Genomic DNA, 51,252 nt, shown 5'->3' on the forward strand with positions numbered 1-51,252 from the left:
ATACCACGCAGGCCACCACGCATTCGATGATGGCATGGCTATAGAATTCCGCCTCACCATGCGGCAGACTCATGATGATCTGCCCACCGTACCAGCCGGCCAACGCCGCGCCCGCAAGTCCGAGCGCTTTGCAGGCCACCAGCGTGCCGAACGCCTTCTGCGGGTCCAATGGCTTGAGCTGCGCGCGTTTGACGGGATCTTTGGTCGTGTATTTATGAATCTGCAGAGCCATGTACAACACCACACCGCCCAACACGGCCAGCACCACCGGCACGATCCAGGGTGCGCCAACCAACGGCAGGCCTGAAATCTCGCCGTATTTCGACAATCCCATGCCGGCCAGCACGCCAAGCGCGGCCGCAAGGACGAATGACCACCAAGGGGTTCTGCGTGCTCTCATAGCGTGTCTCCGATAATCCAATTGTCGGTCAGCATGCCCACTTGCGCGGCGTCCGGAGCCATCGCCAGCAGGAACGCGACCGGATCCCTGCCGAGTTTCGCGTCCGGATCCATGTCGAACCATGGGGCGAGCACGGCCGCATGCTCACGTGCGGACGGCCACGGCACCATGCAATCAGGTTCGTTGCGGACCACGCCTTCCATGTCCACAAGGTCGAGGTCGAGGTCATCCGAAATGGAGGATGACACCGATTCCAACGCACCGATAAGTTCACGCGCGTCCATGCGCGTGGAAATCTGCATGACGGCGGCCATTTTGTCCGGATAGTCGTCGACCTGGCTGACATGGTACAGCGGCGAAATACCTTCCACCTGGTTGCCGGGAAGCGCGTCGATGGCCACGATCGCCTGACGGAACTGGTGTTCCGCATCGGTTGAAACGCTATCCAGGGAAATGACCGCTCGACGGGATGCCGGTCCCGGTTTCGCCGCGGCCGCAGCGGCTGCTTTGGAGGCCGCCGTACCTTCCGGAAGTTCAATGGAATCAATGGATTCAACAGAATCGGCATCGTCAATCGCATCAACGTCATCTGCAGACGTCCCAATGTCGGAATCGCGAACTATGGGATCCTGAGCTCCGGCAACCATCCAATCGTCCGCGATCTCATCGATATGGTCGCGGTCGGACGTTTCGTGCAGCAGTTGCGCCACGGAACCGGCGTGCGCTCCCCCGAGTTCTGCGTCCGGTTCAAGCGCAAGCCACGGCCCCAATACGAAAGCCCGCTGCCATGCGCGCGGATGCGGCAACGTCAGGTCGGGGTCGGCGCTTTCCTGCCCGTCAAAGTCGATGATGTCCAAATCGAGCGTGCGCGACGTCCAATGGTCGGTGCGCACGCGACCATGCGAGGCTTCGATGCGCTGCAAACCGGCCAGCAGTTCGGCGGCCGAAAGCCTGGTATCCACGGACACGACCGCATTGCGGAATTCCGCAGTACCTTCCGGCATGCCCCATGCGTCGGTCCGATAGAGCGGCGACACCCCCGTCACCTGCGTGGAGGGAAGCCCATCAATGCACCGAACGGCGTCACGCAAGGTGGCGGTCACATCGCCCTGATTGCCTCCCATGGCGATGATGGCATGATGCACCTGCCCATGTTCCGACGACCGCTCACGCGATGGACTGCCAACTGTTTCACGGGAACGTTCCACGGTCACGCTGACATCGTCGAACGGCACGGTGATCGGCGCATTCGGCTTATGCACGGTGACCTGCGTGCGGCACACGGCCGGAAAGCCGAGAATCATGCCGACGATACGATTGGCCAGCTTTTCAATCAAATCGACGTGTTCGCCTTCGATGATGGCCACGATGCCTTTGGCGATCGCACCATAGTCGACGGTGTCGTTCAGATCGTCGGAACGGCCGGCGGCAGCGAGGTCGAGGAACAGCGTGGCGTCCACCACGAAGGTCTGGGCCCGCTCATGCTCGAAGTCGAGCACGCCATGTTTGCCCGTCGCGCGGATTCCCGTCAGTCGAATCTGATCCATACCAGCCTTCCTTTGCCGTTCCTACGTTCCGTATTCCTATTATTTCCGCGATTGCGATGTTGTGACTATCTGCGATTCGCACGGTCACGCGTTCGCATACTCGCGCCATGCGTTGCCGACGGCGACCGCGTCGCGGCTTTTCGCCACGTCATGCACGCGCACGGCCCACACGCCATGTTCCGCGCACAGGGCGCTGATGGCCGCAGTGGCGTTGTCTTTTGAGGCCATGTCCGGCTCGGTCACACCGCCGCCGGCAAGCAGCGAGCCGACGAAACGTTTGCGGGACGCGCCGATCAGCACCGGATAGCCAGCCGCGTTGAACCGGTCAAGCGCCGCCAGAATCGGCAGGTTATGCTCCACGCCCGGCTTGGAGAAGCCCAGGCCCGGGTCGATGATGACCTGTTCGGCCTGCACCCCGGCTTCAAGCACCGCATCCACCTGACGCATCAGCTCGTCATACACGTCATTCACCACGCCATGCTCGTAGCGGGAGGTGTCGGCGTCCGGCACATTGCCCGCGGCGCCGGCAAGCCAGCCACGCCAATGCTGCACGATGTACAGGCAGTCGGAATGGTCGGCCACCACATGCGGCAGTTCGCGGTCCAACTGGCCGCCGGACACGTCGTTGATGATCTGCGCGCCATGTTCGAGCGCGGCCAACGCCACCGAAGCGCGCGTGGTGTCGATGGACAGCACCGCCCCTTCGGGAATCAGCGCGTCCACAGCGCCCAGCACACGGGCCTTCTCGTCGGCTTCGCTGACGCGTTTGGCTCCCGGACGGGTGGATTCCGCTCCGATGTCGATGATGTCGGCACCGGCTTTCATCATCGCCTCGCCATGGGCTTTGGCCGCCTCCGGAGCAAGCCAGAGGCCGCCGTCGGAGAAGGAATCCTCCGTGATGTTGAGCACGCCCATCACCAACGTGCTCTGGCTATCATGAATCGCCTTCATATCAATCGCCATCGGTTTTCTTCCTTCATTCATTCCGTTCTTCCGTTCGGTTCTGTCCGATTCCGCCCGGTAAAGCGCACTTACGAATGGTTCGACAGAATCAGGCTCATCGCCTCGGCCCGCGTAGTGGCGTCGCGCATGCATCCGCGGACCGCCGAGGTGACGGTGCGGGATTGTGCCTTCTTCACGCCGCGCATGGCCATGCACATGTGGTCGCATTCGGTGACCACGATCACGCCACGTGCATCGATGCCTTCCATCAACGCGTCGGCCACCTGCTGGGTGAGGCGTTCCTGCACCTGGGGCCGACGGGCGTACAGTTCCACGAGTCGGGCCAGTTTGCTCAGACCAGCCACCTGGCCATTGGATGGGATGTACCCGACGTGGGCCACGCCATGGAACGGCAGCAAATGGTGCTCACATACGGAGAACAGTTCGATGTCACGCACCAGCACCATTTCGTCGGTATCCACCTTGAAACGTGTTTTGAGCACTTCCTCCGGCCCGTGTCCAAGGCCGGCGAACAGTTCCTTGCATGCCCGTCCGATGCGGTCGGGAGTTTCCAGCAGTCCCTCACGATCGGGGTCCTCGCCGATGGACTTCAAGAACAGGCGCACGGCCTGGCGCACGCCTTCCTCGTCATAGCCGACAGGCCCGGCCGCATGGGCGGCACGGGCCTTGTCGTCGAGGAGGGTATCGAAATCGGTATCGCTCATCAGTTGGTCAATCCTGCGCTTTTCTTCAGGTTCTCGGGAATCGGGACCGGTGGAATGTCGGAGTCCGGACGCTTGTCGTCGCTCAGCCAGACCTCGCGCTTCGGCGCCTTCTTGATGTTGGCGAAGATCGCTGCGAGCTCCTTCTCGTTGAGCGTCTCCTTGACGAGCAACTGACGTACCAGCTCGTCAAGGATGTCACGGTTCTCGTTGATGACGTTCCAAGCCTCGGTATGCGCCGTCTCCACAAGCTTGAGCACTTCCTCGTCGATGATTTCGGCGGTGCGCGCGGAATACTTGTGGGTCAGGGCGCCAAGATCGCTCTGCTCGTCGTCGGACCACTTGATGGCGCCGAGCTTCTCGGAGAAGCCATAATCGAGCACCATCTGGCGGGCGATCTTCGTGGCCTTTTCGATGTCGTTGGACGCGCCGGTGGTCGGATCGTGGAACACGACCTCTTCGGCGGTACGTCCGCCCATGGCGTAGGCCATCTGGTCGAGCAGCTGGTTGCGGGACATGGAATAGCGGTCCTCGGTCGGCATCACGGCGGTGTAGCCGAGCGCGCGGCCACGCGGCAGAATCGTCACCTTGGTCACCGGATCGGTGTCGTTCATGGCGGCGGCCACCAGCGCATGACCACCCTCGTGGTACGCGGTGTTGCGCAACTCGTCGAGCGCCATGCCCTTGGAGCGACGCTTCGGGCCGGCCTGGACGCGGTCGATGGCCTCGTCGATGGCACGGTTGTCGATGAGCTGGGCGCCGGCACGGGCGCACAGCAGCGCGGCCTCGTTGAGCACGTTGGCAAGGTCGGCGCCGGTGAAACCAGGCGTACGTACGGCGATCATGTGCAGATCGACGTCCGGCACGAACGGCTTGCCTTTGGCATGCACCTTCAAAATCGCCTCACGGCCTTCAAGATCAGGCGCTTCGACGGCCACCTGGCGATCGAAACGGCCGGGGCGCAGCAATGCCGGATCAAGCACGTCCGGACGATTGGTGGCCGCGATGATGATGAGGTTCGTGTCGTTGTCGAAGCCGTCCATTTCGACCAGCAGCTGGTTCAGCGTCTGCTCACGCTCGTCATGGCCGCCGCTCATACCGGAACCGCCGCGCTTGCGGCCGACGGCATCGATCTCATCAATGAAGATGATGGCCGGAGCGTTCTTCTTGGCCTCGTCGAACAGGTCACGCACTCGGGACGCGCCAAGGCCCACGAACATCTCCACGAAGTCGGAGCCGGCCATGGAATAGAACGGCACGCCGGCCTCACCTGCGATGGCTCGTGCCAGCAACGTCTTACCGGTTCCAGGAGGGCCGTACAGCAGCACACCTCGCGGAATGCGGGCTCCCAATGCCTTGTAGCGGGACGGATCTTTGAGGAAGTCCTTGATCTCCTCGACCTCCTGCACGGCCGCGTCCTCGCCGGCCACGTCGGAGAACTTAGTGGTCGGGGTCTGGCCGTCAAGCAGCTTGCCGCTGTTCTTCTTGCCTCCCATACCGAGCATGCCGCCAGCGCCGCCCATGCGGCTCATCAGGAACCAGAACAGGCCGAAGATGATGAGGAACGGCAGCAGCGAGGTCAGCAGATACGTCCAGATGCTGGTCTGCTGCATGCTGGCAGTCCAGCCCTTGGCCGGATCGGCCTTCTGCACGGCCTTGACCACCGCCGCCGACTGCGCGTACGTGTAGTAGAACTGCACGTTCTTGCCATAGTTCTTCGTACGGCCGGTATCCGGGTCGGTTGCGGAGTAATCGCTCGAAAGCTTGAGCTTGACCTGCTGGGTGTTGTCCACGATCGTCGCGTACTCGACGGTGTTGCCGTTGAGGATCTGCATGCCATCCTTGGTGTCGATGGTCTGCGATCCGGAGCCCGCGAAAATCTGGAACATGGTCACGGCGAGCAGGGCCACGACCACCACCCACAACCATGGCGACTGCCAGAACGGACGGGGGCCATTGGACTTGTTGCCATCCGCTCCGTTCTTGCCGTTCCTGCCACCGTTGCCGCCGTTGTTGCGGTTGAACGGATTGGTGAACGGGTTGTTGCCACCATTGGGGTTATTGCCTCCGCCACTGCTTGGCGGCTGATTCGGACCAGGGAAACTCAATCCTGACCTCCTTCATAGACTGACGGCTTCAGCACCGCAATCGAATCGAGGTTGCGGTAACGCTCGTCGTAATCCAAGCCGAAACCGACCACGAATTCATCGGGAATCTCACGTCCCTTGTATTTCACATCCACGTCGACCGTACGACGTGCCGGCTTCTCCAGAAGCGCAAAAACCTCCACGGAAGCCGCACCACGACGCTTGAGCTCGTCGACCAGCCAAGCCAGTGTGAAGCCGGAATCGATAATGTCCTCGACAATCAGCACATGGCGGCCACGCACGTCGGTGGACAGGTCCTGCCGGACGGTGATCTTTCCGCTCGACTCGGTGCCGGAGCCGTAGCTGGACAGGCTCATGAAATCCATCTCAGCGGGAATGCTCATGGCCTGGGAGAACGCCGCGAGCGTGTTCACAGCCCCCTTAAGCACGCAGACCAACAACGGGTCCTTGCCACGGTAGTCTTCACTGGCCTGGGCCGCGGCGCGGTTGATGATGTCGGCAATCTCTTCTTTGCTGATCAGCTCGTGATCAATGTCTTCTTGTACGTCAGCGATTCGCATGCCCACCATCTTGACACATGCGAATGACGTGTTTCTGGCTATATGCTGAATATCCGCTGAGAAGATTCACACACGTCGCGTCATAACCGCGGCAGGCCGGCCACAAACTTGTCGATGGCCGATTTCGCCGCGGAAAGATCGGTGGGATTGTTGACGATCACCGCGAAGGACAATGCTCCGCCGTTGATCCGCGACACATTGCCCGTCATGGAGGTCACATCGCCCAGGCTGCCGGTCTTCGCGCGGATCAGGCCGGCCTCGCTGGCGTCAAGCAGACGGTTCGCCGCAGTGCCGACGAATCCGGCGATGGACAGGCCTTCCGCGGCCGCAGCACCCGAACCGGCGGTCAGATTGCGCCGCTGTACCTCGAGCAGCGTGCGGGCCGTGAGTTTGGAATCCTCGGTAAGGCCGGAGCAATTGCGCATATCAAGCCCCTGCGTGGAGATTCCCTCGCGTTCAAGTACCGACTTGACGGCCCGCACCGCGCCCTCCGGAGAATTGTCGGCGCCGGTCTTCAAGGCCAGCAATCTGCCGAACTCCTCGGCGAGCGAATTATCGGAATGCCGTAGGGTGAACGCCATGACCTCGCTCAGCGAGGCGGAACGCACACTGGCGAGCGGACTGGTGGACTGCGGCGCGGTCCCCTGTTCCACGGAACCCTGCACCGTGATGCCCTGCTCGGCGAGCCGCTGGACGAACACCGAAGCGGCATCGGCCGCCGGATGCATGCTCAGCGCCGGATACGAAGTGAACTGATCCGGATCGGAAGGCTTCGCGCCGTTCCAGTTCCTGCCGCCGTCCACCGCCATGGAAGAGGACGGCGCATAGTACACGTGATCGGTATCGAGTTCCGCGATACCCTGTGGCCAGCGGTTCTCCCCGAACAGGGAATCGTCATACATCAAAGTCACGGCAGTGATGCCGCGCTGCCTCAACGCCTGGGCGGTATCCGCGGCGAGTGTGCCAAGTCCGGCGCGCCCGTTGACATGGTTCGAATCGGACAGGCCCGCGCCGAGCAGCATGTCGCCGTTGCCTTTGAGCACCAGACGCGCGGTACCGTCCTGCACCTGTTCCAGATAGGTCTGCGTATCCAAGGTGGATCCCATGTCAAGCTCGCTGGCGGCAGCGTACGCGGTCAGCGTCTTCATGGTGGACGCGGGCGTGCGTGGCGTGTCGATGTTCCGTTCGGCGACCACCTTGCCGGAAGCGTCCGCGATGGCGATCGAATAATCGCCGCCGAAACCGTCCGCAGCTGACGAGAAGGCACCGATCAGCGCGTTTGCCGCGGAGGCGTCGATATTGGAGGAACCAAGATCCGAGACCACGTCCGCAGCTTCGATCGATTGCTTCGCGGCCGCTACCGTCGGACGATCGACCTGACGCATCGTGAGGACGCCCGGAACCACATCGCAGATATCGGCCACGACATAGCCGACACACAACACGGCAGTGACCACGACGGAAACCGCCACGGTCACCGTCCTACGGCGCCGGACTGCACGATAACCGTCGATATCGTCCATAGCCAGAACACACCTTCCTGTCGTAATCCCCTTTTCCGCGGCTGCGCCCACGTCATGCCAAACCATCGCATGGCATGACGGACCGGCACGTCAGCCTTTATGGGCGATGGGCTTCCATTCGGATTTGGCGAAAATCGCCTGGAACGAAATCGGCACGTAGCTCAGCATGTAGATGGGGAAGGCCAGCACGTAGGCGAACAGCTCCTTGTTGGTGGCGCCCACGTGGTCGCGTTCCGCCACGATGGTCAACGCGGCAAGGCCCATCATGCCGACCACCGATGCCACGATGCCAGAGGTCCAGCCGGTCAGCGAATCCAGCTGGCTCTGCCACGTCACGAATCCGCAGGCCGCGAACAGCATGCCCAGCAATATGCGCGCGATGCCGAGCACGGTGAACGGACACAGCAGCAATGTGAAGTCGACGGCGGAGAAATCACGTTCCCTGACCGCGCGTTTGATCAGCGCCGGGCCGTAATAGCGGAACACCTGCAGGAAGCCCTTGCTCCAGCGCAGACGCTGCCGCCAGCTCTGCGCGAAGGTGACGGGCTGCTCGTCGTACAGGATGGCGGTGCCGCAATAGCCGATGCGGTCGCCGTGCAGCACGCTGTCCATGGTGAATTCCAGGTCTTCGGTGAGCAGATGGAACTTCCAGCCGTTGTTGCGGCGCATGATCTCCTGCGAGAACATGAAGCCGGTGCCGCCCACATGGCAGCTGTTGCCGAGCCACATGCGCGAAGCCGACACGAAGCGCGACTCGCGGATGAACCACAGCGCGGAGCCGGACGACACCCAGTTGTCGGACAGGTTCACGGAATTGCGGTAGCTGGTGAGGATCTTGAACCCGGCCTGGAAGCCCTTGTTCATCTCCTCGAGGTAATGCTTGTCGAGTTTGTTGTCCGCGTCGAAGACGAAGAAGGCGTCGTACGGGTCGGACGCGCCGGATTCGTTCATCCGGTCGAGCAGGTAGGTCAGCGCGTAGCCTTTGCCGACCTGTTCCTTGTTGAAGCGTTCGATGACGTGGCATCCCAGATTCCGCGCCACTTCGGCCGTGTTGTCGGTGCAGTTGTCCGCCACCAGCCAGATGTCGACGAGTTCGCTCGGATAGGTCTGCTCGTGCAGGCAATTGATGAGGTTGCCGATGACGTTGGCCTCGTTTCGGGCGGAGATCAGCACCGCGTAGCGTTTGTCCATCGGCGCGTCGGGAAACTTGATCGGCTTGGCGAACAGCGAGATGACGATGCAGACCGCCTGGTACAGCATGCCGGCGCCACCCAGAACGACCAGCACGACATCAAGCACGCTCAGCAATACCATTAACGCCACCTACTTCTCGGATTGTCATCCGGATTGCCATCCGGCTTCCGCGATTGAGCCCCGTCCTCATCCTCGGATCGCGACTCGTCCGCGTCCTCGGTCCCCTGCAACGGTTTGCGTCCGTTTCCGTCCAGCAGATGCTTCGGAATGGCGACGGTCTGCGATTCCTCCGCGTTGCCGTCTCCGTCGGACAGGTTGATATTGTACGCCTGCTCCTGCAGGATTCGCACGTCGTCGGGAATCGGCACATGCGCGCTCGATCCCTGCACGGCGCGCGGTATGGTGTGCAGATGCTCGCTGATGGCTTCGGCGCCCTCCACCAGCTTCGACTTCTTCTCCGGAACCGGATCGTCCATCAACGGGGAATCCACCAGATCGTACCTCTTGGTGTAGGTGCGCAGAATCGTCTGGATCGAAGCGACGATCGGCAGGGCCAGGAACGCGCCGATCGCGCCGAACAGCGAGCTGAACGCCAGCACTGCGAGGAACGCCACCGCGTCGTTGACGTCCATGGTGCGCTGGGAGATCTTCGGCGCGAAGATCAGGTTCTCGATCTGCTGGTAGATGCAGATGAACACCACCACGGCGATCGCCTGCCACAGGCCGCAGCTGCCCCAGGCGAACAGCACCGGCAACGCGCCGCCGATATACGTGCCGAGCATGGGGATGAACTGCGAGACGATGCCGCAGAACAACGCCAACGGCATCCAATACGGCACATGCAGCGCCATCAGGCAGATCGAGGTGAAGAACGCGTTCAGCACGGCGAGAATGGCACGGGAGAACAGGAACGAGGAAATCTGGGTCTGGCTGACGGTCCAGACGAACAGGAAACGGCGCTGCGCGGCCGGCGCCATCCACTGGCAGGCCGAACGGCGCAGTTTCGGACCGGCCGCCGAGATGTAGAACGTGGTCATGATCACCGTCATGAGGTTCAGCAGGAAGGAGAACAGTCCGGATACCGTGCTGACGGCGGTGCCCGCGAAGTCCGTGACCCAGGAGGTCTGGATGTTCTTCAGAATCTCACTGCCGAGGCTGTTGATTTCGGGAAGCTTGAAATCCGTGTATTGCTCCACGAATTCGACGATCTGCCTGTACAGGCCGGGCAGGCCGTTGCACAATGCGATGACCTGCTGCACGAACAGGTTGCCGAACAGGGCGAACATGGCGCACAGGATGATGGCCAGCATGAGCAGCGCGAAGATCGACGCGAACGTGCGCTTCCAGCCATGCTTGACCAGCGGCACCACCACGGGTTCCACGGCAAGCGCCAGGAACAGGGAGACGATGATGTCGATGACAAGATATTCGATTTTCCCCCAGCTGCGCCAGCAGAAGGAGAACAGCACGATGGCGATGGCAATGTACAGCAGCGCCCGCCCCAGCCATTCCGGGGGGCGTCGGGGATCACCCTTCGCGGGGAACAGGGTGCCCAGGTCCCAACGCATCCCGTCGGTGCCGTCGTGTTGCCCGGACGATTCATCCGTGCCTGTCTTCATATGCCGTTCGCTGTCGCTCATGGCTCCTTATTGTAGGCAGACGCCGTGTACGGGCTGGAACCTATCCTTGAAATCATGCTGAACGTTTCAATTGTCATCCCCGCTTGGAATGAACAGGAGCGTATCAACGATTGTCTGCTCAACGCCACCCGGCAGACCGTGATGCCCCATGAGGTGATTGTCGTCGATAACCGTTCCACCGATTCGACCGTCGAAGTGGTCGAGCAGTTCATGAAGGATCATCCGGAGGCTCCGGTGAGGCTACTGCACCAGGATGAGGAACAGGGCCTGATCCCCACGCGCGACTATGGGCTGAATCACGCTACAGGCGATATTCTCGGCCGGTTCGACGCGGATTGCATGATCCGTCCGGATTGGGTGGAGGTCGTTTCCGGCATTTTCACCGAGGATCCGGAAGCGATGGGCGCCACCGGTCCGGTGATGTACTACGATATGCCCAGCCGCCATTTTGGGCTTCGCGGGGACAATTCCACACGCAAGAGGATCTACAAGGCCGATGGCGGCAGCCCGCTGCTGTTCGGCTCCAACATGGCGTTGCGCGCCACCGCTTGGCGGCAGATCGCCGACGAGGTCTGCCGCGACAAGGCCGACGTGATGCATGAGGACATCGACATCTCCCTGCATCTGCTGGGCAAGGATCTGAAAACCGTGTACAGTCCGCGCATGGTCGCGGGCATCAGCGCGCGGCGCATGGACACGTCGCCGTCATCGTTCCTCAACTACATGCGCCGGTTCAAGAACACCTTCAACGCGCATCCGCAGCATTACCGCAAACATCGTCCGGAAATCCTCCTCACCGCGCTGTATCCGGTGATGCATCTGCTGTATCCGGTGTGGCAGAAGGTGCTGGACACCGCGGACATCAATCCGGCCGAAGCCGCTTGGATCAACGAGCAGATGGAGCTGGCGGAGCAGGAGGGCCGCGAATTGTACGACGACACCCCCACTGATGAGGAGTGGAGCGAGAAGCACGAGGAATAGCGCGTTCCGCCAACCATGCGTCCACTGCCGATGACAAAAACGGACGGTGCCGGAAATCTTCGGCACCGTCCGTTTTTCTTGTCCTTTCCGCGATTTCCCTACCGCGGAGGAGCCTACATCAGGCTGGTGTAGATCTTGAGGATGTCCTCCTGCGTGGCCTGGCGCGGATTGCCCGGCGTGCACACGTCATGGAAGGCGTCATGGGCCAACGGCTCGAGATCGGCCTCTGTGGCGCCGACCTCGGAGATCTTGGTCGGGTTCTTCAGGTCGACGGTGAGCTTGTGTACGGCCTGCACGGCCTCCTCGCGCACCTTCTCGATGTCTCCGGTGTACGCGTCCTCCACGCCGAAGGCGTCGGCGATGTCACGGTACTTCTCGCCGGTGTAGTCCTTGTTGTATTCCATGACCGGCGCCAGCAGAATGCCGTTGGCCACGCCGTGGGCCACACCCAGACGACCGCCCAGCGGGTGGGCCATGCCGTGCACCAGACCAAGGCCGACGTTGGAATAGGCCATGCCGGTGATGTAGGAGGCGTAGGCCATCTGCTCGCCGGCGGCCACATCGCCGTCCGCGCTCTTGGCCAAGTTCTTGGCGATCATGCGGATGGTCTGCATGGACAGGCAGTCGGACAGGCTCCATGCGCCCGGGGTGATATAGCCCTCGATGGCGTGGGTCAGCGCGTCGAGGCCGGTGGCGACCTTGAGGCCACGCGGCATGGAATCGGTCAGATCCGGGTCCACGAAGGCGACGATCGGAATGTCGTGCGGATCGACGGCCACGAACTTGCGCTTGTTGGCGGTATCGGTGATCACGTAGTTGATGGTGGTCTCGGATGCGGTGCCGGCGGTGGTCGGCACGCCGAAGATCGGCACGGACGGGTTCTTGGTGTCCGCCACGCCCTCAAGGCTCAGCACGTCGGAGAACTCGGGGTTGGCGGTGACGATGCCGATGCCCTTGCAGGTGTCCTGCGGCGAGCCGCCGCCCAGACCGATCAGGAAATCCGCGCCGGAAGCGGCGAACTTGGCGACGCCATCCTGGATGCATTCGACGGGCGGGTTCGGCTTGACGTTGTCGAACACCTCATACGGCATGCCCGCTTCGTCCAGCACATCGGTGACCTTCTTGACGGTGCCGGTCTTCAGCAGCACCGGATCGGTGACGATGAACGCCTTGGTGAACCCGTGCGACTTGGCGACATTCGGAATCTCCTTGATCGCTCCGCGACCGAAATACGCCGTCTGGTTGAAAATCATGCGATAGACCATAATGCTCTCCTTTAAGCAACGGTTCCCTGCCACGACGCTCATCGTCGAGGCCAACGGTTTCATGATAACCCCGCCGCCACCGGCTTTCCCGACCACGACACGCTGATTGTGAACGTTCTCGAAAAAAGGGTGGATATACATGATCCCCGACCTGCGCCGTCCCGCCATCGGACGTTAGTCGTCGAACAATTCCTCTTCGACCTGCGGCAGATCCGCCTTGGAGAACACCCAAATCGTCTCATGCGCGGAATTCCGGCTCGGAAAGATGGTGATGAGTATCCGCTCGCCATTGGTTTTGGTGTATCCGTATTGCAGAGCCCCCGTGGCCCTGACCCTCGCCTGGACGAACTCGTAGTCGAACAGGAGCTGGAAGCTGCTGCGGCACTGGGGTGCGACCATCTCATCGCAATATGCCTGCATGGCCTCCTTGAACGAGCCGCCATGCTCACGAAGCATGCGGAGGAACAGCTGGCCCGACACGATCGGACGATGCGTGTCGGCACGCAGATCGACCACATAGGCGATCGTATAGCGCACATGCAGATACCACAGCAGCTGCTCCATATCCTGGCTGTGCACCAGGATGCCCTCCAGCTTCTCGTTGAGCATGCGGGCCTGCCGCCTGTTGCCGTTCTGCGCGTAATACGCCTTCTTCGCGGCGCGCATCTCGGTTTCGGCCTGCTCTATCGCCTTCGGCAGTTCATCCCCGCCATGCGCGGCCGCCATGCCGACGGATATCTCACACCCCCGGTCCCTCAGCTGCGTGGCCATGTAGGAAGCCTGCTTGCGCGTCTGTTCCAAAGTATGGCTGGAACTGAGCACCACGAACTCGTCACCGCCGATCCTGTAGATCCGGTCGTCGCCGAAGAACGCGCGTGCGGCATCGGCAACGTCGCACAGCGTCTTGTCTCCCTTGGCATGGCCGAGATGGTTGTTCACCTCGTGCAGCCCGATGAGGTCGACGTACATACACACCACGGATTTTCCGGCGAATATGTCCTTCCGCCGCACATCGGCGTCGTAGGCGTTGCGGTTGAGCAGCCCGGTCAGTGAATCCTGCCGGTATCCGATCTGCAAGTCCCTGGCGAGCAGATCGAATGGAAGATTGGTTTCGACGAGCACCACGGCCCATGGATCATCCGCGCCGACCTCGTCGGATACCAGGATGCTGAATGCGACGATGCCCGATTCGGCTTCGATCTCGCTGGCGAAGTATGTGAAGACCGAACGCCGATCGTTGAACAGCCTGTGGCGCAGATCCGGCAGGTTCATGAACGTCAGGAATTTCATGGCGTCCCTCGGATGGATGATGCGCTCGTCGACCAGAGTCTCGCAATAGTCCGAGAAATCGTCGGACGGCACTTCGGGAAGCACGGAATCGCGCCTGATCACACGGTATTCGCCCGTCATGAGGTTCAGCCTCGAGATTTCGGACACGCCTTTCTCGAGCAATTCGAACGCATGCGCGGCCACCGACGACGATTCGAGCAGCGCGCGTCCGCTGTGCGATTTGCGATAGTCCTTCTGGCGGAGGTCCCGGCTGATGTTCCAGAACTGGTGGCAGTCGGAACGCTTTTCGAGCAGATCCTCGGCCTGTTCCACGGTGAGCGGCTTGAAGAAGAAATACCCCTGGATGTAAATGCAGCCCAATTCACGCAGCTGATTGACCTGCTGGGCGGTCTGGGCCCCTTCGGCGATGACCCCGATCCTCAACTGGTAGGCCATATCGATGACGGCCTCGACAATCTTCAATCCCTTGGCCTCGTTGTCGGAATTGAGATCGAGGAACTTCATGTCCAGCTTGATCGCCTCGACGTTGATGTCCTTGAGCATGTTCAACGATGAATACGCCGAGCCGAAATCGTCCATCAACACCGCTATCCCGCATTCGTGCAGGTCATGTATGGTCGATGTCACTACTTCGAAGTTCTGCGCTATGACGCTTTCCGTGATCTCCACCTGCAGCAGCCCCGGATCGACGCCGTAACGGTCGAGCATGTCGCCCAGCGTCCTTGCCACGTCGACCGCGTCGATGTCCGTCATCGACACGTTGACGGAGACCGGCACAGTGTTGCGTCCCTCACGCTGCCAGCGTGCCAGCATCTCGCACACCGACCGCCAGATATAGAAGTCGAACCGGGTGACCATCTTCGCCTGTTCGAGCAGCGGAATGAATCTGTCTGGAGTGATCACCCCATATTTCGGATGGTCCCAACGGATCAGCGCCTCCATACCGACGATCGCGCCCGTCACCGCATTGCATTTCGGCTGCAGGTAGAAGCAGAACTCGCCGTCATCGAACGCGTGGCTGATGTCGTCGAGGGTGAACGTCGGTGTCTCTTCGTCGGAATGCCTATCCATGGTATTCACCGTTGTACTGAATCAGCGTGACATCGTCGACGCCTTGGATCGCACGGATGCGCTCGGCGAAGGTCATGTCCTTGTCGTCGCAGAACACCTCCACCGCCATTTCCACCTTTTCGCCGCGCATGGTTTTGGATTTGACGAAGAAGCGGGTGCGTCCGAACGCGCGGACGATCTCGTCGCCGACGTTGTCGCCCAGATAGTGGATGACCGCGATGTAGACGCGTCCCTTGGCCTGGTGGGAATAGAACACGGCCAGCATGGCGATCATCACCACGCCCGCCACGATGGCAAGCAGATACATGCCGGCTCCGGTGGTGATACCGGTGGTGATGGCCCAGAACAGATACAGCAGGTCCATCGGATCCTTGACGGCGGTACGGTATCGGACGATGGACAACGCACCGACCATACCCAGGGAGATCACGATGTTGGTGCTGATGGCGAGCGTCACCATGCAGGTGAGCACCGACATGCCCACCAAGGTCACCGCGAAGCTGCGCGAATAGACCACGCCCGTGTAGAACCGCCGGTACACGGCGTAGATCACCACGCCCAGCAGCAGTGCGGCGAGCAGCGCCACCGCCATTTTCGGCACATTGTATTGGGCGAACGAATTCACCACCGATTTCTTGATCACATCATTGACGCTCATCCGTCTCTTCCTTCCTCCGTGTGTTGCGTATGTCAGGCGTACCGGTTCTGCCGAGGAGACCGGCCGCGCATGGTTCCGGGTTCAGCATGTCGCCGTCGCCCAGCTTTCCTTCCAATATTCGGCGCTTCTCAGATACGAGGTCTTGTCGTAGGCCAGCACGTATTTCGAAACGGCCGTCAGCTCGTGGGCCTTGCCGGGCAGCAGGTCGCGGACGAACTGCGGCAGGAATTCCGTGAACTTGACCTCCATCACCAGCTTGCCCGGTTCGAGCACCGGTATCGTCGGCAAGGTCCTGTCGAAGATGTCGTATCCGCCGACTGCGGCGCGCACGCCCATGTCGAAGGTGACGCGCACGGTGCCGGCCTGCAGTATCCACGGCTCACGGTCGTAGTCCACGATCACCCGGGGACGCATCATGTTGCTGACGCATTCGACGTAGAACTCACGGCAGAGCTGGTGCGGACTGTCTTTGAGGAATCCGTAGTCGCCGTTCAGGATGCGGTCGAACTCATCATGCGTCAGCGGCGCGTCCTCCTTGTATATCCAACTGTCGCTCTTGCGTTTGCGTTCCAGTTTGATGACGGCGTCGCTGTAGTCGTAGATGCGGATGCGGTATTTCTTGCGCAGCAACACACCATCGACCTTCTCCTGGTACGCCGTGTTCCAGTAATCGTCGAAATACAGGCTGCGAATCAGATAACTGCCGTTCCGCGCATGGCTGTCCCGATCGAGCAACGGCGCCATGCGCACGTTCAGATCGGCCTTCTGCCCGTAGGAAATCAGGTATTTCAGCTCATGCCGGTACCGTTCCCCCGTCGTGCGCGCGGGCGGCGCGAGGAACCAATCGATGCCGTCACGCAGACGGGCGATCATGTCGTCACCGCGCATTGGCGTCCTCCACGATGCTGCCATCGTCGCGCACATAGAAGCATTTGATGCCGTAGTGCTTGCCTTCGTCCGTGACGTAGTAGTCGAACGCGTCCTGGGAGCGTCCGGAGGAGTTCGTGGCGCTCACCTTGACGAAATACTGGCCGGCCTGGGGCATGTCCGTCACCGCTTCAGGAAGCGCCAGGTCGCTGGCATGGAAGACCACGTCCTTGAAGTCGTAGTCCTTGGCCACCTGCACGTCGTAGCGCAGGTCTTCGTTGTTGAAATCGTAGGACGGATCCCAAGTCAGCTTGAGTTTGCCGTTCGCGTTGGATGGGGTTCCGATGAAGAACGGCATCGGCTTCTTCCAGCTCGTCCAGTAGTTCCGGTAGTTGTCGACGATCTCGTCGTGCAACTGGTTGGCGACCGTATTGTAATCCGACTTCACCAGCGGCTCGTGCATGGAGTCGGGCATGTTCCACACGTACTGTTCGACGATGGAACGGTAATGCCTCACCATGGTGTTGATGCGATTGGCGCTCATGTAGGCGTATTCGCTTCTGATGGCCTTGTCGAGCGCTTTGCGGAACGTCTTGGTCTGCAGGCAGCGTTTGAACAGCACGTTGCCCCAATAGTTGCTGACGCCACGTTCCCAGCTCAAGCCGTCGCTCGAATTCATGATCTCGCGTTCCTTGCGCATAAGCATGCCGTCGTTATCCCAGTCCAACACGTACCACGTGTCGGAATTCTGCGGACTGTACAGATACATGTTGCGGTTCTGCGTGTCCGTGTTGCCCGTCAGTATCTGGAACGCCATCCAATAGGAGAGGTTCTCCACATCGAAGTGCTTGTCGAGGATCGTGTCCATGGGAATCGAGTAGTCGTTGAGATCGTTGAGCATGGCGATGAGCTTGCTGTTGTCGTCATCGCCCTTGATCTCGAGCTTCTCCTCGAATTTCTTCCGGTCGAAGGTCGGATCGTCGGTGAGTTTGATCACGTCCTTGTCCCGGTAGAACTCGAAATAGTTGACCTTGTACAGCTGTCCGTTCTTGTCGAGTCCATGGGCCTGCAAGGCGGTTTTGTTCAGCTGCTCCACCTGCGTGTACAGGCCATAGTCGTCGAAGGTCTTCGAGCCCGAGGTCTCGTCCTTGACGTACAGGTGCACGAACTGGGTGCGCAATCCCATCATCTGGTCGATGCCGCGGATCAGGTCGTAGGCCATCTTATTGCGGAAACGCAGCCCCTCGCCCATATGCTTGTTGAGCGCGATGGTGCGTTGGCCGCGCCATTCGCCCTTGCCTTTTTTCAATTCGATCTTGTAGTTCTTCTGCACGTTGGAGCTTGACGACTGTCCGCGCACCTGCACGGTCGCGTTCGGCGCGGATTCGCCGTAGCCCAGCTGTCCCTGCACGGGACCTTTGTCGTCGCCGACCTGCAGCAGGCCGTTGACCTTGTACCGGTCCACGCCCATCGCGTCGTAGTCGTCCACGGAATACTGGTTGATCTCGCTCCAGCTGTGGTCCGTACCTTCGGAACTGTTGCCCCGGGACACCGTCAGGTACATGGTCTCCACGCCGCTGTCATCGTACACTTTGTACAACGATTCGTTGTCGCGCAGGTGGGTGCCGTCGATGCCGTGCGTCTTCGATTTGACGACCTGACGCTGCGTCGATTTCGAAGCGGAGCCGCCATTCGATTCCTGCCGGCTTCCGCATCCCGCGCAGCACACGGCCAAAGCCGCCACCAGCAGCGTCGAAACCGCCCTGCGGAACGTCGTCATACGCATACCCGTCCTCCTCAATGTCTCGAAACCACGCGCGAACCATCGTGCATTATGCATGAAGCCCCTCATTTCCGTCGTCCTCCGCGCATCGCCCTGGTAAGTCTTCCATCCCATAGCCCGAGCCGCCGGCCGAGTCTGGCGAACCGTCCCTCACGGTGCCGGGCCACCATGGGCTGCTCCCCCAACACATGGTAGGGGAGATTGCCGGTATACATATCCAATCTGACCACGGCAAGCAGCAGAAACACGGAGGAGCCCAGCAGGAAACCGAAACCGTACAGTGTGGCGGGCAGCAGCTGCCCGACCGCGGACAGCACCGTCGTCAGGACCGCGAACGTCGCCGCGCTGACCAGCGCTCCCCGATAATCGGTGAAATACAGCAGGATCATCATCACCGTATTGCCGACCGCATACAGCGCGTAGCCGACGCACAGCGTACGGAAATAGCCGTGCATCATATCGTTGAATCCCAACGGCAGCAGTCCGAGCACGGACTTCTCCAAGGAGATGACCACGGCGGTGACGAACAGCTGCTTCAACGCGGTGTAGTGCAGCTCCCTGACCAATACCGACAGCATCTCCTTCTCCGCGGTGACGATGTCCTTGACGGTGCCGCCATCGTTGAGCAGACTGTAGTATTCGCGGTATTTCGGATAGAAGTTCACCTCCACCGACACCACGAAATTGATGGTGGTGACCAGGATGGTCAGGAAAGCCAGTAACGCGGGCACATCATAGTAGGGCGCGCCGTAGAACAGTCCTTTGACATGCACGCCAAGCGGCCCCATCCATGTGATGATCAGATGGGAGAACAGTCCGATTGTGGTGGCCAATCCAGTAAGCGCCAACGGCATGAACCGGTCGACCCAACGCAGGAAGGCCCAGGGATCCTCATCGCTTTGCGGGAAATACCGGTTCAGCAGGATCACATCCCACAGCAGCATGACGCCGTAGCCGAACGCCACGGCCAGCAGCAGTCCCTCCACAGGCGGCACGCCGAGCGCGAGCGCCGCGCAGGCCGTCAGGAACGCGGCCACGACGGCGGCCATGAACGAATACAGGATGCTTTTGTAATCCTTGATGGCCGTCAGATAGCTCATGGCATTCCAGTTGACGACCATTTCCGTGAACAACCATAGGCAGAGCAACCCCTGCAGAAGCGTCGCCCCCGAGAAAACGAGGAATATGCCGTACAGCACGGTTCCCAGCATCAGCATGAGGGCGTTCGACCCCCAGAACGATGGCAGGATGGTCTGTTCGCGATGCTCGAAGATCATATCCGCCAGGAAACGCGTGACCGGCATGGAGAAGAAGCTGGTCAGCACCAGCGAGGCGAGCAACGTGTACGTGACCATGCATACCAGCAGGTCCTGCTGGCTCCTCGCCACATGCCACCATCCGCTCACCGCGAGCACGCCGAATTGCAGGAGGATGCCCAGCAGCATCGGTCCGGAGCAGATGATGCCCGCGTATCCGTAGGCGCGCGCCATGGCGACCAGACCGTGTCGGTGGAACAGCTTTTTGAGTTCGAATCCGATTCCCGCCATGCTATTGCTCCAATGAGTGCGCCTGGGCGGTGTCGACGTACAGCTGCCGGTATTGTTCCAGCATGCGTCCGTGCCGGTAGTAGCGGTTCACCCGTTCACGGCCTACGAGCCCCATCTCCTCGCGGCGTCTACGGCTCGCGCACATACGTTCCATCGCCTTGCTCAACCCTTCACGATACATGGGAGGCACGCAGTATCCGGCGATACCGAGATCGTCTCCCGGAGCGCCTTCCAGCAGTTCCCTGCAGCATCCGACCTCCGTGGTGACGCAGGGGCGTGCGGCGGCGAACGATTCGAGCACGGACAGCGGCTGGCCTTCCGAAATGCTGGTCAGCACCGTGAAATCGAGTTTTCGCATGTATTGCGTCACGTCGACACGTCCGGTGAATTCAAGGTTCTTCACTTCCAGCTGGTCGACCAGGTCGTAGCATTCCCTCGCATACTCCTCGTCGTCCACGCCGCCGAGGATGTGCAACCGCACGTGGTCCACATGCGATGTCAGCTCGTAGAAGGCGTAGATCAGTGTCTTCACATCCTTAATCGGAGCGAGGCGGATCACTGCCCCGATGTCGACCCAGCCATCGTCGGGTTTGAACGGGATGTCGCAGAAACGCTCGTATTGGATGCCGTTGGGAATGACCATGCATTTGGATGCGGGGGCGCCCATGTCGATCTGCGTCAGCCGGGCGTTGCCGAACAGGCTGGTCACCTTCCATGCGCGACGATAGATCTCCTCGGACAGCATGGCGAAGAAGCGGATCCAGCGCGGGCGGAACGACGGCTCCACCCATTCGGCGGAGATGATCTCCTCCTCACGTTCACGCGTGTAGATGCCATGTTCGGTCAGCAGCACCGGCTTGTGGTTGATGCTTCCGCCCAGGCAGGCCAGCAGTCCGCCATAGCCGGTGGAAATCGCATGGTAGATCTGCGCCTGCGGGACCTCGCCGCTCATGAGATACAGCACCGGCAGCAGCATCGAACGGACGGTGTGGAACGCGTCTGCGTAGGCGACATACGGATACTCCCGCAGACAGATCCTGGTGAACAGGTCGATGAACTCCCTGCTTTGCAGGAAGGACAGCGGGTGCACCTTCCTGACCTGGAACAGGTTGAACAGCACATCCCAGTCGGGGTGACCAAGGTTCACCAACTCCTCCAGCGCATTGAGCTCGCGTTCGTTGAAACTCACTTCACTCGCTCCGCCGCGCAGCCGCAACGCGTCATCGAGGAACACCTCGTGCACCTCGACCACATTGGACGGCAGATCGTACACGAATTTGCCGCGGTCCTCGGCCTTGGCCCCGATGACCCACAGCACGAACTCATGCTCGGGCATTGCGGTGATGTAGCTGTGCATCCATGTCGAGACACCGCCATGCACGTAGGGATAGCATCCTTCCAGCACCAGGCAGATCCTCATGACCGCTCCTTCCTCACATGTCCGGCGACGGCGGTTCCGTTGTTCCGCGCCATGGCCTGGGCCGTTGCCGCATGTCCCTGCTTGCGTTCGATGCGGACGGTGTCGGATGTGGCCTTGAGCAGATACAGGTCACCAGTGAGATGAGTGATGGAACCGCCTTTCACCACGCCGGGCACGCCATCGTTGGCGCGGAACATCAGCCAGGCCTCATCGGTGAAATTGCCCAAGGCGAGTGTCCAATCCCGCTGGTGCGTCTTCAGATCGACCGTCAATCCGGAATAGCGCTGGATTGCAGCCGCCGTTTCGGAACCGGTCTGCATGCGAATCGACGGTGCCGACTTCTCCAGCCATCGCAGATACCGTTCGAAGCCATTCCTGTAGACGGCCCATCCTTCGGCCGCGCCTCGGTCGGGATCGAGCAGGTCGTCAGGATGCATGAAATGCGTGCTGACGAAATGCATGTTCAATTCGGACACCGCGGCCATGCGCATGTAGCTGTCGCCCACCATGCTTCCCGACACGATGCGCGGCTCCTCAACCACGCCATCGGAGGCGACACCGAATTCCTGCACATACGGCAGGTGGCTGCCATCCGGCAGATAAGTGCTGGCCACGGTGCGGATCTGCGGCACGCTGCGTCCGATGACGGCGCGCCCCTCGCTCGACATGACGTTGGACGGCGGCACGTACACGGAGCCGATCGCAGCGGGCAGCACCTCCTTCTGGAACGCGATGAGCTCCTTGAGCGAATCCGCCATGGCCTTGCGGCTCGGCCATTGCACGTAATCGTATTCGTTCCCGTAATCGGTATTCGGCAACACCAGCGGCTGATGGTTGTAGCCGTGATAGCCGATTTCGCCGTTCTGTTTGAGCAACAAACCACCGAAATAGACGAATTGGCTGTCGTCCGATTGCCGTACGGGCGCGTCATGCGTATCGTCGCCGTAGTTTTCGATCATCACGCCGGTGAAGCGTATGCCGTAGCGTTCCGCGAGCTTGGTCAGGTCCGGCCACCAGACGCGCGAATAGAATTCCGCGATGCTCATGTTGTAGTCGCGCTTGATGTACTTGCCGTTGCCGGAAGGCACCGGTGACGGAAAATCGTCAAGATAGAAGGCGGCGCCGTTGATGACCGGGTAGGCGGCGGCATCGCCGAGCAGGCTGTACGCCGACGCGTAGAAGCCGCGCATCACCTTGCCGTAGATGCCGATGTTGCATACCACGGACGTGCCTTTGCCTGTGGCGGCGCGCCAAATCAGCGGGACATGGCCCGACCCGCTGACCGCCTCCACCGTCGCCTTGTCGGACAGGCTTACGGCCATGGACGATTCGAAGGGGTCGGTGATCTTGTACGTCTCGCCGCCGCCAAGCATGAAATCCGGGTCGGGAATGATGCTTTTCGTCATTTTGTAGTCGCCCGATGTGGCGTCCACGCCGATGCTCTGGCTGATCGCATCGAAGTATCCGGTTTTGGATGGCGTCATGGCGAACATCACGTTGCCGCCGCGCTTCACCCATGCCATCAGCCGGCTCAGCCCATCTCCCAAAGGATCCAGCACGGGCATCGCCACGACGACCGTGTCGTATTTGGAGAACGACGGCAGCGCCGAGGCCGGCGTTTGGGCGACATCCACGACGGTGGTGCCCACCTTCATGTCCAGGAATATCCGGTCGAACATGTCGACGGCGTCGGACACGCCATCCTGCGAGCTGTCGATCAGCATCAGGTTGCGTGGTTTGACGTCGGCCATCGCGTTGCGTTCGGGAATCGCCTTATTCCTGTCAAGGTAATGCAGCTTGATGGTGGTGGCCCCGTAATGCAGCCCCATGCTTTCGGCGAACAGCACCATGGCCATCGCCATGAACACGGCCCATACCCTGACCAGCGAGCGCCAGCGGAAATGCTTCCAGAATGTCCTCATCCTCATGCGGCCTCACCCGCCCCGTCATCGGTCCAGAAACGCAGCGTCTGACGTCCTTCGGCGCCCAGATACACATGTCTGCGCCGTATCTCGTCCACCGCCTCGGCGACCGCCTTGCCGTCCTGTCGGGAGGCTTCCAGCGAAAGCCGCAGCAGCCACGCGTCACCGGATTCCGGATCGCGCGCCAGCAGCTCGTCGATGACGGATCGCGCGCCGGTCTCATCGCCCAGGTCGATGCGCACGCGTGCCAACGCACGTGCCACGCCGTCATCAAATCGTCGTTCCAACCGCAAGGCGAGCAGCTCGGCGTACTTCTGCCGCTGCATCTGCCGTGCGTGTCCTTGCACCAGACCCGAGGCGAGATATTCGCCGACGTAGTCGCAGTATTCGGCGAGTGCCTTGTCCGACGTGGGGTCCGCCTCGTACGCGCGTTCCAGCTGACGCAGGCGCATGTCCTCCTTCTTGGAGATCTGGGCCATGGCGGTCGCCGCGTAATGCACGACTTCGGCGTCCTCGTTCAATCGGGCCTGCTGCAGCAGACCGATGTATCTGCTGGGATTCTCATTGAGGATGGACAGCATGAGGCTTCGTTTCTGCTTCGGCGTGTCGACGATGAGCGCCTCCTCGAGCGGGACCGTGTCGGCGATCGCGCTGCGGTCCTCCACCAGCACGCTGCGCCGCTCCTGGTCCTCAACGCGCATGCGTTCCAGTGTGGGGGCGGCCAGCCGCTTGCCGAGCACGGTGTTGCGGGTGTGCAGCAGTACCGTGCATAGCGGCCCCCAGACCGGCACGAGCAGCATGAACGGCAGGAAGGTTCCCTTCACTTCCAGCACGTCGAAACGAATCAGCAGCCACAGTATCAGGCAGACCAGCAGATGGAGCAGCACGGCGATGATGGCCACGATGGTCATGACGGTCATGACGCTTCCCCGTCCGCATCCGGTTCGGCGAGCAGGTCGGCTTCGCTCTGGGCGTCCACGTTCCGCACATTGAGGCCATTGCGGGCGAGTCGCGCGCTGACGATGGGCAGTTCACGCTCACCGGCCTGGTTCATGAGCAGGCACACGCTGCCATCGGCGAGCACGCCGGCGTCGTCCGTCTCGCGGATCGACCTGATGATTCGTTCGTTGAAATCGCCCGCTTCGGGGTATTGGTCCGTCACGATCAGCAGCAGATGCGATCCCATGCGGTCATTGCCCAGTTCGACCGCGGCGCGCAGCTTCTCGCGGAACGACGGCCAGTTCAGCAATGATGTTCCGGGAACCAGCATGGACTGGCGTGCCGCGTGCTCGTATTCGAACGCGCGGGTCATGGCGGATTCGACCAAGCCGCAGATGATCAGGAACAGGTTGCGGTAGTACAGGTTCATCTGGTCGGCGGCGGCTTTTCGTATGACGATAACCACGCCGATGCGCCCGTGTTCGCGCACTCCCGCCGCGTACATGGGCAGGTTCCCGTCCAGTTCGCGGTTGACCCACAGGCCTTTGGCTTCGATGTCCCGCATCACCTTGTCGTATGCCGCCACGTCGGCCGATTTCGGCAGTATGGCCTCCTCCTGCGGGCTCGCGGCGACCAGACGCGCGAAACGTTGCGATTCGTCCAACCGGTAGATGCCCAGGCAATCGGTCTCCAACGTGTCCTGCATGATCTGGATGGCCGTGCGGTATATCTTCTGCGGCTGCACCTCGTCGAGCCTGCGCGTCATCTCGTACATCTTGCCGAAGCTGTCTCGCCTGCCGAGGATCTGTCTGCGCAGCATGGTGCGGTCGTCGAGCACGCCCTGGTACAGTCCCCGCAGGAACGTCAGCCGCTCACGCAGCAGGTCGTTCTCGTCACGTACGAACCTGACGTGCTCCTGGTTGCGCATGCGCACGTATCCGCACACCGCGCCCACGATCAGATACGCGACGAACGTGAGCCAGTTGGTCGGGTCGTACAGCAGAGGCAGGAACGAGGCGCCGTTGCGCGAATATTCGAACAGCACTCCCATGCAGGCCAGGGCGGCCGCGAACACGCCCGCGTTCAGTCCGTAGATGGTGCCGGCGATGACGACATACAGCATACGGAAGTCGATCTGGCTGATCTGCGATTGTCCGGAAGTGGCGACCACCAGCCATTCGACCAGTATCGCCGCGACGACGATCTCGACCGCGCCCAGAATCCGGGAATGCCGCTGCAGCCTCTGCCAGAAGCGGTGTTCGGCGCGTCTATCGTGTTTCTCCTTGGCTTGGCGCCAAGTGTCGATGGCCATGGGCAGATCGTCGACCACGCTGTAGCGTGGACTCCAGCCGTACCGTCGGCGCAGCACGCCGTCGTCATCCGGATAGCCATATGGCGCATCGGCGCCGTATCTGATTTTGGCTTCCGGGAATCCGTTCGCGATGGCCTGCGCGAAATCGCGGAATGTCGGGTGGAACGCATTGGGAACGTGGAGCACCTCGTATGCCGTGGTCCAATCGTCGTATATGCGTCTGACGAGCTCCGCCAGATCGTCCGCACACAGGAAATACGCTTCCTGTTCCGGACGTTCGCAGAACTCGATCTTCCCTTCGGAAGCATGTTCGAACAGTCCGTCGAGATATGAGGATGCGTCGACGTGATGTGGTTCGTACAGGTATGGGCAACGCACGATTTTGACGCTCATGGCATAGGTTTGCGCGTAATAGCGGCCCAGTTCCTCACCCGCTCGCGACATCAGGCTTTTGCTGGTCTCGCGGGCTTCGTCGTTCCCCGCATGGGTGAATTCCGATTCCGGTCCCGTGACAAGCAGCACTTGGGCTGCAATGTCACGCGTGGCATGCAGGACGCCCCGCAACCGGCCGAGATTGCCGTCGCTGTCGCTGTGCAGGGTCAGGCTTTCGAAAAAATAGACGATGCGATCGAAACGATAGGACGAAAGAACGGTTTCGGAATCCGCGTCGTTCTCCAGATCGATGGTGGTGATCCTGCCGCCTGAGAGGCTGCCGGCATCCTTGCGGGCGACGACGACGCGGTCCTCGGCGAAGGCATGCTCTATCCACTGTTCCGTCACGAAACCCGTGTTTCCGGCCAACAGTACTTCCAACTTGCCCCCAGGAAAGTGCTTACCCCCACGCGAGGGGGTCCTCAAACAAGGTACATCCCCGCGATTTCAACCATATGTCATTTCAGTGTATTCCTTGACGGGACAACGCTTTCCGACGTCATCCCCCACCGTCCGAATGCCCCCACGCGGATATGACCATTCCTTGGCAATGCCATACATCACACGCGATGCCGAAGAACGGTAAAAACAGGAGAATCGTCATGAGAAAAAGAAAAAGCCCGCTTTCGCGGGCTTCAAATGGTGGCTCCGAGCGGCATCGATCCGCTGACCTAACGATTTTCAGTCGTTCGCTCTACCAACTGAGCTACAGAGCCATGAACAACTTGCGTTGTTCGAGCGACCACGGCCGGACTTGAACCGGTGACCTCCGCCGTGACAGGGCGGCGCTCTAACCAACTGAGCTACGCGGCCATTGCCACCTTGTTACCAAGGCAAGTACCCCCTGAGAGAGTCGAACTCTCGTTGTCAGATTGAAAGTCTGGTGTCCTAACCGTTAGACGAAGGGGGCGCTTTCAGCGTTTCCGCTTGACAACTTGACCTACTATACGCGATTCAGCCCGACATGCAAATCACGGCGTGTCGCGACGCGGCGCAACAAGGCGAAAAACGCTGGAAACCATTGGAATCACACGCCTTGCAGGGTCACACGCGACGATAGGTGAAATCGTGGATCACACGATTGGCGGCAAGCCCCTTCTTCTCGAAATTGGTGAGAACACGACCGTCGAATCGCTCCGATTCGACGAAATCGGCGTGTCGCAACGCGGCGGCCTCGTCCGCATTGCCCTTGCCGACATGCTCGACGGGCAGGCTCACAGTGAGCGTGCCGTCGTTGCGGAAGCCTTCCAAGCCATCCATGACCTCATGGACGTGCAATGCGTAATCCTCGATATCGGTGGCGATGCGCCACACCCCGCCCTCGGCCAGCGTGCGGTGGATGTCCGCGGCGAGCTCCGACTGCACGATGCGACGCTTGTGGTGACGCATCTTCGGCCACGGATCGGGGAAGAACGTCCACACTTCGGCGATCGATCCATCCGCGGCGGCTTTGAACAGCTCAGGGGCGTTGACCTGGGCGATGCGTAGGTTCTCAAGGCCCTGCTTGCCGGCCAGCAGCATCGTGTGGGCCACGCCCGGGTCGTAGACCTCCAGCGCGAGGAAATTGGTTTCCGGATGCGAGGCCGCCGCGGCCACGACGTTCTCGCCTTGGCCCGAACCGATTTCCACGATCAACGGATTGCCGTTGCCCCAGGTCTCGCGGATATAGGCTTGGTCGAATACGAATCCGTCGCGCACATCGAGCGACCCCTCGCCCGCGTTGATCTTCAGCAGGTAGGTGTCGGCATAGGCGTCCCATGCGCGCTGCAGGCGCGCGTCGAGCCGGGCGGAACGACGCACGAAGGACAGCACTTTGCGGCCGTACAGCACTGGCCTGCCGTCGGCGGCCGCCTGCGCATTCCGTACGTTTTCGTCTGTTTCATGGCCATCAATCGGCGTGTTTTCGTCTTGTTGCATACCCTAATTTATAGAGGAAACACAGGAGCGAATCGATTATGTGCGTTCGTGTTCGCGTGTTATACTCAAATTGTTCAAAAGGTAACAAACTCGAGCAAAAGTGAACAATGGTTGACGTTTTCACCAACTATTGCATCCCGGAGCTCATTTGGAGGAAAGGCCAGAACATGACAGTTCTCGTCACTGGTGGGTGCGGTTACATCGGCGCCCATGTCGTCCACGCGCTTCATCAGGCCGGTGAAAAGGTCGTTGTCGTCGACGATCTGAGCTACGGCAAGCCCACCCGTATCGAAGGATCCCGCCTGTACGGCATGGATATCGCCGCTCCGGGCGCCGGTGAGCGCCTTGCGGAGATCATGAAGGCCGAAGGCGTCGACTCCGTAATCCACTTCGCCGCCCGCAAGCAGGTCGGCGAATCCGTCGAGAAGCCGCTGTGGTACTACCAGCAGAACATCAACGGCATGCTCAACGTGCTCATCGGCATGCGCGATTCCGGCGCCAAGAAGCTCGTCTTCTCCTCCTCCGCCGCCACCTACGGCGTGCCGCCGGTCGATGTGGTCCCAGAGGACGTCGTGCCGATGCTGCCGATCAACCCGTACGGACAGACCAAGCTGTTCGGCGAGTGGATGGCCCGCGCATGCGAAGAGCCATACGGCATCCGTTTCTGCGGTCTGCGCTACTTCAACGTGGCCGGCTGCGGCCCGGTGGAGCTTGAGGATCCGGCCATCCTGAACCTCATCCCGATGCTGTTCAACCGCCTCAAGCAGGGCAAGGCCCCCGCTATCTTCGGCGACGACTATCCGACCCCGGACGGCACCTGCGTGCGCGACTACATCCACGTGTCCGATCTGGCCGACGCGCACATCGCCGCCCTGAAGTATCTGGACCGCGACGAGCGCAAGTACGATGCGTTCAATGTCGGCACCGGCGAGGGCACCTCCGTACGCCAGATTGTCGACGAGGTCAAGAAGGTCACCGGCCTGCCGTTCAAGGAGACCGTCATGGCCCGCCGTGCAGGCGATCCGCCGCACCTGATCGGCTCCCCGAAGCGCATCAACGAGGAGATGGGCTGGCACGCCAAGTACAACGTCGAGGACATCGTGAAGTCCGCTTGGGCCGCATGGCAGGCCAATCCGGAGCACCACATCGACGTCGACACCTGGAAGCAGGAAGACTAGTTTTCCGCGATTGATTGTCAGCGCCGACGTCAATACACGGCAGTGCGCTGAAAATACGATGAGAAGCCGTCTTGCATGGGAGTTTTCCCTTATGCAAGACGGCTTTTCATGTCCTCGGCACTTTTTCGATTGCCTGCAATGAACGATTCCGACGGCCGTGACACGCCGTAATTTGCATGATGACGATTTTGCCGTAATATTTTTATCTGTTGTCAGTCGCAAGATTGAAACAACGGCCGCGTAGCTCAGTTGGTTAGAGCGCCGCCCTGTCACGGCGGAGGTCACCGGTTCAAGTCCGGCCGTGGTCGCCACCAAACCCCAGCCCAACCCGCTGGGGTTTTTCTTTTCCTCCCCCCTCCTTCCCCGCGCCATTACACGCCGCTGCAACGCATCCCAAAAACGAAACAATCACCGCGGAAAAGCAGAAATACCCCGCAAAGCGAGGTGGAGGCCGGCACATGCGTTATAAGACCGTAAAGACTCAGCCTAAGCGGCCCGGAGCACGTGTTAATGCATGTGCCGACACGAACCACGCACAAATCTATAGAAATCCCCAAAACGAGGTGGGCGGCCGGATATACGTTGTAAGGCCGTAAGCTTGGCCGTGATGCATTGCATGCATCCTTCGCAGCATAGCTGCTCACTTCGCCTATCGGCAACCCACTGGGTTGCCGATTTAACGGCTCAGCCTGTGAGTGTGCCGTCAACGTATATCCGGCCGCCCACCGGACACCGCAGAAAAAGTTGAAATACCCCGCAAAGCGAGGTGGAGGCCGGCATATGCGTTATAAGACCGTAAAGACTCGGCCCGAGCGGCCCGGAGCGTGTCGTTAATGCATATGCCGGCCTCCACCGGACACCACGAAAAGCAAATATCTCACATTCCACCAAACGCAACAAACAAAAACGGCATGCCTGCAATACAGACATGCCGCAATCGCAATAAAGAAATTCAGTTCTGCAACTGCTTTTCGACCCAATCGACGATATATGGCGCAACCTCTTCGATTTGGTCGATCGCCACTTCGAATTCGCGCGGTCCGCCATACCACGGGTCCACCAGATCGATCTCGTCCTCACGTCCCGCGGACGGCTTGGGCAGATTCGGGTCGAAGCTGCGGTACATATGCACCTGCGCACGCTTGCCCTGCGGAAGCTGGCGAAGCAATGCGCGCATATGCGAAGCGGTCATCGGCAGGAACAGGTCGGTGCGTTCGATCTCGTCGCGGGTGATGCGATGCGCGAAATGATGCGCAGGAAGCTCATAGCCGCGTTCCTTCAGCACCTTGACCGCGCGACGGTCGATCGGGTTGCCGTATTCCTCGTCGCTGACGCCGCTGGATTCGACGTCGACCCTGTCGTCCAGTCCGCGGCGCTCGAATTCGGCGCGCAGAATGATCTCGGCCATGGGAGAACGGCAGATGTTGCCCGTGCACACGGTCATCACGGTATACATGGAAAATTTACTCCTTGCGATTCTTCTCGTACGTCACGAAACGGAAGCCTTCGATGTCGTCGCTCCCCTTCCGCGTCTTCATCCACGTGCCTTCCTCGGCCACACGCCATACGCCGGATTCGACCAGCGCGTGGATGTCCGGCGCGTAGGTGTCGGCGTCCACGTGCATGCTGATCTGCGTCACATACGCCTTGTCCGCGAATGGCATGGCTTCCCGGAATATCTGCGATCCGCCGATGATCCAGATTTCGCTACGGTCGAGGCCGTCGTCCGGAATGGCCTCCTGACGGGCCAGGTCCAGCGCGTCCTCCAGAGAATCCACCACGGTGGCGCCCGGCGCGCAATAGGACGGGTCATGTGAGACCACGATGTTGTCGCGATTCGGCAGCGGACGGAATTTCGGACTCAGCGACTCCCACGTCCTGCGACCCATGATGACCGGATGGGAGACGGTCAGTTCCGTGAAACGCCTCATGTCCTCAGGCAGATGCCATGGCATGCCGCCTTCGAATCCGATGGCACCGTCGTGACCTTCCTTGTCACAGGCCTGTGCCCAAATCAGATTCACCGAAAAGGTCTTGGGAAAATCGTCACCCCAATCCTCTTCTTCTTCACGCCCGGCAAGTCCGGGCTCGGGTTCGTGATAGCCACTACGGCTACTGTCGTGCTCCATTTCACTCACTCCTTGAAGTCGAACTAGAGTCAGTAGTCTAACGTTTGGCGAAGACTCGCCAAACGGGGAGATCGTTTCAGACCGCCACCGGCGCCTTGATGGTCGGATGATGCCGGTAATCCACGATTTCGAAATCGTCGTAATCGTAGTCGAACAGCGAATCGGCCTTGTTGATGCGAATCTTCGGATACGGGTACGGCGTGCGTCCCAGCTGCTCCAGCACCTGGTCGATGTGGTTGTCGTAGACGTGGCAGTCGCCGCCGGTCCAGACGAATTCGCCCGGTTCGAGGTTCGTCTGCTGCGCCATCATGAGGGTCAGCAGCGAATAGGAGGCGATGTTGAACGGCACTCCGAGGAACATGTCGCAGGAACGCTGGTACAGCTGGCAGCTCAGGCGCCCGTCGGCCACGTAGAACTGGAACAGCGCATGGCATGGCGGCAACGCCATCTTCTCCACTTCCGCGGGGTTCCATGCGGAGACCACCATACGGCGGGAATCGGGATGGTTTCTGATCAGGTCGAGCACATTCGAGATCTGGTCGATGGTGCGGTTCGGATCGTCCGGCGTCGGAGCGGGCCAGCTACGCCATTGCGCGCCGTACACCGGTCCCAGATCGCCGTTCTCGTCGGCCCATTCGTCCCAGATGTGCACGTTGTGCTCCTGCAGCCAGCGCACGTTCGTGGAGCCCTTGAGGAACCACAGCAGCTCATATGCCAGACCTTTGAAGAACACGGTCTTTGTGGTGAGCAGCGGGAAGCTGTCCTTGAGGTCGAAGCGCATCTGCTGGCCGAACAGGGAGATGGTGCCGGTGCCGGTGCGGTCGGATTTCAGCGTGCCTTCCATGAGGATCTTGCGCACCAGGTCCTCGTAGGGCATCGGAATGTCGGTTTCCGGGCGTGCGGGGATGCGGGTGCGGATGTCTGCGAGTTGTTCGGAAGTCAAAGCCATAACCGTTCAGTCTATACACAGCCATGGAGCCGTTTTGCCGATGGTTTCGTCGAATCGGCCGGAGTCTTACGGACGGAGCCTTGCAAATGGGCCCTTACGCAATGCGGAACGCGTTCCTCCGATTCCATGGCGATACGCTAGATTGGAACATGGTCGGCGCGAATGGCGCGCCATAGGACATGAGGAGTTTCCATGGGCAAGAGACTGTGGGTAGAGCGCAACAAAGACGGTTCCTGGGACGCGTTCAGCGATGACGGCGCGCATATCAAGTTCGGCAAGGGCCGCGGGCAGTTCACGCCGGGCGATCTGATGAAGGTCGCGCTGGCTGGTTGCGCCGCGCTGTCCAGCCAGTTCGCCGTCGAGCACACGCTGGGCGAGGGCAAGGGCGCCAAAATCGTGGTGGACGGCACCTATGACGCCGATAGCGACGCCTATATCGGATTCGACGAGCAGGTGGTCGTCGACGCCACCGACGCCGGTCTGAGCGATGAGGACGCCGAGAAGCTCGCCGATCGCGTCAGCCGCCATATCGAGAAGGGCTGCACGGTCAAGCACACGTACGTCGAGCCGACGCCGGTCCGCATGAACGTCACCGTCAAGCACTGACGCACGTTTCCGCGACGTTCGCACGAACGAACGCGCATACGCATACGAAGGGGCGGTTGCGATTCCCAGCTGGGATTCGCAACCGCCCCTTCGTTTTTCTATGATTTTCAGGCGTTTACCATGATGTCACTGGCGTTCCGGATCAATCTTCGTCTCGATGGCTTCGGCGACCTCCGGCTCGGCCTTCTTGACCGGCACTTCCTCGACGCCCTTGATCTCGTCGATCGCCTTCGGCTTGATGTCGGCAGGCGAGCTCGGCGCAGTGTCGAGACGGCTTTCCGCGGCCTCCACATACTTGCGCGGCACCACATACACCGGACCGGCCGCGTGCTGCAGCAGGCCCTGGCTGGTGGAGCCGAGCAGCAGACCGGTGAAGCCGCCACGGCCACGGGAGCCGACCACAACGACGTCATGATCGAAGCTGGCCTTGGTCAACGCTCCAATCGCCGGGCCCGGCACAATCTGCTTGTTGATCTTAAGATTCGGATGAGCCTCTTCGAACGGCTTGATGCGCACATCGAGGTCCTCCTTGTAGGAGGCCATGACGCCTTCGTCCTCGGAACCCTTCATGTTGGGAACCGCGGAGATGACATCCAGCTCGGCACCCCAGGAATCGGCGAACGAGGCTGCAATCTCCAAAGCCTTCAGACCCCACTTGGATTCGTCGGAACCGACGGCGACCTTGGTGATGGTGTTGTTCAGGTGCATCAGATTGCCTTCGTCGTCGGTGTACGGCACCACGACGATGGGGCAATACGCGTATGCCGGCAGGCTGGAGCTGGTAGTGCCCAGCAGACGTTCGGCCAGACCGCCCTTGCCACGGTTGCCGATGACGATGAGGTTGTAGTTGCGCGACAGTTCGACGAACACGGATGCCGGGTCTCCCGTAACGATCAACGTCGACGCCTCGACGCCCTGTTCGTCGGCGATGGCCTTGGCCTTCGACAGAATCTCCTGAGCGTCGTTATGGGCCGCGTTGTCATCCCCCATGGCCGTGTATGTGGCATCGAACGAGACCGCGGCATAGCTTGGCAACGAGTACGCGCAGACGATCTGCAGCGTCAGTCCGGCATGCTTCGCGTAATTCGCTGCCCACCACGTAGCTTTATAGCTGGCGTGGGATCCATCAACACCAACGAGGATTGCCTTGTCATTAATCATGAGCGACCTCCTTGAATCACATCGCGGCAACGCGACTGTGCGTTGCACCTACGTTCCACAATACCGCGCGACATGCGATTTGCGCGTAACGACGCGGGAAAAACAAACAAAAAGGGCGTATCCCATGTGGGATACGCCCTCAGCGCAAAAGCCGGTTCACAGCACGCGGCGAATCACATAGCTGCTGGTGAACACCGCCAACGAAGTGACCTGGGTTCCCTGCGCGGGGTTCAACGCGTTGATGACCATGCCGTTGCCGATGTAGATGGCGGCATGCTGCGAATTGACGATAATGTCTCCGGGAGCGGCGTCCGCGATGCTGCCCACCGGGGAGCCGACGCTCATCTGCGCGCCGGAGTAATGGGGAAGGCTCACACCAAACTGGGAGAACACCCACTGCACGAAACCGGAGCAGTCCCAACCGGATGGCTGGTTGCCTCCAGCGACATACGGATAGCCTTGGAATTGAAGCGCATACTGGGCGAGGGCCTGGCCAGTGGCGGTGGCCGGCGCAGCGGGGATGCCGGTGGCCGATGACGTAGTAGCGGATCCCGTGCTCAAAGCGGAACGGCTTTCGGAACGGTTCGCGGCCTGGGACTGAGCCTGAGCTTGGGCCTGGGCTCGAGCCTGCTCCTCTTCCTGGGCCTTCTGATCAGCCGCTTCCTGATCCTTCTCGGCCTGCGACTTCGTCTGCGGGACGTTCAGGCTTTCCACTCCGCCCCAATCCGAACCGGATTCGACTTGGGTGGAAGTGGATTCCGCGAGGATGTTCTTCCTCACGGCGTTGGTCTTCGGGAAGGAACGGGTCGCGACGACGGCTTCCTGCCGCGTCGCGTCACTTGCGGCCATAGCGGTAGGAGCCACGCCGACGAAAGCAAGAGAAGCCGCGGCGAGCACAGTAATCAAAGGAAATAATTTAATGCTCTTCATCACTGCCGATGATACCGCGTCCCCCATACAGGGACGATGGGCCACTGATATGGCTGACGATTCAGTAATGGATGTAGGTCAGTTTCGACGCGGCGTCCGCGCTGAAGGTCCTGTTGGAGATTACTCCAAGACCTTTCACGTTCGATTCCGAGATTTCAATGGAACCGTCGGCATTGATCTTCTCGACGATCGCCACATGTCCGTAATCGGCGTCCGCGCCCTGCTGTCCCGGGGCGAACACGATGACGTCGCCGACATGACGAGGGGTTCCGTCCACCCAATAGCCCAAGGCCTTCGCGGATGTGCCCCAATCACGGGCATTGCCGAAATGGCTTCCGACCGGCAGTCCTAGCTGGTGCCTACGGGTGTAGGCCCACCAGGTGCACTGGCCGTACGGATAGCCGCTGCCGTCCTCGCCAGTGGCGTGGTTCGGATTGAAACCCGCGGGCAGGATGGAGCTGTCCTGATCCATCAGCACCGCGACGTTCGGATTGTCGGCGAGGGACTTGGACAGCAGGCTGGCATCCATGGAGGAGCTGGTCTCACCCAGCTGCCAACCACCGTTGTTACTGGTTGAGGATTCCTTGAGCGCGGCACGGTCCTCGGAACGGGAGGCGGCACCATCCGACACGCGTTTGATCTGCGTGGTCTCAACGCCATCGTCAGCAAGCACCAGACGGGAGGCGTTCTGCTGGCTGAATGCCAAAGCGGTCGCCGCGGTACCGACAAGAGCGGCCAGGGACGCGGACGTCACCAACGTGGATTTGCGGGAAGCCGCTTTGGCAGCCTCACGCATGGCACGGCGGCTCATCGGAGCCACCTCGTTGAGCTTTTCCACCACTTCCGGAGCAAGACCTACCACTGCGCCGCCATCCGCCAGCTGCGCCATGCGCACCGCCTTGGCGGTATGGGAACCACGGCTTGACGTGAACAGCGCCTTGGAAACGCTGAAACGCGCGCTCGAAGCCTTGGCAGCCTTATGCGCCGCATGTCTCATATATCAATCACTCCTTGCGGATTAAGAAATCGCATCAACTTATGGCTGTGCAATTACAGAACCGTCACACAATACCACAGGCTACACCGACATAGGGATTAACGTAAGGCATATTCCCCACATTGCAGGAGCGCATTCCTGTCGTTTTCCCCGCATTTCATGGCGAAAAGTTCGGAAAATGAACGCGCCACCATGCAATCCGACCATCTGACTACCCTATGGAACCATGACGAACACTATGAACATTCCTTCCGATTTGCTTCCCGAGGACGGACGCTTCGGCTCGGGACCGAGCAAGATCCGCCCGGAGCAGGTTCAGGCGCTCGACGCGGGCGCGCGCAATCTTCTGGGAACCTCCCACCGTCAGACCCCGGTCAAGCAGGTGGTCGGCTCCATCCGAGAGGGACTGTCGAACTTCTTCCAGATCCCCGACGGCTATGAGGTGGTTCTCGGCAACGGCGGCGCCAGCGCGTTCTGGGACATCGCCTGCGCCTCGCTCATCACCCGCAAGGCCGCGTTCGGCGCATACGGCTCCTTCAGCGCGAAGTTCGCCAAATCCGCGCAGTCCGCGCCCTTCCTCGAGGATCCGGAGATCTTCGAGGGCGAGCCGGGCACATATCGTCTGCCGGAGCTCACCGAATACGTGGACGCCTACTGCTGGGCGCACAACGAGACCTCCACCGGCGTGGCGGCTCCGGTCAAGCGCATCGAAGGCTCCCAAGAGCAGGGCGCGCTGACCCTTATCGACGCCACCAGCGGCGCCGGCGCGCTTGACGTGGACATCAGCCAGACCGACGCCTACTACTTCTCCCCACAGAAGGCATTCGGCTCCGACGGCGGCCTGTGGATCGCCGTGCTGTCCCCAGCCGCGATCGACCGCGCCTACGGCATCGCGAAAAGCGTCAAGCTTCCGGGCGCACGCCGTTGGATTCCTCCGTTCCTCTCCCTGACCTCCGCCATCGAGAACTCCCGGAAGGACCAGACGCTGAACACTCCGGCCGTGGCCACGCTGGTCATGCTGGAGAACCAGGTGCGCTGGCTCAACGACAACGGCGGACTCGCCTGGGCCACGGCACGCTGCGCCCGTTCCGCGTCCCTGCTGTATCAGTGGGCGGAGAAATCCGACTATGCGCAGCCCTTCGTCTCCGACAAGAACGCGCGTTCCAACGCCGTGGTCACCATCGACCTCGACGAGAACGTCAACGCGTCCCAGGTGGTCGCGGCGCTGCGCGAGAACGGCATCGTGGACACTAACGGCTACCGCAAGCTCGGCCGCAACCAGCTGCGTATCGGCGTATTCCCTTCAGTGGAGCCAAGCGACGTCGAGGCGCTCACGAAGTGCGTCGATTACGTGGTCGAGCATCTGTGACCCGGAACGCGAGGTGAGACTCCCCATGAAACTGAAACTCGCTCCGATTATCGATCCAAGCGTGCGTAGGCCATCACCGAAGCCGGTCCGCGTCGATCTGCGGAAGGTGTTCACGTTCGGCACCGCCTTGTGGGCCATCGCCTTGGTGGTCTGCATGATTCTGCTGGCCATCGGAATCAACGTGGAACGTGCGCAGACCATGTGCGCCGCCGGCACGGTGGTCGGCGTGCTCATGCTGGTCTGGGAGCATTTCGACCGGTGGGATTACCGCCGACTCGGAGAATGATTCCTCCGTTCAACTGACCGGTAGTTCAGCCGAACGCGAAAAGAACCGATTGGGCCGCTTGCCACAGTGCTCGGCAAGCGGCCCAATCGTATTTCCATAGCCTTCCATCACCCTCAACCACGGGCGGCAGGCAACGTCAACGTGAACGTGCTGCCCTGTCCGGGAGCGCTCCACACGGAAGCCGACCCATGGTGGGTCAACGCCACATGCTTGACGATGGCGAGCCCCAGTCCGACGCCGTCGCCGGAACGCTCGTTCTGATTACCACCACGGTAGAACCGCTCGAAAATACGGTCCTGCTCCTTTCTCTCGATGCCGCAACCGCGGTCGATCACGCTGATCAGCACCTGCGAACCATCCTCGTCCGGCTTCACGGACACGGTCACGCCCTTGCCATCCGGGGAATAGGCGATGGCATTCTCGAGCAGTTTCGCGATCGCGGTTTGGATCTGCTCGCCGTCACCGTTGACCTCCAGCGATCCGTCGCCATTGACCTCGATGTCGATTCCCCGCTGCCGTGCGGCCTGTCGATGCGCGTCGGCGACGGCTTCAACCTGTTCCATGACGTTGATGCGATTGTCGGACGTCGGCAGAATCGGTTCCTGCGCTTTGATGAGCAGCAGCAGATCGGACACCATATGCTTCATGTGGGCGCAGGATCGGCGCAATTTGGCCGCGCTTCTCTCGACGACGTCCTTGTCGGCTCCATCGTTCTCCAAAGAGCCCGCAAGCTCCTCCAACGATTGCGTCGGCTTGAGCAACTGCTCGGAAACGTTGACGATGAAGGAATCACGCACCTGGGAGAATCGGACCGTATCGCTCACGTCGGAGACGAGTACCACCACGAACCGCTCGTTGAGCCTGCCGACGATCACCTTCAGCCAGTTCGGGCGGGACACCGACGTGGAAGGCTTGTCCTGCGATTGCCCCATCAACGACTGTCTGGCCACCTCACGAACGGATGGCCGGCCGGCCTTGGGCGCCTTTTTCGGCGAATGCAATGTGGTGGTGGTCAGATCGAACTGCCTCTTGCCACCGTAGGAACGCACTTCGTGCACCGCGCTTGCCACGGTGTCGTCCGCGATGACGTCATCGCGCACCACGCCGAGGGCATAGGCGTCGGGATGCGCACGCACCACCTCGTCATGCTCGTCTACCACGATGGAGACCAGCGGAAGAATGGACAGCAACGCGTTCGTCGTATCGTCCAGCGTATCGCCATCGGCATCGCGGCCATCATCACGGCGATGCGTCAGACCGCCCCACCACATCTTCAGGGATTCAAACATGCCTTCATTCTCGCATAACCCGGACATGCACATGGACGACGCCGCACGTTCGTGAACGCACGGTGAACGCACGGGTGAACTTTGACGGAACAACACGTTCGACGCATGCGGATCCGCAGTTTACCTAATACACTTGGAAAAGGCTATATCCGAACCCGATACCAACACACGTGAAGCATTTGAAAGGCAAGCATATGCGCGTTATTTTCAACGAAGAGCTCAAGGCTGTCGCCGATGACCTCGACCGCATGGTGCAGGACGTCCGCAAGGCGATCAACGGCGCCGGAGACGCGTTGATCAACCAGAACCTCGAGGCGGCCCAGGCGGTCATCGACGGAGACATCGAAATCGATGCCCTCGAATCCAGCGTCATCGACCAGTGCGTGAAACTGCTGGCCAAGCAGAGCCCGGTGGCCACCGACCTGCGCGTGGTCGTCTCCACACTGCGACTGGCCGCCACCTTCGAACGCATGGGCGATCTGGCCCGCCATATCGCCGAAGCGGCCCGCCGCACCTATCCGGTCTCTCCCCTGCCGGCCGAAGCCCAGCCGCTGTTCGCGGAAATGCAGGCGTTCCTGGACAACGTGGCCGACCAAGTGGTCTCCATGCTCTCCGACCGCGACACCAAGACAGCCGAGGAGATCATTCTCAACGACGACAAGCTCGATGCCCTGCACAAGAAGACCTTCGAGCTGGCGCAGTCCGAAACCTGGTCGGGCACGAACCAGCAGCTCATCGACGTGGTGCTGATCGGCCGTTTCATGGAGCGTCTTGGCGACCATGCCGTCTCCGCGGCCCGCCGCGTCGTGTTCATCGTCTCCGGCTTCGACCCGTCCAAGGAGCCGTCCCGCGACGAAGGCACCGACATCGACTGACATTTCTTTTTTTGCAGCTTCTTTGCGCGAAAGACGGTTTCCGCATCCCGCGGGCACCGTCTTTCATTGCATTTCCCCGTGTTTTCCCATCTTTCACCATCCTTCTTCCGTCGCCATCGAAATACATTCAAAATTAGACATCATGTCTAACTTATGCCCGTATACTTTCCGATCGCAATGCGGCACAATGGGCTCAGCGACATCCAAAGGAGGAAGTCATGTACTATTCCAACGGCAATTACGAAGCGTTCGCCCGGCCGAAGAAGCCCGAGGGAATCGACGCCAAGAACGCATACATCATCGGCACCGGACTTGCCGCCCTGAGCGCGGCCTGCTATCTGGTACGCGACGCGCAGATGCCCGGCAGCCATATCCACGTGTTCGAGAAGGACGCGGTCCCCGGCGGCGCCTGCGATGGCGCGAACATTCCGGGACTGGGCTATGTGATGCGCGGCGGACGCGAGATGGACAACCATTTCGAAGTGATGTGGGATCTGTTCCGCTCCATCCCCTCCATCGAGACCGAGGGCGTTTCCGTATTGGATGAGTACTACTGGCTCAACAAGGAGGATCCGAACTTCTCGCTGTGCCGCTCCACCAAGGCCCGCGGCGCCGACGGCGGCACGAACGGCAAGTTCGCGCTTTCCGACAAGGCCGCGATGGAGATCATGAAGCTGTTCTTCACGCCGGACGAGGAGCTGTACGGCAAGAAGATTTCCGACTTCTTCGACGACGAGGTGTTCAATTCGAACTTCTGGATGTACTGGCGCACCATGTTCGCCTTCGAGAACTGGCATAGCGCATTGGAAATGAAGCTGTACATCCGCCGTTACATCCACCACATCGGCGGCCTGCCCGATTTCAGCGCGCTGCGTTTCACCCGCTACAACCAGTACGAGTCGATGATCCTGCCGATGATCAAGTATCTGGAAAGCTTCGGCGTGCAGTTCCACTACAACGTGAAGGTGGAGAACATCGCATTCGCCATCGGCGGCGGCATGGGCCCCGTGCGTCCGCGTACCGGCACCGGGCAGGACACGATCCTCAAAAAGCAGACCGAATCCGGCACATATCCGCGCAACCCGTTCAGCTCGCCGACGCGTAAGGCGGCCACGCGCATCGACCTGACCGAAGCCGACGGCACGTCCCGCAGCATCGACCTGACCGATAATGACCTGGTGTTCATCACCAATGGCGGATGCGTGGAGAACTCCTCCATGGGCTCGCAGACCACCGCGGCCACTTGGGATCCCGAACTCAAGCCCGGCGGCGGCTGGGACATGTGGCGGCGCATCGCGGCGCAGGATCCGAGCTTCGGGCACCCGGACGTGTTCTGCTCCGACCCCGAGCATTCGAAGTGGATGAGCGCCACCGTCACCACGCTCGATATGGAGATTCCGCCGTACATCCAGAAGATCTGCAAGCGCGACCCGTTCACCGGGCATGTGGTGACGGGTGGCATCGTCACCGTGGAGGACTCCAATTGGCTGATGAGCTGGACGCTCAACCGCCAGCAGCAGTTCCGCGACCAGCCGAAGGACCAGCTGTGCGTATGGGTGTACGGCCTGTTCCCGGACAAGCCCGGCAACTACGTGAAGAAGCCGATGCGGGAATGCACCGGCGAGGAGATCTGCGCCGAATGGCTCTACCATATGGGCGTGCCGACCGACAAGATTGAGGATCTGGCCAAGAACCACGCCAACACCATACCGGTGATGATGCCGTACATCGATGCATTCTTCATGCCAAGGTCCGCCGGCGATCGTCCCGACGTGGTGCCGGACGGCGCGGTGAACTTCGCGTTCCTCGGCCAGTTTGCCGAGACCCCGCGCGACACGATCTTCACCACCGAATATTCGATGCGCACCGGCATGGAGGCCGTGTACACGCTGTGCGACGTGGATCGCGGTGTACCGGAGGTGTGGGGTTCGGTCTACGACATACGCGACCTGCTCAACGCCACGGTGATGCTGCGCGACGGCAAGCCGATCACCGATATGAACCTCAACATCGTCGAGAAGACGCTGCTGAAGCAGGTCCTGAAGAAGCTGGATGCCACGGATGTGCCGAAGCTACTCAAGGAATACGGCGTGATCTGAGCCGATTGCACCCACGTCCGTCCACCGCCGCTATTCCGCGTCGGGCAACACATACGGTGGGCGGACGTGATATTTCCGACAAAGGCGCCGGACGCAAAAAGGTGGGAACCCACGTACTGTGGATTCCCACCTTTTCATATGCGTTTCATGCGATCGAACGCGATAGCCCGCGTATCAATCGCAGCGAACTCACTTCTGGCCCTGAGCGGCGACGGCGGCGGCACCGGCAGCGGCGGCTTCCGGATCCAGGTACTCGCCACGCGGCTTGATCGGCTTGAAGTTCTCGTCCAGCTCGTACAGCAGCGGCATTGCGGTCGGGATGTTGACCTTGGCGATCTCCTCTTCGGAGAGGTTGTCAAGCATCTTCACGATGGCGCGCAGGCTGTTGCCGTGAGCGGCGATCAGAACGGTCTTGCCGGCCTTCAGCTCCGGCTCGATGTCGGACTTGAAGTACGGCTCGACACGCTTGACCACATCGGCCAGGCACTCGGCTTCCGGAACCGGATCGCCGGTGTAGCGCGGATCATGGTTCTGCGCGTACTCGTCGTTCGGATCGATCTCGGGCGGCGGGGTGGCGTAGGAACGACGCCACAGCATGAACTTCTCGTCGCCGTACTCTTCGCGGATGGTGGTCTTGTTCTTGCCCTGCAGAGCGCCGTAGTGACGCTCGTTGAGACGCCAGCTGCGCTTGACGGGGATCCACAGGCGATCGGCCTCATCCAGCGCGTAGTTGGCGGTGTTGATGGCGCGGCGCAGCATCGAAGTGAAGACGATATCCGGAAGGACGTTCTTCTCCTTGAGCAGGCGGCCGCCGTTCTTGGCTTCCTCGACGCCCTGTTCGGTCAGCGGGACATCGACCCAGCCGGTGAACTGATTGGTTTTATTCCATGCGCTCTGTCCATGACGGAGCAGTACTAGTTTGTAAGTCATAGTTGCCAGTCTACCGCCTTGTGCGGCCAACACAACCGGTGATGACGATTATTCGGTTACGGTCATGCAACAATTTTCATTCCGATGCACGGACGTTTGCAGTCGAGCTCAAGCGAACGCCACCGTTGCGACGAATGCGGCGGCGAGCGCCAGCGAGGCGAAGGTGCAAAGCGGCAGTGCTTTGCCGTAGTGTTTTCTTGCGATTGCGACGGCTGTGGCAGCGCATATCGCGCAGGTAATCGCCAGCATGACGATTGTCGAGATCGTGCACGCCGATTGCAGCTTGGCATACGCGACAGCCAGCAGCACGGCAGCGGCCAGCAGCACGATCGTGAATACGGTACCGTTGCGACGGCCCAAAGCGGTCATCCACGTATGCTTGCCATGCTCACGATCGGATTCGATATCACGCAGGTTGTTGACGCACAGGACCGCGACGGCGATGAGGCCGACGTTCATGCCGCCGAACACGCCCGCCAAGGAGACCGTGCCGGTCAAAGCAAACATCGTGCCGCAGGTGGCAACCAGGCCGAAGAAGACGAATACGAATATCTCACCCAAATAGTGGTAGCCGTAGGAGTGTTTGCCGCCGACATAGCACCATCCGGCCACGAGGCAGGCGATGCCGATCAGAATGAGCCACCAGTAGCCGGTCAATGCGATGACGGCCAGACCGCACAGGCAGGCAATCAGCGCGTTGATTCCGGCCGCGGCCAGCACTTTTCTGGGATTCACGCCGGATGCGACGAGACGGGCGGGACCACGCTGGGACTGCGATGCCTGAGACGAAACCGGTCTTGAATTCCGTTCCGTAGGCTGATTCTCCGAATCGATGGCACGCCCCTCATCGGTGCCACGCACACCGTCGGAATAGTCGTTTGCATAATTCGCGGCGATCTGCAGGAACAATGCCACGCAGCCGCACAGCACCGCCACCACAGCAAACCAGCCCACCGAACGCTGGCAAACACCGACCAGCGAGCCAAGCTTCCACTCCCCCAGGTCATGCTGCCCGCCGAAGAGCGGACACGGCTCGTGCAGCAGATCACCGCCCTGCGAATACACGAATGCGCCCTGCCACGACAGCGCAGTGCCAATAACCACCGGAGCGATCGCCAATGGCAACGTCTTCAGGCGAGCGCCGCGAACCCAAGTCAATACCTGCATGAACGCCATTCTACGTGCGGTTCAGGTTTCCGGGTGGCCCCACTTTTCGGTGAGCCATATGGCGATCGCCTGGCTGCGCGTCCTGGCATTGAGCTTCGCCATGGCACGTTTGGTGTGGGTTTTGACCGTGAGCCACACACACGTCTACATATACTGACTGGTGATATGAATTCCTGATTGACCAACGCACAGGAAGACCCATTGACGGAGGGAGACGCCATGTTGGCCCCATGGTGGCGCAGAGCCGTAGCATACGTCATTCGCATCATATTGCCGGCATCGTTGCTGTCACAGCTGATAGGAAGCATCCTGTTCGACAGATCCTCACCGGATGGAACAACCGGATTCTGGCTATTCGCCGTATCCGCCGTCGCCGCCGGCATGTTCTCCACATGGTCCACGCACAACGGTCAATCCTGGGCGCATCGTCTGCTCAGGATCCAGGTATGCAATCAGGATTCCGGAACTCCCATAACCGGCTTGGCCATGGGACTACGCGAGATAGCGCACATCGTTGGGCACCGCTATGTATCGGTTTCCTTTGGCCATTATGGGACAAGAACAATCAGACCTTCGCCGACAAACTCGTCAACACGATAGTGGTGAATGTGGCCTAGTTCATGCAGCGTGTCTAGCTTCAATGTTTCGCAGACATTCCCCGCTATTCTTCACAGCAGCACGAAACACCAGATGAAACACATTCTCAAATGCGAAAAGGGCGCTTCCCTATCGGAAAACGCCCTTAGATTTTCTTGCCTCAGTTCAGCGGCTTCATTTTAAAAGGATGGCTCCGGCGGAAACGGATACCTTCGTCGGCGAACAGTCCACAGGACTGTTCTTCTCCTCGGGCGGCATCCTGCCAAGCGGGATGCCGCGCCTCGCGTCAAACCGATATGAACTGAGCTTCGCTCAGTTCAGCGGTTTGACCAGCGGGAAGGTGATGGTCTCGCGGATGGTGGCGCCGGTCAGCGCGATGAGCAGTCGGTCGATACCCATGCCCATGCCGCCTGCCGGAGGCATGCCCACGCCGAGGGCCTCCAAAAAGTCCTCATCGATGTCGCAGGCCTCTTCATCGCCGGCGAGCGCGTCCTTGGCCTGGGCCACGAAGCGTTCGCGCTGCACGACCGGGTCGTTGAGCTCGGAGTAGCCGGTGGCCAGCTCGAAGCCGCGCACGTAGAGATCCCACTTCTCGACCACGCCGGCCTTGGAGCGGTGGCCCTTGACCAGCGGGGAGGTTTCGACCGGGAAGTCGCGCACGAAGGTCGGCTCGTACAGCTTGTCCTCGTAGAAGTGCTCCCACAGGTGTTCGACGAGCTTGCCGTGGTTCTCCACGTCATCGCGCTCCACGCCGAGCTTGTCGGCGATCTCGCCCAGGTGCTCCACGGAGGTGCCGGGGTTGTCCGGGCCGCCGTTTGGCACGATCTCCTCGCCCAGAGCTTCGGAGAGGGAGTCATACATGCTGATGGTCTTCCATTCGCCGCCGAAGTCGTATTCGGTGCCGTCCAGCAGGGTCACCTTGTGGCTGCCGAACACGTCCATGGCGGTGTCCTGCACAAGCTGCTTGACGAGCGCGCCGATGGTGTCGTAGTTGCCGTAGGCCTGGTAGGCCTCGACCATGGTGAATTCCGGGGCGTGGGTGGCGTCGACGCCTTCGTTGCGGAAGTCGCGGTTGATTTCGAACACGCGGTCGATGCCGCCGACGAGGCAGCGCTTCAAGAACAGTTCCGGCGCGATGCGCAGGTAGAGGTCCAGGTCGAAGGCGTTCATGTGCGTGGTGAACGGACGTGCCGCGGCACCGCCGTGCACGGTCTGCAGCATCGGGGTTTCGACCTCGAGGAAGTCGTGGTCGGCGAAGGTCTTGCGCAGGGAGGCGACGGCCTTGGAACGGTTGCGCACCATGTTGCGGATCTTCTCGTCCGCGATCATGCCGATGTACGGCTTGCGGGTGCGGGTGTCTTCATTCAGTTCCTTGTGCAGGGCCGGCAGCGGCTGCAGCGCCTTGGCGGCGATGGCCCATTCGGTGGCGAACACGGACAGTTCGCCGGTCTTAGAGGCGATCACGCGGCCCTTGATGAACAGGTGGTCGCCCAGGTCGACCAGCTGCTTGAACTGCTTGAGGGAATCGGCGCCGATCTCCTTCTTGGAGATCATGCCCTGGATCTTGGTGCCGTCGCCGGCGGCGAGCTGCACGAAGCACAGGCCGCCCGCGTTGCGCAGGAACAGCACGCGGCCGGCGATGCCGACCACGTCCTCGGTCTCGTCGCCCGCTTCGAGCTTGCCGTCGTACTTGGCGCGGACCTCTTCGATGGTGGCGGTGACGTCGAGGGTCACCGGGTACGGCTGGATGCCTTCCTTGAGCATCATGGCGCGCTTGGCCACGCGCATCTGCACCTGCTCCGGGTGGGCAAGGGGGCCGAATTCCTTGTTGGACGGGTCCACGGCCTCGTCCAACGTGGCGCCGTCGTTGATCTTGGCGCGGATCGCAGCATCCTGCTGCAGCAGCATTTCGGCGCGCTCCACCGTGGTCATAGTGGGGACCGCAGCCTCGTCCTCATTCTGGTTTTCTTGGGATTCATTGGTCTCAGTCATAAGCCAACAGTGTACCGAGAAGCCACTACACAACACGCGACACGCCGTATTTGCAAGCGCCGCGCAATCGTGTAACATAACCAACTGTTGCCAAACGGGCTGTAGCGCAGCTTGGTAGCGCGCTTCGTTCGGGACGAAGAGGCCGCGGGTTCAAATCCCGCCAGCCCGACAACTAAGGCGGAACTTCGGTTCCGCCTTTTTCTTTGCCTTTCCATCAAACCGACGCTAGGCATCGCCTCACCGTCGATTTCGCGGAAATCGCAATATCGAACCGACGCCCGGCACCATCCAAGTGCCACACCAAGCATCGGTTCTGTGGAAAATCCAAAATAAGGAATCCCCATGAAGAGAAGCATTCTGGCGCTGGCATCCGGCGCCTTCATCCTCGGCGCCGCCGAATTCGTGATGATGGGCATCCTGCCCCAGACGGCCGCCGCCATGCATGTCAGCATCCCCGCGGCCGGCCATTACATCTCCGCATACGCCATCGGCGTGTGCGTCGGCACGCTGATCCTGGTGTTCGGCCGCAAGGTGCCGCCGAAGCATCTCATCATCCTGTTCATGGCCATCGCGCTGGTCGGCAACACGCTCAGCGCCGTCTCCTTCTGCTCGCCGATGCTGCTGGTGGCGCGTTTCATCTCCGGACTGCCGCACGGCGCGTTCTTCGGCACGGCCACGCTGATCGCCAAGACGCTTGCGGACGAGGGCAAGGAGGCGCAGTCCGTGTCCATGATGGTGATGGGACAGACGGTGGCCAACATGCTGGGCGTCCCCGCGGGAACATTGCTCGCCGAGGCGATGTCCTGGCGGCTGGCGTTCGCAATCCTGGCCGCTTGGGCGCTCATGACGATCGTCGTGGTGATCTCGTGGGTTCCATCCATCGAGCCAATCAAGGACGCCGGCATCAAGGGGCAGTTCCGATTCCTCACCCATCCCGGCCCGTGGCTGATCCTGCTGGCCGTGTTCTTCGGCAACTCCGGCATCTTCTGCTGGTGGAGCTACGTGTCGCCATGGCTGCAGAAAACCGGCGGATGGCCGGCTGCGATGGTGCCGATGCTGATGGTGCTCGCCGGTCTCGGTATGGTGGTCGGCGGCATTGCGGGCGGCAGGCTGACCGACCTGTGGAAGGCGGGCGCGACCGCGGCGCTGTCGCACGGCATCGCCCTGTGCGGACTGTTGCTGGTATTCCTGCTGCCCGGCAACCATGCGACCACCGCGCTGCTGACGTTCATCATCGGCTTCGCGCTGTTCTTCAATTCGTCCCCGCAGCAGCTGCTGATGGTGCAGGCCGGTGAGGGCGGCGGCGAGCTGATCGCCGGCGCCGCCGTGCAGATCGCCTTCAATTTCGGCAATGCGGTCGGTTCCATCGTCGGCGGCGCGGCCTTGACCGCGACTGCGATGAACTACCATTTCACCGGCCTGGCAGGCGCGCCGATCAGTCTGCTTGCCGTAATCCTGCTGGTGCTCTACACCCGCCGCTACGAAACCCGCGCCTAGCCACACCCACCCCATCCCCAATCCACTCAATCCCAATCCCACCATCGGTTCCATCGCCCCCATGCCGCCAAACCGACGCCTAGAGGAGCCTAAGCGTCGGTTTGGCGGAAATCGCGATATCAAACCGATGCTTGGAGCGCTCACCGTCGGTTTGGCGGCACGGCTTCCGCGGAACCGACGCTCAGCAGCCTCCCACCGTCGGTTTGGCGGAAAGGAGGCGATGGAACCGACGGATTTCCACATATCCACAGGCGGATTGTGGAAGGGGTTATTGCGTTTTTCCCCTGGTTTCGCGCTGCTTTACGGCAAGAGAGCGTTGACTTGCGGCGCAGGGATTGCGATTGCGCCGCCGATTCCCCATGATTTCGCGTTTTCCATGCCACAAACGCTGAACACGACTAGAGTGGCGTACCGTGCGAAGCATTGTGAAACGAATTCTCGTCACCTGCGCGGCGACCACCGCGCTGGCGCTTCTTCTGACCATGGTCTTATGCGCGCTCGGCAATGCGATGGCGCCGAAATGGCAGGTCGAGCCGTTCACGGACCATATCACGCCCACTACGGCCAGCACCGCCATCCAAGCCGTCAACCCGACCACGGGCGCCGTGCTCAAAACCCCGCAGGAAGGCGCGTACCGCACCAAGGAAACGCATATCACGGTCGCGTTGGACGGTGACAAAACCGTGAACGCCATCGTCCGCGAGCCGCTCGACGCTCCGGCAGACCGTCCCGCATGCCTGTTCCTGCACGGCTCGGGTACCGGCAAATCGTCTGAGGCGTTCGGCGACGTGGCGAACGCGATGGCGTCGGCCGGCATCACCACCCTCGTGCCTGACAAGCGGCTTGACAACTACACGATGCTGCACCGCGACTACGTGTCCAGCGCGCGCGACTATGCGAAATCGCTGGAAATCCTGAGAAACTGGCCAGGCGTGAGCAAGTCGGAAACCGGCATCTACGCCGAATCGGAGGGCACGTGGATCGCCACCGTGCTGACACAACAACATCCGGACCTCGCCTTCGCCATCCTCACCTCTCCCCCGGTTGTTTCGGGCCGCCAGCAGATGACGCTCGCCGCCACCAATTATCTGACCGCAGCCGGCGCGCCCAACGCAGTCAAGCAACTCATTCCGCGCATCACCAGCCTTGGCACGCAACGCATGGGACTCGCCTACGCGGATTTCGACGCGGCCAAATACCGCACATCGCTCACCATGCCGCTGCTCATCAATTACGGTGTCAAAGACACGGCCATGCCTGTCGAACAGGGCGCACGGCTGCTGACCAAAGCCGCGAACCAGGCCGGCAACACGAATGTGACGCTGCGGTATTACGACGCGAACCACCAGCTGCGAACCGGTTCGAACCAGACGGTTCCGGGACTGCCATTGGAGCCGCATTACACGCACGATCTGGAGGATTGGATCAACGCGGTGGCAAGCGGCACGGGCGCGGACGATTGGGCGACGCCGATGGTCGCCGGAGCGCAACCGGACCAGACGGTCACGGCACCGCTGCAGACCCCGCCCGCGCTGGTGAAATCGATGGGCGTAATCATCGGCGCAATCGCGGTTTGCCTGCTGTGCGCATTGCTGGCGATGTGCGGCGCGCCGATTCTGCTCATCGCCGGCTGGGTGCGCGAGCGCCGTGCGTCACGGCGGATATCACGCGATTCAGCTTCGGTGGATTCGACCATTTCGAACGTCTCTCCAAGCCTGTCCGCGCAGCCGAACGTGGCGCATCCGATCGGAATAACCGACCATCGTTTCCCAACCAGCATGCGCACCGCACTGATAATCAACACCCTTCTTGCCGTCGGCACGACCGGCGTGTTCCTGGCGTATCTGGTCACCGTCATCATCGATGCAATCTCATTGACGGACAATTCGGCGGTGCTTGCCAAGAACTGGCATGTCATCGTCACACTCACGTGGCTGAGCCTTGTCGCGTTCGCCTGGCTGCTGGCGGAAATCATCGTGGACATGTGCCGTCGTCATGCCGAAAACCGCGCGATCGCAGACATGAACACCACCGCGAATACGAAAACGCATATGAAGAATGGCCACGATGCCACAACCGGAATCCGATGCGAATCGAAAGAAAATGGAAAAGCATGCATCGGATCCGGCCATGTCATCGTGGCCACGTGCGTGGTGGTGTCGGCGGCGTTATCATTGACGCTGCTGGCCTTCTGGGGATTGTTCTGCTGACCGGCGCTCCTGGCGGCGCAGACGCACCGCGGCGACGACGGCCCAGACCACGGAGATGACGAGCAGCAACGCGCCGAGGCCTCCGACCACGTAGAAGAACAGCGTCGAGGGATTCGGCATCCACCGCCATGCGCCGATGGGCAGCAGGCACAGCGCGGACATCAGGCCGACCAGGCAGAAGAACACACCCAGCACGATGGTTCCGGTGCTTGGTCCGGACGGGCGGATGACCAGATCACCGTCCGTTTTGCCGATGCGCACCTGTTTGGAGGAGTCGACCGGCCTAATCGGATTGGCTGGACCAGCCTGATGCGCCGATCGGCCCGTGGAATCTCCGCGCATATCCTGTTCAGAGGTCTCCTGCGATTCGAACTTCTCTTGCGGTTCCGTTCCACCGTCGAACGGCCGCTGGAACGATTCGGTTTTCGCCTCGTCCGGATCGCCGGCGACCGGCAGGGTTTCCGTAGGCTCGTCCGCGACATCCGCGATTCCCAAGACGTCGGTCAACGGCACTTCGCGGGTTTTCTCGTCGCTCATTTCGTCTCCTTTCCTTCGGCGCTCTTTCCTTCGGCGTTCTTTCCGTTAGTATTCTTTCCGCCGGTGCTGCCGTGCGATTGGCCGCCAGTCGTTCCCAGCGGCAGCTTGCTGTCGGACGCGTACTGCATGGTGACGCTGCCGCCGACCGTTCCATCGACGTTGACATACAGGTCCGGCTCCTCCGGAGCCTTGTCCGAATCGATCGACGGCCAATACCACTTGTTCTCGTAGATCGTTTTGAACGCCTTGTCCAGATCCGTGCCGTCGTATACCGAATCGTACGGATCGTCCTCAGTGTCCGATTCATCGGATTCGTCCTGATCGTCGGCATCGTCCGAACCATCATCGTCCGAATCCTCGGGATCGGTGGTGCCGTCGAGCGCCGGAACGCCCTTGTTCACCCCATGGTGGCCA

The 51,252-nt window shown here is 60.9% G+C and carries 41 protein-coding genes, 5 tRNA genes and 1 pseudogene; 12 read left to right on the forward strand and 35 right to left on the reverse strand.

The features are described 5' to 3' along the window. From ACR0P8_RS00810 to ACR0P8_RS00850, 9 genes are all read right to left on the reverse strand, one after another. Positions 1-400: DUF3180 family protein (locus ACR0P8_RS00810; protein WP_432622765.1), on the reverse strand; the 400-nt coding region annotated here is incomplete at its 3' end. Further along, positions 397-1,947 (reverse strand): 2-amino-4-hydroxy-6-hydroxymethyldihydropteridine diphosphokinase, encoded by a 1,551-nt coding sequence (gene folK / locus ACR0P8_RS00815; RefSeq protein WP_432622767.1) that lies wholly within the window; start codon positions 1,945-1,947, stop codon positions 397-399. The genes ACR0P8_RS00810 and folK, both read right to left, overlap by 4 nt. 84 nt (positions 1,948-2,031) lie before the next feature. Beyond that, positions 2,032-2,910 carry a dihydropteroate synthase gene (gene folP, locus ACR0P8_RS00820; protein WP_432622769.1) on the reverse strand — a complete coding sequence of 293 codons (879 nt, stop codon included), beginning with the start codon at positions 2,908-2,910 and terminating at the stop codon, positions 2,032-2,034. Positions 2,911-2,978: 68 nt separating this feature from the next. Continuing rightward, a complete protein-coding gene (gene folE / locus ACR0P8_RS00825) occupies positions 2,979-3,614 on the reverse strand; it encodes a GTP cyclohydrolase I FolE (protein WP_432622771.1) in 636 nt (211 codons plus the stop codon). Further along, entirely contained in the window at positions 3,614-5,719 is a 2,106-nt protein-coding gene (gene ftsH, locus ACR0P8_RS00830; RefSeq protein WP_432622773.1) for an ATP-dependent zinc metalloprotease FtsH, read from the reverse strand. Before ftsH ends, folE begins: the two co-directional genes overlap by 1 nt. After that, the gene (hpt, locus tag ACR0P8_RS00835) at positions 5,716-6,279 is read right to left on the reverse strand and encodes a hypoxanthine phosphoribosyltransferase (RefSeq protein WP_432622775.1); all 564 of its coding nucleotides are present in this window, start codon (positions 6,277-6,279) and stop codon (positions 5,716-5,718) included. Before hpt ends, ftsH begins: the two co-directional genes overlap by 4 nt. An 80-nt stretch (positions 6,280-6,359) precedes the next feature. Continuing rightward, positions 6,360-7,802: a D-alanyl-D-alanine carboxypeptidase/D-alanyl-D-alanine endopeptidase gene (gene dacB / locus ACR0P8_RS00840; protein WP_432622777.1), complete on the reverse strand. Its 1,443-nt coding sequence runs from the start codon at positions 7,800-7,802 to the stop codon at positions 6,360-6,362. Between the two features lie 90 nt (positions 7,803-7,892). Beyond that, positions 7,893-9,116, reverse strand: a complete 1,224-nt coding sequence (locus ACR0P8_RS00845) for a glycosyltransferase family 2 protein (protein ID WP_432622779.1) — start codon at positions 9,114-9,116, stop codon at positions 7,893-7,895. After that, positions 9,116-10,636 (reverse strand): AI-2E family transporter, encoded by a 1,521-nt coding sequence (locus ACR0P8_RS00850; protein ID WP_432622781.1) that lies wholly within the window; start codon positions 10,634-10,636, stop codon positions 9,116-9,118. Before ACR0P8_RS00850 ends, ACR0P8_RS00845 begins: the two co-directional genes overlap by 1 nt. Positions 10,637-10,690: 54 nt before the next feature. Between ACR0P8_RS00850 and ACR0P8_RS00855 the strand changes: the two genes are divergently transcribed. Beyond that, complete coding sequence (locus ACR0P8_RS00855) at positions 10,691-11,617, forward strand: glycosyltransferase (protein WP_432622783.1); 927 nt, start codon at positions 10,691-10,693, stop codon at positions 11,615-11,617. A gap of 113 nt (positions 11,618-11,730) precedes the next feature. Here the strand turns inward: ACR0P8_RS00855 and fucO are convergent, their stop codons facing one another. The 14 genes from fucO to trmB all read right to left on the reverse strand — a co-directional run bounded on the left by fucO (position 11,731) and on the right by trmB (position 28,040). Further along, on the reverse strand, positions 11,731-12,882 hold the full coding sequence (fucO, locus tag ACR0P8_RS00860) for a lactaldehyde reductase (RefSeq protein ID WP_432622785.1): 1,152 nt from the start codon (positions 12,880-12,882) through the stop codon (positions 11,731-11,733). A 174-nt stretch (positions 12,883-13,056) separates the two neighbouring features. After that, complete coding sequence (locus ACR0P8_RS00865; protein WP_432622787.1) at positions 13,057-15,243, reverse strand: EAL domain-containing protein; 2,187 nt, start codon at positions 15,241-15,243, stop codon at positions 13,057-13,059. After that, positions 15,236-15,901 carry a DUF4956 domain-containing protein gene (locus ACR0P8_RS00870; protein ID WP_432622789.1) on the reverse strand — a complete coding sequence of 222 codons (666 nt, stop codon included), beginning with the start codon at positions 15,899-15,901 and terminating at the stop codon, positions 15,236-15,238. The genes ACR0P8_RS00865 and ACR0P8_RS00870 overlap by 8 nt, the downstream gene beginning before the upstream one ends. Positions 15,902-15,982: 81 nt before the next feature. Beyond that, positions 15,983-16,774, reverse strand: coding sequence for a polyphosphate polymerase domain-containing protein (locus tag ACR0P8_RS00875; protein WP_432622837.1), 792 nt, complete (start codon positions 16,772-16,774; stop codon positions 15,983-15,985). Positions 16,775-16,778: 4 nt separating this feature from the next. Then, positions 16,779-18,554, reverse strand: coding sequence for a CotH kinase family protein (locus tag ACR0P8_RS00880; RefSeq protein ID WP_432622791.1), 1,776 nt, complete (start codon positions 18,552-18,554; stop codon positions 16,779-16,781). A 62-nt stretch (positions 18,555-18,616) separates the two neighbouring features. Further along, a complete protein-coding gene (pelG, locus tag ACR0P8_RS00885) occupies positions 18,617-20,098 on the reverse strand; it encodes an exopolysaccharide Pel transporter PelG (RefSeq protein WP_432622793.1) in 1,482 nt (493 codons plus the stop codon). 1 nt (position 20,099) lies between these two features. After that, positions 20,100-21,518, reverse strand: coding sequence for a GT4 family glycosyltransferase PelF (pelF, locus tag ACR0P8_RS00890; protein ID WP_432622795.1), 1,419 nt, complete (start codon positions 21,516-21,518; stop codon positions 20,100-20,102). After that, a complete protein-coding gene (locus tag ACR0P8_RS00895; RefSeq protein WP_432622797.1) occupies positions 21,515-23,446 on the reverse strand; it encodes a DUF2194 domain-containing protein in 1,932 nt (643 codons plus the stop codon). Before ACR0P8_RS00895 ends, pelF begins: the two co-directional genes overlap by 4 nt. Next, complete coding sequence (locus ACR0P8_RS00900; protein WP_432622799.1) at positions 23,443-24,360, reverse strand: hypothetical protein; 918 nt, start codon at positions 24,358-24,360, stop codon at positions 23,443-23,445. Before ACR0P8_RS00900 ends, ACR0P8_RS00895 begins: the two co-directional genes overlap by 4 nt. Beyond that, entirely contained in the window at positions 24,357-26,492 is a 2,136-nt protein-coding gene (locus tag ACR0P8_RS00905) for an NAD-dependent epimerase/dehydratase family protein (RefSeq protein WP_432622801.1), read from the reverse strand. Before ACR0P8_RS00905 ends, ACR0P8_RS00900 begins: the two co-directional genes overlap by 4 nt. 271 nt (positions 26,493-26,763) lie before the next feature. Next, a tRNA-Phe gene (locus ACR0P8_RS00910) sits at positions 26,764-26,839 on the reverse strand. A gap of 23 nt (positions 26,840-26,862) precedes the next feature. After that, a tRNA-Asp gene (locus ACR0P8_RS00915) sits at positions 26,863-26,936 on the reverse strand. A 25-nt stretch (positions 26,937-26,961) separates the two neighbouring features. Then, a tRNA-Glu gene (locus ACR0P8_RS00920) sits at positions 26,962-27,033 on the reverse strand. 134 nt (positions 27,034-27,167) lie between these two features. After that, complete coding sequence (gene trmB / locus ACR0P8_RS00925) at positions 27,168-28,040, reverse strand: tRNA (guanosine(46)-N7)-methyltransferase TrmB (RefSeq protein WP_432622803.1); 873 nt, start codon at positions 28,038-28,040, stop codon at positions 27,168-27,170. 167 nt (positions 28,041-28,207) lie between these two features. Between trmB and galE the strand changes: the two genes are divergently transcribed. Next, entirely contained in the window at positions 28,208-29,218 is a 1,011-nt protein-coding gene (galE, locus tag ACR0P8_RS00930) for a UDP-glucose 4-epimerase GalE (RefSeq protein WP_432622805.1), read from the forward strand. Positions 29,219-29,452: 234 nt separating this feature from the next. After that, a tRNA-Asp gene (locus ACR0P8_RS00935) sits at positions 29,453-29,529 on the forward strand. A 641-nt stretch (positions 29,530-30,170) separates the two neighbouring features. Here ACR0P8_RS00935 and ACR0P8_RS00940 read toward each other — a convergent pair. The 3 genes from ACR0P8_RS00940 to ACR0P8_RS00950 all read right to left on the reverse strand — a co-directional run bounded on the left by ACR0P8_RS00940 (position 30,171) and on the right by ACR0P8_RS00950 (position 32,296). Further along, positions 30,171-30,674, reverse strand: coding sequence for a low molecular weight protein-tyrosine-phosphatase (locus ACR0P8_RS00940; protein ID WP_432622807.1), 504 nt, complete (start codon positions 30,672-30,674; stop codon positions 30,171-30,173). A 7-nt stretch (positions 30,675-30,681) separates the two neighbouring features. Continuing rightward, a complete protein-coding gene (locus tag ACR0P8_RS00945; protein WP_432622809.1) occupies positions 30,682-31,347 on the reverse strand; it encodes a dihydrofolate reductase in 666 nt (221 codons plus the stop codon). 76 nt (positions 31,348-31,423) lie between these two features. Further along, on the reverse strand, positions 31,424-32,296 hold the full coding sequence (locus tag ACR0P8_RS00950; protein WP_432622811.1) for a thymidylate synthase: 873 nt from the start codon (positions 32,294-32,296) through the stop codon (positions 31,424-31,426). 192 nt (positions 32,297-32,488) lie between these two features. Here ACR0P8_RS00950 and ACR0P8_RS00955 point away from each other — a divergent pair, with 192 nt between their 5' ends. After that, positions 32,489-32,902 carry an OsmC family protein gene (locus ACR0P8_RS00955; protein ID WP_432622813.1) on the forward strand — a complete coding sequence of 138 codons (414 nt, stop codon included), beginning with the start codon at positions 32,489-32,491 and terminating at the stop codon, positions 32,900-32,902. A 126-nt stretch (positions 32,903-33,028) separates the two neighbouring features. Here ACR0P8_RS00955 and ACR0P8_RS00960 read toward each other — a convergent pair whose 3' ends face one another. From ACR0P8_RS00960 to ACR0P8_RS00970, 3 genes are all read right to left on the reverse strand, one after another. Further along, on the reverse strand, positions 33,029-34,063 hold the full coding sequence (locus tag ACR0P8_RS00960; RefSeq protein WP_432622815.1) for a universal stress protein: 1,035 nt from the start codon (positions 34,061-34,063) through the stop codon (positions 33,029-33,031). 156 nt (positions 34,064-34,219) lie between these two features. Further along, positions 34,220-34,993 (reverse strand): C40 family peptidase, encoded by a 774-nt coding sequence (locus ACR0P8_RS00965; protein WP_432622817.1) that lies wholly within the window; start codon positions 34,991-34,993, stop codon positions 34,220-34,222. Between the two features lie 61 nt (positions 34,994-35,054). Continuing rightward, entirely contained in the window at positions 35,055-35,990 is a 936-nt protein-coding gene (locus ACR0P8_RS00970; RefSeq protein ID WP_432622819.1) for a CHAP domain-containing protein, read from the reverse strand. 226 nt (positions 35,991-36,216) lie between these two features. On the opposite strand from ACR0P8_RS00970, the gene serC reads away from it, so the two are divergent. Together serC and ACR0P8_RS00980 are read left to right on the forward strand one after the other, a co-directional pair. Then, positions 36,217-37,359 (forward strand): phosphoserine transaminase, encoded by a 1,143-nt coding sequence (gene serC, locus ACR0P8_RS00975; protein WP_432622821.1) that lies wholly within the window; start codon positions 36,217-36,219, stop codon positions 37,357-37,359. A 31-nt stretch (positions 37,360-37,390) separates the two neighbouring features. Next, entirely contained in the window at positions 37,391-37,645 is a 255-nt protein-coding gene (locus tag ACR0P8_RS00980) for a DUF2530 domain-containing protein (RefSeq protein WP_432622839.1), read from the forward strand. Between the two features lie 113 nt (positions 37,646-37,758). Here the strand turns inward: ACR0P8_RS00980 and ACR0P8_RS00985 are convergent, their stop codons facing one another. Next, on the reverse strand, positions 37,759-38,934 hold the full coding sequence (locus ACR0P8_RS00985; protein ID WP_432622823.1) for a sensor histidine kinase: 1,176 nt from the start codon (positions 38,932-38,934) through the stop codon (positions 37,759-37,761). A 194-nt stretch (positions 38,935-39,128) separates the two neighbouring features. On the opposite strand from ACR0P8_RS00985, the gene phoU reads away from it, so the two are divergent. Together phoU and ACR0P8_RS00995 are read left to right on the forward strand one after the other, a co-directional pair. Next, on the forward strand, positions 39,129-39,809 hold the full coding sequence (gene phoU / locus ACR0P8_RS00990; RefSeq protein ID WP_432622825.1) for a phosphate signaling complex protein PhoU: 681 nt from the start codon (positions 39,129-39,131) through the stop codon (positions 39,807-39,809). A gap of 218 nt (positions 39,810-40,027) precedes the next feature. Continuing rightward, on the forward strand, positions 40,028-41,908 hold the full coding sequence (locus ACR0P8_RS00995) for an oleate hydratase (protein WP_432622827.1): 1,881 nt from the start codon (positions 40,028-40,030) through the stop codon (positions 41,906-41,908). A gap of 189 nt (positions 41,909-42,097) precedes the next feature. Here the strand turns inward: ACR0P8_RS00995 and ACR0P8_RS01000 are convergent, their stop codons facing one another. Further along, entirely contained in the window at positions 42,098-42,838 is a 741-nt protein-coding gene (locus tag ACR0P8_RS01000) for a phosphoglyceromutase (protein WP_432622829.1), read from the reverse strand. Positions 42,839-42,946: 108 nt separating this feature from the next. Further along, on the reverse strand, positions 42,947-44,014 hold the full coding sequence (gene menA, locus ACR0P8_RS01005; protein ID WP_432622831.1) for a 1,4-dihydroxy-2-naphthoate octaprenyltransferase: 1,068 nt from the start codon (positions 44,012-44,014) through the stop codon (positions 42,947-42,949). 210 nt (positions 44,015-44,224) lie between these two features. Between menA and ACR0P8_RS01010 the strand changes: the two genes are divergently transcribed. After that, complete coding sequence (locus ACR0P8_RS01010) at positions 44,225-44,605, forward strand: RDD family protein (protein WP_432622841.1); 381 nt, start codon at positions 44,225-44,227, stop codon at positions 44,603-44,605. Between the two features lie 309 nt (positions 44,606-44,914). Here ACR0P8_RS01010 and lysS read toward each other — a convergent pair whose 3' ends face one another. Further along, the gene (lysS, locus tag ACR0P8_RS01015; RefSeq protein WP_217063199.1) at positions 44,915-46,594 is read right to left on the reverse strand and encodes a lysine--tRNA ligase; all 1,680 of its coding nucleotides are present in this window, start codon (positions 46,592-46,594) and stop codon (positions 44,915-44,917) included. A gap of 95 nt (positions 46,595-46,689) precedes the next feature. Between lysS and ACR0P8_RS01020 the strand changes: the two genes are divergently transcribed. From ACR0P8_RS01020 to ACR0P8_RS01030, 3 genes are all read left to right on the forward strand, one after another. Beyond that, positions 46,690-46,763, forward strand: a tRNA-Pro gene (locus ACR0P8_RS01020). A 173-nt stretch (positions 46,764-46,936) separates the two neighbouring features. Further along, on the forward strand, positions 46,937-48,091 hold the full coding sequence (locus tag ACR0P8_RS01025; protein ID WP_432622833.1) for an MFS transporter: 1,155 nt from the start codon (positions 46,937-46,939) through the stop codon (positions 48,089-48,091). Between the two features lie 422 nt (positions 48,092-48,513). Continuing rightward, on the forward strand, positions 48,514-50,301 hold the full coding sequence (locus ACR0P8_RS01030; protein ID WP_432622843.1) for an alpha/beta hydrolase family protein: 1,788 nt from the start codon (positions 48,514-48,516) through the stop codon (positions 50,299-50,301). Here ACR0P8_RS01030 and ACR0P8_RS01035 read toward each other — a convergent pair. Both ACR0P8_RS01035 and ACR0P8_RS01040 read right to left on the reverse strand, forming a co-directional pair. Continuing rightward, on the reverse strand, positions 50,263-50,838 hold the full coding sequence (locus ACR0P8_RS01035; RefSeq protein ID WP_432622835.1) for a hypothetical protein: 576 nt from the start codon (positions 50,836-50,838) through the stop codon (positions 50,263-50,265). The genes ACR0P8_RS01030 and ACR0P8_RS01035 overlap by 39 nt on opposite strands. After that, a pseudogene (locus tag ACR0P8_RS01040) lies at positions 50,835-51,252 on the reverse strand (PspC domain-containing protein); the annotation flags it as partial. The pseudogene ACR0P8_RS01040 and the gene ACR0P8_RS01035, both read right to left, overlap by 4 nt.

The organism is Bifidobacterium sp., assembly GCF_050874245.1.
Taxonomy (GTDB): domain Bacteria; phylum Actinomycetota; class Actinomycetes; order Actinomycetales; family Bifidobacteriaceae; genus Bifidobacterium.

Coding starts and splice junctions, on each gene's coding strand:
- ACR0P8_RS00865 (WP_432622787.1), bottom strand. CDS start 15,243: ATGGATAGGCATTCCGACGAAGAGACACCGACGTTCACCCTCGACGAC.
- fucO (WP_432622785.1), bottom strand. CDS start 12,882: ATGGTCTATCGCATGATTTTCAACCAGACGGCGTATTTCGGTCGCGGA.
- hpt (WP_432622775.1), bottom strand. CDS start 6,279: ATGCGAATCGCTGACGTACAAGAAGACATTGATCACGAGCTGATCAGC.
- ACR0P8_RS00940 (WP_432622807.1), bottom strand. CDS start 30,674: ATGTATACCGTGATGACCGTGTGCACGGGCAACATCTGCCGTTCTCCC.
- ACR0P8_RS00960 (WP_432622815.1), bottom strand. CDS start 34,063: ATGATTAATGACAAGGCAATCCTCGTTGGTGTTGATGGATCCCACGCC.
- pelF (WP_432622795.1), bottom strand. CDS start 21,518: ATGAGGATCTGCCTGGTGCTGGAAGGATGCTATCCCTACGTGCATGGC.
- ACR0P8_RS00985 (WP_432622823.1), bottom strand. CDS start 38,934: ATGTTTGAATCCCTGAAGATGTGGTGGGGCGGTCTGACGCATCGCCGT.
- ACR0P8_RS01025 (WP_432622833.1), top strand. CDS start 46,937: ATGAAGAGAAGCATTCTGGCGCTGGCATCCGGCGCCTTCATCCTCGGC.
- ACR0P8_RS00970 (WP_432622819.1), bottom strand. CDS start 35,990: ATGAGACATGCGGCGCATAAGGCTGCCAAGGCTTCGAGCGCGCGTTTC.
- ACR0P8_RS01035 (WP_432622835.1), bottom strand. CDS start 50,838: ATGAGCGACGAGAAAACCCGCGAAGTGCCGTTGACCGACGTCTTGGGA.
- phoU (WP_432622825.1), top strand. CDS start 39,129: ATGCGCGTTATTTTCAACGAAGAGCTCAAGGCTGTCGCCGATGACCTC.
- ACR0P8_RS00855 (WP_432622783.1), top strand. CDS start 10,691: ATGCTGAACGTTTCAATTGTCATCCCCGCTTGGAATGAACAGGAGCGT.
- folE (WP_432622771.1), bottom strand. CDS start 3,614: ATGAGCGATACCGATTTCGATACCCTCCTCGACGACAAGGCCCGTGCC.
- ACR0P8_RS01010 (WP_432622841.1), top strand. CDS start 44,225: ATGTTGGCCCCATGGTGGCGCAGAGCCGTAGCATACGTCATTCGCATC.
- ACR0P8_RS00950 (WP_432622811.1), bottom strand. CDS start 32,296: ATGGCTTTGACTTCCGAACAACTCGCAGACATCCGCACCCGCATCCCC.
- ACR0P8_RS00880 (WP_432622791.1), bottom strand. CDS start 18,554: ATGCGTATGACGACGTTCCGCAGGGCGGTTTCGACGCTGCTGGTGGCG.
- ACR0P8_RS00895 (WP_432622797.1), bottom strand. CDS start 23,446: ATGAGGATGAGGACATTCTGGAAGCATTTCCGCTGGCGCTCGCTGGTC.
- ACR0P8_RS00965 (WP_432622817.1), bottom strand. CDS start 34,993: ATGAAGAGCATTAAATTATTTCCTTTGATTACTGTGCTCGCCGCGGCT.
- ACR0P8_RS00875 (WP_432622837.1), bottom strand. CDS start 16,774: ATGATCGCCCGTCTGCGTGACGGCATCGATTGGTTCCTCGCGCCGCCC.
- ACR0P8_RS00845 (WP_432622779.1), bottom strand. CDS start 9,116: ATGGTATTGCTGAGCGTGCTTGATGTCGTGCTGGTCGTTCTGGGTGGC.
- folK (WP_432622767.1), bottom strand. CDS start 1,947: ATGGATCAGATTCGACTGACGGGAATCCGCGCGACGGGCAAACATGGC.
- ACR0P8_RS00850 (WP_432622781.1), bottom strand. CDS start 10,636: ATGAGCGACAGCGAACGGCATATGAAGACAGGCACGGATGAATCGTCC.
- ACR0P8_RS00995 (WP_432622827.1), top strand. CDS start 40,028: ATGTACTATTCCAACGGCAATTACGAAGCGTTCGCCCGGCCGAAGAAG.
- trmB (WP_432622803.1), bottom strand. CDS start 28,040: ATGCAACAAGACGAAAACACGCCGATTGATGGCCATGAAACAGACGAA.
- ACR0P8_RS00900 (WP_432622799.1), bottom strand. CDS start 24,360: ATGACCGTCATGACCATCGTGGCCATCATCGCCGTGCTGCTCCATCTG.
- ACR0P8_RS00955 (WP_432622813.1), top strand. CDS start 32,489: ATGGGCAAGAGACTGTGGGTAGAGCGCAACAAAGACGGTTCCTGGGAC.
- ACR0P8_RS00870 (WP_432622789.1), bottom strand. CDS start 15,901: ATGAGCGTCAATGATGTGATCAAGAAATCGGTGGTGAATTCGTTCGCC.
- menA (WP_432622831.1), bottom strand. CDS start 44,014: ATGGCGTTCATGCAGGTATTGACTTGGGTTCGCGGCGCTCGCCTGAAG.
- dacB (WP_432622777.1), bottom strand. CDS start 7,802: ATGGACGATATCGACGGTTATCGTGCAGTCCGGCGCCGTAGGACGGTG.
- folP (WP_432622769.1), bottom strand. CDS start 2,910: ATGGCGATTGATATGAAGGCGATTCATGATAGCCAGAGCACGTTGGTG.
- ACR0P8_RS01000 (WP_432622829.1), bottom strand. CDS start 42,838: ATGACTTACAAACTAGTACTGCTCCGTCATGGACAGAGCGCATGGAAT.
- pelG (WP_432622793.1), bottom strand. CDS start 20,098: ATGGCGGGAATCGGATTCGAACTCAAAAAGCTGTTCCACCGACACGGT.
- ACR0P8_RS00945 (WP_432622809.1), bottom strand. CDS start 31,347: ATGGAGCACGACAGTAGCCGTAGTGGCTATCACGAACCCGAGCCCGGA.
- serC (WP_432622821.1), top strand. CDS start 36,217: ATGACGAACACTATGAACATTCCTTCCGATTTGCTTCCCGAGGACGGA.
- galE (WP_432622805.1), top strand. CDS start 28,208: ATGACAGTTCTCGTCACTGGTGGGTGCGGTTACATCGGCGCCCATGTC.
- lysS (WP_217063199.1), bottom strand. CDS start 46,594: ATGACTGAGACCAATGAATCCCAAGAAAACCAGAATGAGGACGAGGCT.